Origin of the sequence: Ectopseudomonas guguanensis, from assembly GCF_900104265.1 — a bacterium.
Lineage (GTDB): Bacteria > Pseudomonadota > Gammaproteobacteria > Pseudomonadales > Pseudomonadaceae > Aquipseudomonas > Aquipseudomonas guguanensis.
In genome coordinates this window covers 1-57,671 of the sequence record NZ_FNJJ01000010.1, presented here as the reverse complement: position 1 = coordinate 57,671, position 57,671 = coordinate 1, and the positions used below count along the sequence as shown (strand labels likewise).

Below are 57,671 nucleotides of genomic sequence, written 5' to 3'. Positions count from 1 at the left end.
AGCGAATGACTGGTATACAGCTCTGCCGGGATGCCGGCGCGTTGCAGAATCTGGCGCAACAGGCTGATCAGGCTACCGGGGTGAAGCGCTCTGTCGTTCAGATGCCCCCAGCGATCCAGGCGGCGGAACACGGCCCCGCGCGCCATGCCGGCGACACTGATCCAGTCGAGATAGGCCTGTACCGGGCAGAGGCGTTTCAGGGCCGGGGCGTAATGGGTCGTGCCAATGTTCTCCCGATCCCCCTTGCTCTGCGGCAAGAACAAACTCATGCCGGCGCCGGCTTCAGCCTGGACATGCTCAACCTGCAGGCGGCAGAGCTCGTCGCTGCGAAATCCCCGCCAGAAGCCGATCAGCAATAACGCCATGTCGCGCCGGCTTCGCAGCAGGCTCGCCAAGTCGCCCGACTGCCGAGCGCGTTCGACCTCCTGATTCAGCCACTGAACCGCCTGTTCTAAGTGCTGCAACTGGAGTGGGGCTGCCTGCTTAGTCTGCGCCGGATGTAGGGTGCGGATGCCCTTGAGCACCTGGCGCACCGTGGGCGTCTTGGTCGGATCTGGGAAGCCCTGGCTGATGTGCCATTGGGCCAGGGCGGCCAGACGCTGTTTCAGCGTACTGAGGCTCAGGGTGTCGGCGTAGTCCACCAGGTAGCGCACGATACTGTCCCCGGTCGCCGGCAAGAACCCGCCCCAGATCACCTCGAAGTGCTCGACGGCCGACTGGTAGCTGCGGCGGGTGTTTTCCCGCGTGCCGGCTTGCAGATAGCGCTCGACGTCCTTCATCGCCTGGGTTTCGCCCTATATGTACTGGGAAACGACTGCGAAACAGCCATTTTCGCCCATCTAATTGAATAAGCCTTCATTATTTTATCTGATATTAGTCGCTATTTCCTGCTTTACATCAGTCTATTTTGATATGTAAATACATGGTATGTAATCCACTACGAAATTGTAGGAGCAGACCATGGCCCGCGGAGGCATCAACAAGGCGCTGGTTCAGAAGGCGCGACAGGCGATCCTGGCGCGGGGCGAGAACCCCAGCATCGACGCGGTACGGGTCGAACTAGGCAATACCGGCTCGAAAACCACCATTCACCGCTATCTGAAAGAACTCGAAGATGCCGAGCGCGGCCGGGATGCGGGCTCAATCCCGCTCAGCGAACAGTTGGTCAACCTGGTCGGCCAACTGGCAGGTCAACTGGAGGAGGATGCTCAGGCCGCCGTGGCCCTGGAGCGCGAACAACTGGCACGTGAACGGCTCGATTTCCAGAACCAGGCTCGGCTGGCCGAAGGCCGAATCCAGCAGCTGGAAAGCCAGTGCGCCGGGCTCACAGAACAGCTGCTGGCTGCCCAGCAAGCGCTGCAGCAGGAGCAGCAGCAACGCCAGCAGGGCGAGATCGAGAATGCCCGCCTGTTGCAGGCTAACCGCGACCTGGAGGAGCGCCTGCAGGATCGCGATGGACAGATTCGCTCGCTGGAGGAAAAACATCAGCACGCACGCGACGCCTTGGAGCACTACCGCCTGGCCAGCAAGGAGCAGCGTGAGCAGGAGCAACGTCGACACGAGTCGCAGGTACAACAGCTGCAACTGGAACTGCGGCAGCTGCAGCAGACCCTGATCGTCAAACAGGACGAATTGACCCAACTGAACCGCGACAATGCGCGCCTGCTCACCGAGGCGCGGCAGTTGCAAAAAGAGCAACATGCGCAGCAACAGCTACTGGCACAGAAGGTTCAGGCCTTGGAGACCGCCCAGAGCGCGTTAGTCGGCGCTGAGCGCGCGAATGAGGCTCTGGAACAGCGCTGCAGCACATTGCAGGAGGAAGTGTCACGGCTGAACGAAACCTCCGCGACCCAGGCGCAGCAAGTGCAGGGCCTGCAAGAGCGCTTGGCCGAGGCAGCCACGCACCTGAAGCTACTCGGGCATACGCCTCTCACCGGCGGCGGTAATGAAACCGGTACATGACCCAGCGTTTTCGACTCGAAGGCCGCCCTCGACAGGGGTCAAACTGGCAGTCCATATTCAATCGCACGAATAGCTTGCCGCACGGCGCGCGTACCAGCTTCGGTTATCAGCAGCTCGACCGGTACCTCGTTGGACAGCACCACATTCGGTGCCGTTAACCACTGGAGCGCAGCTCCTAGATCCCCATCGTACAGCTCCAGTAGCGCATCGAGGATCTCGATAAGACGACAGAACACCTCACCTGCTTGCATAGACATCACGGCACTGCCGGGGAACGCAGTGACCCACTCCGCGATCTGCGCTGGCGATCGCCCCAACTCGCTTGCCAAATCGGAGACCAACGAAGCCGGCAATCCCGCCAACACAGCGAGATGCAGATAGTAGTGGCCTTTCGGCAAACCCAGTTTTTCGTGGAGCATGCCCATAACCGCCTCCCGAATAATGCGCCTCGTGGCTTCGAGACAGACCAGATGAACACCCTACCTGAAGGCAACTCGGCAGAGCGAGGTTGCTTTAGCCGTGGCGCTTTGATCGGTGCTATCCTTGATATCTGCCCAAGAGCTTCCTCTCCCGGGTACAAATACCGGTGATGAAACTTGGTTTGAGGCGGTCTCTTTGAGGCCGCCTTTGTCACTTCTGGAGGGGGGCAGTGCTGAGCAGTCCACTGCCGCGTTGTGCGCGTCGCAGCACAAAGCCTCGACCAAGGCTGTTCGCAAGCCCTCTAACTCGGCATTTCTCCAATTCTCTAATCTCGTGCCGGCCACGGATAGCTGGAATTATCTGCAATTATCTCGACATAGATAATTGGTCAATTATCAACCGCCGCAGGCGAGTTTCGAATCGTGTTAACGCTCTGCGAGTGCAACCAAACGGCTCACTGGATGGCTGAAGCGATTGGGCGCGAAGCAGGTTTTGCCTGAGCAGGGCACCTATTTTATTCGTTTAAATACAGTGTGTTAGAAAACGAATGTCCTGATTTTGGCCTTATCTCGGCATACGCCTGACCCGGTTGCGCTCTGAAAAAAACATAGAAAACAAGTAGATAGGAGGGAAGTGAGTGAATTTTCCCTTTATCTCGGCATGACCCCTGCAGCGCCTGCAACACACCTTGCAGCGCCTGCAATCGCGCCGGCTGGATATCCGCACGGTCAAGCGCGCCACGCCGTTCGCCTTCCCCCTGCTGGTGGAACGCTTTCGCGAAAGCCTGAGTTCGGAGAAACTCGCTGACCGTATCCGGCGCATGGTGGCCGATCTGGAACAGGCCGCCGGCCCGGGTGGTTATCAGGACTCGGCCTTCGCCATCGACGACGAGCGCCCGGCGCCGCGCAAAGGCCGCTCCCCGCGTCAGGGCAAGGACGGCCTGCCACGGCCACCGGCGCAGCGCCCGAAAAAACGCCGCTGACTAGAGAGGTTTCATGAGCGAGCACCACCCCGGCCATCTGATCCTGTCCCTGGCCGGCGCCGAACTCTGGCTACTGGCGGACAAGGCCATCTGGTGGCCGCAGCAGCAGGCGCTGCTGATCGCCGACATCCACATCGGCAAGGCTGCGGCCTATCGCGCCCTGGGCCAGCCGGTGCCACAGGGCACCACCGCCGCCAACCTGCAGCGGCTGGACGCCCTGTTGCAGCGTTTCGATTGTCGCCAACTGATCTTTCTCGGCGATTTTCTCCACGCCCCCGGCTCACGCACGCCGGCCACCCTGGCGGCGCTGGCCGAGTGGCGCGAACGGCATGCCGAGCTGGCCATGACCCTGGTGCGCGGCAACCACGACAAACGTGCGGGCGACCCGCCTGAAGGCTTGCGCATCGCGGTGGTGGAAGAACCGCTGTTGCTCGGCCCCTTCGCCCTGCAGCACGAACCTCTCGCGCACGCCAGCCACCATGTGCTGGCCGGCCACCTGCACCCGGCCTACTCGTTGCGCGGCAGGGGGCGACAGCGTCTGCGCCTGCCCTGCTTCGTCCTGGGTGACGAGGTCAGCCTGTTGCCCGCCTTCGGCAGCTTCACCGGCAGCATGACCTTTCGCGCAGAACCCGATCAGCGCATCGTGGTGGTCGGCGACGGCGGTATCTGGCCCGTCCAGCACAGCGCGCCCTGAGGCTTACAAACGCTGCAAGGTCGCAGCATCCTGCTCACCGTCGTAGAACGCCTGCAGCACCTCGGCAAACAGCGGCTGCGTCGGCGCAGCTGCATGGAACAGGGTCATGCTCGAACGCAACTTGAGGTCGTCCGGCGATCCCATGATCTGCCGCGCCGAGCGCCCACGATGAGACAACAGCGCCCGGGCACAATCTTCCAGGCGCCGGCCCAGCAGCGGGTGCGCCAGGTAGGCCCGCGCCTCGTCGAGGCCGGAGATGCCGTAGTGCTCGGCCATTTCACTGCGGCCCAGGCCGCGCAGCTGCGGAAACACGTACCAGATCCAGTGACTGCGCTTGGCGCCGGCACGCAGCTCGTCGAGGGCCTGTTGATAATCGCGTTGCTGCGCCTCGACGAAACGCGCCAGATCGAACGGATCGTTCATCGCGCCGACCGTTCGTGCCCCACCGGCGTGGTATCGGGCAGTGCGCCCTGCGTGGCGAAGTCCGGGCTGTGCACCTCGGAATCCAGCGGCATGTGCGCGTAGCGGACCTTTTCGGCACCTGGCGCGAGTGGGTCGGCCAACCCTGGGCGCTGGAGCGGACGATGCTCGCCCAGGCCCCGGGACAGCAACCATCCGCCCAGCGCGGCACCAGCCGCGCCGAGCAATCCGCCGCGCCGCAAACCTGCGCCGAGCAGCGCCAGACCGCCGCCAATCGACGCGTAGCGCTGCCAGTCGTGAAGGTCGTTATCGGTGTGTTTTTTCATGGCGACTATTTCCTGAGGGGTGACCTATCAAGTGACAAGTGCCTCCTCGGGATGTTCTGACGCTTCGCGCTGCCGCCTATCGCATGTCGGCCACAGCGCCCTGCTCCGCCGATGAGCAGCAAGCTGCCATGCCATGCGCAGCTGAGCACGCCTGATCAAGCGGCTGCGTCGCGGTCTTCAGGCGAGCGATGCATTGGGGCGAGCAGATGCCCGGCGAGGGGAATTGTGGAGCAGGCTCGGAATCGAGCAAGACGGTAACAGCCTTGCGGACTGCTACAAGCGGTGTGACTGGTGCCCGAAGCCGGACTCGAACCGGCACGCCCTTGCGAGCGAGAGATTTTAAGCAACAGCATGGCTCCTGCACCGGGCATTCTCTCGACTTGGATACAGCTTGCTGCAGCAGGTTTTCCGTAGAGCCCACGTTTTGGATCATATGCCGGTGCACGACGCAAACCGCCCCGGTTCTCTTTCGCCTGGCTCCTAGCCGGCCCCTGGAATCGGGGCCTTTCGGGAGCACCTCATGGCAAAGATCAAGCTCACCAAATCCGTCGTTGACACGGCGCAAGCGCAAACCTGCGACGTGGAACTCCGGGACACGCTCGTTCCAGGATTCTTGTGCAAGGTCACTCCAACCGGCCGCAAGGTGTTCATGGTTCAGTACCGCACGAACTCCGGCGTGCGGCGCAAGCCTGCACTCGGTCAGTTCGGAGAACTGACCGTTGAACAGGCTCGGTCGCTGGCGCAAGGCTGGTTGGCCGAAGTCCGGCGCGGCGGCGACCCTGGGCGCGACAAGACCGAGGCCCGCCAGGCACCGACGGTCAAGCAGCTGTGCGGCCGATTCATGGACGATCATTCCAAGGTGCGCAACAAACCGAGCACCCAGGCCGCCTACCAGTACCATATCGACCGCTACATCATCCCCGCCTTCGGTGGCAAGAAAGTTCACGAGGTCACGCGCCACGATATCATCGCGCTGATGAAGCACATGGAGAAGTCCCCAACACAGGCCAACCGAGTGCTGTCCTGCGTGCGCAAGATGTTCAACCTGGCTGAGCTGTGGTGCTACCGCCCCGATGGCTCGAATCCATGCCGTCACGTATCCAAGTATCCGGAGAAAGGCTCGACCCGTCTCATCACTGACGGGCAGATGGTCAAGCTGTTTGCCTATCTGGACAAGGCGGAGGCCGAGGAACTAGAGCATCCGACCTACCTACTGGCCATCCGCCTGCAATTCGAGTTTGCAGCTCGCATGTCGGAGATCCTGCTGCTGCAATGGGACTGGCTCGACCTGCCCAACAGCCGGGTCGTCTGGCCGGACAGCAAAACCGGCGATATGTCCAAACCCTTGAGCATGGAAGCCCGCCGCTTGCTGGAGAACGCGCCCCGCTATGGCGAGTCGCCCTATGTCTGCCCGGCGACCCGCAACCATGGTAAACCGCTCAGCCCCCATTCCTATTACAACGCTTGGCGGCGCATCCTCGATCGCGCCGGCGTGCCAAGGATTGGCACCCATGGTATCCGTCATCGCTCGGCCACCGACATCGCCAACTCCGGCATTCCAGTTAAGGTCGGCATGGCGCTGACCGCGCACAAGACCGTGGCGATGTTCATGCGCTACGTCCACACCGAGGACGACCCGGTGCGCAAGGCAGCCGAACTGGTGGCAAACCGGCGCAAGACGGTTATCAGTGCCCGCCAAAAACCGAAAGAGGTGACCATATGATCAGTGACCAGCACCCCGCCATATCGACACCAGTCGGTGTGGTGCCGTCTCGCCGCCCCGCCCTACCAGTGCAATGCACCGGCATCTGGAAAACTATACCCGTTACGGGTATAGTTTGGAGGTGGAAATGACGCACATCCTCAAGCGAAAGGACTTCGCACGGTGGCAGGCGGACGAGAAGCTACCTGACGCCGCATTGTGCAGGGCTGTTAAGGAGATGGAAGGCGGTCTGATCGACGCGGACCTGGGCGGCCATCTCTACAAGAAACGGGTTGCCCGTCCCGGCGGCGGCAAGAGCGGCGGCTACCGCACCTTGCTGTCGGCCCGAGTCGGCAACCGCTATGTGTTCCTGCATGGATTTCCCAAGAGCGACAAGGCGAACATCTCGCAGGACGAGAAGAAAGCACTGCAGTTCGCCGGCAAGGTGTTCCTGGAACTGTCCGCCGAAGCCTTGTCGAAGGCGTTGCAGTCAGGTGTGTTATTGGAGGTGCATTGTGAGCAAGATCATTGAATCCCTGCGTGGTGACCTAGCTGCGCTCCACGAAGCGGGAGCAATTAGCAAGGTAACGATGCGCGAATTCGACGCGATCTGCCCGCCGCCGGTGCGGGAGTTCAGTGCTGTCGACATCAAGCGTCTGCGCGAATCCTTGAAATTCAGCCAGCCGGTGTTCGCTCTTCATTTGCACACGTCGGCCTCGACAGTGCGCAAGTGGGAGCAAGGCGAAACCCATCCCACGGGGCCGGCGCTCAAACTGCTCAACGTCATCGCCGACAAGGGCTTGCAGGCTATCATCTGATGCCTGGCAAGACAGGTATTGGCGACGCGAATTGCCCCTTTCATCTTGAAACCGCGTGCTCGCCGATACCGTGTGAGGTCTGAGCGGATGCAGACCCAGCAGTCGCTGCAAGCAATCGAGAGTGCCGCATGACCAACTGGAAGCGGTTGTTCAATGCGCTGGCCAGCGCGCAGAGCCAGCACTAGGTCGGCATCACCTCATCATGCTCATCACTTGAGCGATGAGCCCGGTGAACTAGTCCGCGACACCAGCATGTATTCCCCATCGACACGATGAGTAAGCCATCAGAATCACGTGGCTTAAAGGGAAGCTTGGCAAATAGCGAAGATGACTGAAGAATGGCCTCATCGATCACGGAAGGTCACTGGGGAAGATTTGGTGATTCGCGATTCATCTTGGCCTGAGACTTCTGCAGACTTGTTCCGCCACGCCACTGCGGAAAAAGCGACCCTCTATCGCTCCATTATGGAGGTGTTTGCTGCCGCCAAGCGCCAGTACCGCCTGCAATTGCGACCCGACGAAGTATTGTCCGAGGCGAATTGGGGCAACAGAACGCCACCTGCTCAGGAAGAGATTGCCGCCGCACTGGCTCAGCTAGCTGCCTGGGGCAATCTCGAATCACAGCCGGACATGACGCGCGTATCTACGCTCAACGATTATTATCGAGCACGTTTTCTCTATCGGCTCTCGCGCGGCGGCGAGGCGGTAGAGGCCGGCCTGATAGCATTCGCACAGAGCCTACGTCATCGTGCAGAACTGCAGACAGTTGCGCTGGAGGACATCGACAGCCGCTTGCGCGCCTTGCAGCGATTGATGGCTGAGGCGCAATCAGTCAACGACCTTGATACCGCCAAGGCACATGAGATTCTACGCGACCTAGTGCGGGTGTTTGAGGGTCTCACTGAAAACGCCCAGGCGTTCATGGCTGGAGTGGCACGTAGTCTAGAGTTGCAGCAGGCCGACGCCACCGCATTGGTCGCTTACAAGCGACGGCTGATCGACTATCTCGAGCGCTTCATGGGTGATCTGATCCGCCGCTCCGATGCCATCGCCCGCACGCTGCATGAATTGTCCGCCGCCATCGACTATGTCTTACGCCAAGTCGCTGCACGTGAAGCGCGTGATGCCGCCCCCGACGGCACTGGCGAGCAGGCAGAGGAAACGCAGCGTCGCCAGGATATCTGGCGCGAGCGCTGGAAAGGATTGCGCGGCTGGTTTCTGGCCACCGGCAACGAACCACCTCAAGCAGAACTACTGCGTGCCCGAGCGCGCTCGGCGATTCCGCAACTGCTTAGCGCCATCGCGGCAATTAATGAGCGACGCAGCGGGCGCAGCGACCGGTCGGCCGATTTCCGAGTGCTGGCACAGTGGTTCGCTGCATGCGACAGCGACGACGATGCACACCGTCTCGCGCAAGCAGCGTTCGCGCTGCACCCAGCACGCCATTTCTCACTAGAGGTTGCTGATGCAGACGACGTGCCAGCGAGCACCTCTTGGCTGGATGCACCTCAGCTGATCATCAATCCGCGCTTGCGCGAGTACGGTGAAGCCGCGCCGCGCGGCGCACTGGCGAAAGTGCGCGATCGTAGCCGGGATCGGGCGCTGATGGCTCAGCAATTGGCGGAGGAATCGCGCCAAGTCGACGCCGCGCGCCGGCGATTGGCGACCGGCCGCCCGACACGCTTATCGGAACTGGGCGAGCTCGATGTGCATGCCTTCGGCCTCTTTCTAGGATTGCTTGGCGAGGCGCTGGCCGAACAACACGACCCGAACAGTCCTGTCGAGCGTCAAACGGGCGACGGTCTGCTGCGTATTCGCCTGGAACCTCTGGCTGAAAACAGCCGCGCCCAAATCTGCACGGCAGCCGGGGTCTTCTCCGGCCGGGATCATCTGCTGACGATCCGGCTCACCGAGGACAGATCATGAGCATACCCTCGTCCCGCCGTGGCACCCGACATGTCGGAGAAACACAGAAGGCGCAGCAGCAAGACGAATTCCGCCGGGCTCTGCGCAGCCTGCTGATGTGCCCGCTCATGCCGCCAGGGCACGCGGATTTCCCCGCCGTACGTCGCCAAGCCGAGCGCCTGCGCGAGTGGTTCGCCCGCGAGACCGGCTGGCCGCTGCATGTGGACCGCGAAGGTGCCCGCCTGTTCAAGCGCCCGGCCGACCTATCCGCCCCGACCCGTGGCCTGCCGGACTATGACCGGCGTCGCTATGTACTGCTGTGCCTAGCTGCTGCAGTGCTGGAGCGAGCCGATCCGCAGATTACCCTGCGACAAATCGGCGAGCGGATCGTACAACAAGCCGCCGACCCGGCATTGGAGACATTGGGTTTCGCCTTCACCTTGCACGGTGCTGCCGAAAGACGCGAGTTGGTCATGGTGTGCCGTACCCTCTTGGATCATGGCATTCTCGAACGTGTCGCTGGCGAGGAAGAGAGCTTCGTGCAGGACGGCAGCGGGCCACAGTCCGACGCCCTCTACGACATTCACCGGCGCTTGCTGGCCGGCCTGCTAGCTGCGGTGCGCGGGCCCTCGACCTGGAGCACAGAGGAGACTCCGGGAAATACCGAGGCTCGGCTGCATGCACTGGTGGCTGGCTTTACGGTGGACAGCGAGCAAGGCAGGCGAGATGCCATACGCCACCACCTGGCGCGACGCCTGCTCGACGATCCGGTGCTGTATACCGACACCCTGGACGAAGAGACGCGCAGCTATTTCGTCAATCAGCGCGGTGTTCTCGCCAACCGCTTGTGTGAAGCCACCGGACTGGTCGCCGAGCAACGCGCCGAAGGCCTGGCCCTGATCGACGAGAGCGGACAACTGACGGATGTAGCCATGCCCGCCGAAGGCACTGAGGCTCATGTCACACTGCTGGTAGCGGAGTACCTGGCCCGGCGTCTGCGTGATAAACGTGCCCCATTGCGAGCAACCGAAAGCGAAATTGCCCTGTTCCTGCGCGAGGCCGCTGGGCGATATGGCCGCTATTGGCGCAAGTCGGCGCGCGCGCCAGGCGCCGAACACGAGCTGGCGGAAATCGCCATCGCTCGCCTATGTCGTCTGGGCCTAATGCTGCGTGATATGCATGGCGTGCATCCGTTGCCCGCCATTGCCCGCTTCTCCCTCGGACAGACCGAGGTGCGCAACGCCCAGGGCGCCGAAACCCTGTTTCTAACCGAGCCTGACGCATGACCAGCGACCTATTCATCACCTCTTCCCGCCCCCCACTGCCCAAGCCTCTACGCGAACGCTGGCAGCCATTACGTCTTGGCCTCGTCGAACTGTTCCACTACGACAGCGAGGAGTTCTGGTTCCACGATGGCCATTTACTTCTGCGCGGCAATAACGGCACCGGGAAATCCAAGGTGCTGTCGCTGACCTTACCGTTGCTGCTGGACGCACAATTGCGCTCGTCGCGCGTCGAGCCCGACGGCGATAGCGGCAAGAAGATGGCCTGGAACCTTCTTGTCGGTAGCTATCCCCGCCGTATCGGCTACAGCTGGATCGAGTTCGGCCGACGCGAGCGCGATGGCCGCCCTCGCTACCTGACCCTGGGGGTCGGTTTGTCGGCAGTCGATGGCCGGGCTCAAGTAGACAGCTGGTTTTTCATCGTCGAAGGTGACGGCACGACACTAGACCCGCGTATCGGCGAAGATCTTTGGCTTACCACTGCCGAGCGCCAGGTCCTTACTCGCGAACGCTTGCGCGATGCACTTGGCGGACGAGGTCAACTATTCGAAAACCATCAGCTGTATCGCCGTGCCGTGGACGAGCGCCTGTTCCAGCTAGGGACACGGCGCTATGACGCTCTGATGGATACGCTGATCCAGCTACGCCAGCCACAACTGTCAAAGAAACCCGACGAAACCGGCCTGTCCAATGCCCTGAGTGAGTCTCTGCCTCCGTTACCACCCGAGCTGCTGGGCGATGTGGCCGAAGCGCTCAACCAGTTGGAGGAAGACCGCATTCAATTGGAAGAAACGCGCCTACTGGAGCAAACCGTCACCCAGTTTGAACGACGCTACCGCATCTATACCGGTATGTTGGCGCGGCGCCAGGCACGCGAACTACGCCAGGCTCAAACCCACTTCGACAACGCCAGCGAGGCCCGCAATCAAGCGCAGGCTGAACTCGTCAGCGCACAGAACGCGCAGGGTGAGGCTTTTGCGAAGCACGAGGCCGCGAAGCTGAAGTATTCGGCGGCCCGAGAGCTGGTAGATACGCTGCAGAGCGATCCCGCCAACCAGGACGCCAACCGTCTTGCCCTGGAAGAACGCAATGCCGCCGAACGGCAACATGCAGCTCACACGGCAAGCCGACAGCGCGATGAAGCGCGTAGCAAACTCAATAGCGAAGTAGAACTGAGCCAGCGACGGACCGCTGCGGCCACTCAGGCTCGCGATGAGCTGGACAAGGCGCGTACTCGTACGCTGGACGCGGCCGAAGCACTCGCTATAACAGCAGACCTCGCAATCAACCCACTGCTTAGCCTTGAGGCCGAAGCGCTGGCGGCTCATCCTCCCGAGTACAGAGCAGCTGAAGAAGCCCTGCGCGAGCTGGTGAGGAATCGGCGCGAGGACATCGCCCATCTGCGTAAGCGTCATGCAGAAGTTAGCCAACACCAAGCGGTACTGGCGGACAAGCAAGAACACGTTCGAACCATTCGCGGTGAAATGGACATAGCACTGGCGCAACGCGAGCGGGCCGACCAGCAAGCCGAACAGGCAGGCAGCGCGCTGCTCGGAGCCTGGTCTGAGCACTGCACAAGCCTCGTCCAATTGCGCTTCGATGCTGAGCAGTCCTTGCTGCAACTGGCCGAGTGGGTGGCCCACCCGGAAGGCGAAAACCCAGCGCAAGTGGCACTGGACCACGCCTGGCAGACGACGCTGCAACGAAACGCCGCCCAGCAGGCGGAGCTGGACAGTTACCTTGCTAGCCTGAACAAACAGCGCGCCGATATCGAAGATGAGTGCACCCGCCTGGCCGCTGGCGAAGATGCGCTGCCCGCCGAGCCGCCCACCCGGGCCAGTGGTGTGCGCCTGCAACGGCACGGCGCGCCGCTCTGGCACCTGGTGGATTTCCACCCGAGCCTGGATGCCGCGCAACGGGCCGGGCTGGAAGCCGCCCTGGAAGCCAGCGGCTTGCTTGACGCCTGGCTGTCGCCAAATGGGATATTGAGCGATAGCGACGGTACGCCGCTGCTGGATAGCAGCTGGCACCAGCGCGCGCCAGTGAACGCTGCCAACCTGAACGCTGCGCTGATTCCCGCATTGCCCGAGGCCTGTCCGATCACACTAGCAACGCTGACTGCGCTGTTGGCAGGCGTGGCTTACGGCACGCAGGAGCCGAGCGATGCCGAAGCCTGGCTGTCGCCTGATGGTCGCTATCGTCTGGGGCCGCTGGCAGGTGCCTGGCAAAAAACCGAGGCAGGCTACATCGGCCGCAGCGCACGGGAACTGGCACGACAACGACGGCTGGAAGCACTCGCCACCCTCCTCGCCGAACTCGACATGGCGCAAGCCAAGCTCGAACGACAATACGAAACCCTGGCCGCCGAGCGCAACCAAGCCGAACTGGAACGGAAAAGCGTACCCTCCGAGCGCCCACTGCACGATGCGATTGCTGCCGCGCTGCAGGCCGCCCGTGATGTCGATCGGAGCCGGCAACTGCTGGTGCTGGCCGAAACGCGCAGCCAGGAAGCCAAAGACGCATGGCAATCGGCACGCGAGCAGTTACACCACGACGCGACCGACCTGAGCCTGCCGGCAGACCCCGAGCTACTACCGACAACCGAAGAGGCCTTGGAACACTTCGCCAACGTCCAGGCGCATCTGGTCCAGGCAGCACGCGAGTGGCAGCGCGCATGGCCCGATCAGAGCCAGCAGCAACAGCGCGAAGACGAAGCGCGCAGGGTGCTGGAACAGGCCGAGGAAACCCTGATGGTCGCCGACGAGCAGGCTGAACAGGCCCGGGGCCGCTTGGAGACACTACGCCAGTCCATCGGCCAGCAGGTGGAAGAATTGCTGGCCAAACTGGCCACCGCGCTCGCCGGACGTACCCAGGCCGAGCAGGAAGCCGAAACACGCCGCACGGCGCTGGGCGAAGCGGAAAAACGGCTGGCCGTGATCGCAGCGCACGTCGAACGCACCGAGCAGACACTGAGCGAGCGTAGCGACGAGCGCACTACGGCCGTCGAACGCCTTCGCCATTTCAGCGCCAGCGGCCTGCTGGCAGCCGCATTGCCGGACCTGCAATTGCCTGAGCATTGGAGCATCGACCCGGCGCTGAACCTAGCCCGCCGCATCGAACAGGCGCTGACTGGCATCGCCGATGACGAGGCCACTTGGGCCCGCGTACAGAAACAGATCGCCGAAGACCTGAGTGAACTGCAGCGCGGGCTGAGCGCCTTGAACCACCAGGCCATCTCGGAACCCAACGATTGGGGCATCACCGTCACAATCCAGTACCAGAACCGTGCCGAGCGTCCCGATACGCTCGCGCTACTGTTGGCCGAGGATATTGCCCAGCGCAGCGAACTGTTGTCGGCGCGCGAGCGTGAAGTGTTGGAAAACCACCTGCAGGCGGAGATCGCCGCCGAACTACAGCGCCTGATGCGGGCTGCCGACGACCGTGTCAAGGCGATAAACGACGAATTGCACAAGCGCCCTACCACCACAGGCGTACGCTACCGCCTGCTATGGGAGCCGCTATCGGTCGAAGAAGGCGCACCGGCAGGCCTGGAGGACGCCCGCAAGAGCCTGCTAAATACCAGCGCCGACCTCTGGTCGACCGAAGACCGGCGTGCGGTCGGTACCATGCTGCAACAGCAGATCGCCGCCGAACGCGCCTTGGCCGACGCTGACAGCGCAGGTAGAAGTCTTCTCGATCAACTCGCCCACGCGTTGGACTATCGCTATTGGCATCGTTTCCGCATCCAGCGTCAGCAGGATGGTCAATGGCGCAAGCTGTCTGGACCGGCCTCCAGCGGCGAACGCGCGCTAGGCCTGACCGTACCCTTGTTCGCCGCTATTGCCAGTTTCTACGGCCACGGCGGCAGTCCCTTGGCGCCACGCTTGATGCTGCTAGACGAAGCCTTCGCCGGTATCGACGATACCGCTCGGGCACACTGCATGGGACTGGTACGGGAATTTGACCTGGACTTCGTCATCACCAGCGAGCGGGAGTGGGCCTGCTATGCGGAGCTACCTGGCGTGTCGATCTGCCAGTTGCAGCGTCGCGAAGGTATCGAAGCGGTGTTCGTCTCGCGCTGGACCTGGGATGGACGGGCTAAGCGACTCGAGGAAGATCCTGATCGCAGGTTCCCCTTGGCATGAAGACCAGCCCCGACTTACGTCTACAGCGCCTGCTCGGCGGGCCAGAACTGGACGCCCTCCGCCAGCGCTTGCGCCGCCGTTTTGAGCTCGCCGATGCCGAGCAGTCGCTATCCTCGGTTCACTTGAGCAACCTCGCCCCGGTAGAGTACTCGGCTCTTTGCCAACTGACTGGCCGCCCCTCGCGTATAGCGCGCTCGATGACGCTGGACATTGCCGATCTCGATGCACGACTGCGTGCCGCAGGGCTAGCCAACTCGCTACAGGATGCTCTGGAGAGGCTGGATGGCCCTATCGTTGCGAAAGCCAGCCTGCGTAAAACGCTATCGGCACAATGGTCGGCTCTGACAACCTCGGCGTCGGACGAAGGCAGCCCTCTCCTCCGCGCCTGGCTGCAAAACACAGCTACCTCCATGCCCCTGCTCAAGCGTCTTGGACGCGACCCCGCGGGCGCTAATCAGCTACTGGCAGCGACTGATACTGTGCTCCGCCGTCTGCCCGAGGAAGGACTACCTCGCTCGCAACTTGCCGCCGAAACGCTGGGCGATGCCCATGCGCTGGATCCCGGCCGTCCTGTAGCGACCCTGGTACTGTCGGCGTGGCGCCTGCACGAGCGCACAGGCGGCTCTCAAGAAGATGAGGCAACAACCGAGACTGGCGATGGCACCGAAGAGCGTGTGCGGGAGGTTTGGTCGAGGGCGGGAGTTCTCGTCAACGAGCTGGCCCGCCCTGCTCTCTTTCTTAACTTGCCTGCACTGCCAGACACAGCCCGCACCTGGCTGCCTGGCGAGCCCGCCTACCTCTCACTGCGGCAGTTGGTTCGCAAGCCGTATTCCTGGGCAGTAGACGGACGGAATGTGTACGTATGTGAAAACCCGAACATAGTAGCCATCGTCGCCGACCGTCTGGGTGCCGATAGTGCTCCATTAGTCTGCACCGATGGCATGCCCGCCGCTGCGCAGCGATTTCTACTCGACCAATTGGCCGCCGCCGGCGCTCGCCTGCACTACCACGGCGACTATGACTGGCCCGGGATCGGCATCGGCAATCACGTCATGCGCACTTGGCAGGCAATCCCTTGGAGATTCGGGTACAGAGACTACCTCGCGGCGGTGATGGTAGCGCCGACGCGGCCGCGCGATTTGGCCCTCAATGGGGTCGAGGCTCTATGGGACAAAGCGCTGCACACGGCCATGGACACCCAAGGACTCGCAATTCCAGAGGAAGCGGTTGTCAGCACTCTCATAGACGATCTGAGCCATAAGGTGTAACAACCCACGCGCCCGGATGCCGGCTCTTCTAATAATTGTCTGGCGCCTACGCAGCAATCTCCTCTATGGCGCGAAGTAGGCCTACTAGTTTCGAGATCAGCGCGAGAATTTCAGGCGTGCGAATGCCGTGTTGATGCAAAATACTCGAGCGCTATGGTTAGCTCGGCTGAGAACGCACAGCAGGTCAGGTCTAGCGTGCGACTTCCACTAAGGCCAAAACAGCGCATGCCAAAACTGAAGATGTACGCTGCAAAGAACGGCGATGCCTTTCTCGTCCAAGCCTCAAGCACACACATCCTTATCGACGCAGGCTACGCGAGCACTTTCAACGACTACATTCTGGACGACCTCCGGCAGGTGGCCAGCGCCGGTGACGCGCTAGATCTGCTCATCTGCACACACATTGACAAAGACCACATCGGCGGACTTCTCGAGTTTCTCTCTTCGAACGGCCCTCATGGAGCTCGAAGCATCATTGAGGTCAAAGAGGTCTGGCACAACAGCCTCAGATCGCTACCATCAACACCCGGCGCTCCCGACACCTTGTCAGACCGCCAGCTTTTGGAGGCGGTACAGAGGCGAGGATTTCTCCTACCATCGCCCCCGGGGCCAGTGGTCAACCCCATCAGCGCCAAGCAAGGAAGCTCCCTAGCAAAGCTTCTCAAGGAACAAGGCTACCTCTGGAACTCAGGTGATGGCACCACGTGCATGACCAGCGGGCGGCCGACGCATGCCTTGCCAAACGGCGTTCAGATCCAGTTGATCGGGCCGCCGGTGACCAGACTGCAGGAATTGCGCTCTTGGTGGCTTGCGCAGATGCGAAAGCTCTCCTACAGAGGCGGGGCAACTGTCGATGCCCTGGTGGAGGACGCCTACGAGATGCTATGCGCGTCCACTCGCGAACCAATGCCGGCGACGGTCAAGACCATCTCGTCCGGAGGGTCCAAGAGGCTCGCTGAACTGTACGTCCCTGACGTATCACCTACCAATGGCAGCTCCATCGCCGCCGTCATCGTAGCGGAAGGCAAGCGACTGCTCTTCCTCGGCGACGCTTGGGCCCAGGACGTTGCTGCAGAGCTCAAACGGATACACAAGGGCGATGCTCTACAGATGTTCGACGTCATTAAGGTGTCCCATCACGGCAGCATTCACAACACAAGCGTGGATCTCCTGTCGCTCATTGACGCTCCTGTTTTCCTGGTCTCGTCGAATGGGTCGGCGCACAACCACCCAGACTTTGAAGTGCTCGCCGAAATCGTCGACAGGCCTGCGACGTTTGAGCGAACGCTTTACTTCAACTACGAGACCCCTGCATCGACTCGCCTTCGGGCACACGCGTCAAGGTCTGGCGCCAAGTTCAACGTGGAAGTCGTTCAAGACGGCTGGATCCATGTCTAGGGAGACAAACAATGACTGAAGGTGAAGTGCAGCAGGCAACCTGCCAAGTCATAGGTACTAGCGAAGCAGGCACAGGCTGGCTCATTTCGGCCGACCAAATTCTGTCGGCCTACCATTGTCTCGGCGAGGCGGTGCCCCTAGGAACGGACGTTGAGGTCAGCTTCGGCGTCGGCCCGTCTGCCGTCAAGCACAAGGCAAAACTGGAAGTCCTTGACGCGGACCTCGACGTTTGCGTGCTACGGCTTCCAGCATCTACTGACGCCGCCCCCCTGCCACTTGCGGTCTCCGCACCTCGACCAGGCACACGATGGAACGCCTTCGGATACCCTGTTGCCAAGCTGCAGATAGGCCAAGTTCTTGATGGAACGGTACAGCAGGCATTGAGCGAGCTAGCCAATGGCATTGATCTCGACCTGTCGGTAAGCGCAGAGACAACCCTGTCGGACTACCGCGGCATGTCCGGTGCCGCGCTTATGACTGCAGATGGCTGCCAAGGCTTGCTACGCGTCAGCGTCGACAACTCTCTTGGAGCCGTGAGCATGGCCGCTCTGCGCGGCTTCCTTTCCGACAACAACCTCCTCTCAAATGAAGGTGCATCCGAGGATGACACCTCCCCATTTGCCGAGCGCCCCACATTCGACGAGACATTTGAATCAAGCCTCTCCAAGACAGGTCGCGGGTACCTGTTTTTGGACGGTGCCCATGGCATCGGCAAGTCGACCTACTGCAAGAACTTCAGACCGGACTCCAATGACATTGAAGTCCTGGGTGTCTACGCCTTCTCCGAGCGCAGTCGAGGCTCGACAGCAGCCCTCCAAGCGCAACCGGAGGTATTCGTTGATTGGTTGACATCGCTGCTGTCGGTACTGGCCACTGGCCGACCGGCTCGGCTGTCGCAAGCGACCTATGCTCAGCTCGTCCAGACTACGCACCAGACACTCCAATCGTTGGCTCAACACTGCGCAAACGACGGCAAGGTTGGAGTGTTGTTCATAGATGGCGTGAATGAGGCTGCAACCATTGGCGATGACGTCCTGCAGCGCTTCATCGGGCTCTTACCGACAACCATTCCGCAAGGACTGCAAGTCGTGATTGTGGGAGCTGGACTGGATGCCATTGCAGGCAAGCTCGCTCCCATTTTCCAACCCGTGCACCGCCTGACCCTGCCTGTCTTAGATGACAGCATCCAGTACAGCCTCTGCACTTCGACGCTAGACCAGGACAAGGTATCACCGGCGCTGGTCGCCGCCCTTTGTGAGAGGGCGAAGGGCCACCCGCTGTACCTCCGCTATCTCGTCGACATCGTCAATGGTGGGGCCGGTGAGGAAGACCTTGAATCGCTGCCGCCGTTCAGCGGAGCAATCGAGGACTACTACGAGACCATTTGGGCACAGCTTCTGACGGATGCAGATGCTGTCAATCTGCTTGGGATCATTGCACGGCTGCGTTGGGGGATCCCGACCTCTAACCTGCTGGTCATGCTGACACCCCCTGAGTCGGCTGCCTTCGTTCCGACCATTACACGCATCCGGCATCTGCTGACTGCACCAGACACCACCGAGGTCTACCACTCTTCGTTCTCTGACTTCGTGGTTCACAAGACGTCAGCCCAAAGCGTTTGGGTGCAAGGTCGACTCGCCGACTACTGTCAGCTTCCGGATAGCGGGAATTACGGACAACTCAACAGAGTTTTCCACGGCCTTCTTGCTGACAGGACAAGACAGCTGGCCGCAATAGATGGCTGTCAGCAACAATGGGTAGACCAATCTGTTCTGCTTGGAGCTGAGCCAGACGTCCTACTTGGCGACATTGAGGACTCGCTTGAGGCTGCCACTCGCCTGGCAACCGCGACCGAGATTGTTCGTTTGCTGCTTCTTTCTCAGCGACTCAAATTCCGATACGACACGCTCTTTGCGCAGTCGGCAAGTCTCGCTGCAGAAGCGCTCATCGCGCTCGGGAAGACTGACCAGGCGCTGCGCCACATCCTCCGCCATGGGCACCTCATAGTGGAGCACAGTTCGGCATTCTCCATCGTCAGGCTGCTCATCGAAGCTGGTCACCCAAAAGAAGCAATTGAGGTTCTTCAGAAGGTTGATAGCCTCCTCCAGCCAACCCTCACACGCAATGGTGTAAAGATCGGCGAGTTTCTGAACGCGGCAGCTATAAGACTGCAGGGCTGGGTTCTAGCCGACCAGGCTGGAGCCGAACCTCCCACTGCAGATTTTCTTGAGTATGTGGTGGGGCTCGTGACCGCCTCAAGGAACAGAATTTCGCCGCAGAATGCTCAGCGCATCCTCGGAGACCTGGTCGGCAACATGCTTGGTACGAGTTTGTGCATAGTCCATGCCTACAAGCCTATCGCTCAGATTCCCCTGTCTTCTGGCGTACCCAACAAGTTCCAGGTGCTTTCGCTCCTTTCAATACTTGGCCATGCTTACAACCATGCGCAGAGCTACAAGGTTCGACTCCCAAGAGACAAGGTCGGCGTGCTGCTTGAGGACATTAGCAGCAAGCTCGATGCATCCCTAGATGCGGAAGAGAAGCAGTTTGACTTTGTCGACCTGCTGATCGAGACAGGCGCGAGCCCGAGCTTGGTCGAGACCTACGCTGGCGGGTTGGAATGGGAGGCAGGCGGCCTCCCCTTGTTCACACAGCATCGCTCCCTCGCCGACAGCGCTGCTTTTTTTGACGCTTACGGTCGGCTTAGAGCGGAGTACTTTCTGGGGCGAGACGAATACCAACCCGCCCCAGAAGCTCTGCTGGCCTACGACTGGGAGGACAGCCTTGAAACGCTCGCCGCATCGGTTGCCTGGGTAGACGCAAAGGCACGTCACGCCAGTGCATCCAGCAATGACGCGGCACTTGCAGATGCGCGTACGTATCTGAAAGAGGACCTGCTCCCCTGTCTGCAGCTTAACCTCGCTTCACGCATTTCCTGGCAGGGGACGTACTTCATCCCCGAGAATATCGTGCCGCTTCTCTACGGCTACCTGGCGAACCTTTACCTCGACTGCATGCCAGAAGCGCTTACAGACCTTCTTGCCATCCTTGAGGACTCCTTCGACGGGCAACTCGGCCTATACAACGAAGGCTTCCGACACGTAATGCAGGCTGTTGTGCCGAGGCTCGTCAACACAGAAGTATCGGAAGATGTCGCCGATAGGGTGTTCGACCTATTGATCCGTTGGAGGAACTACGTCCGGGACAACGTGGAGAACAGGCATGAGCTTGTTCCCGAACTCTTGTCCATAGTTCCACTACTTGCCCGGATGAAATCGGAAGAAGAAGCCCTTCAAACGTACCAGACTGTCCTCGCAGTTTCGATGGGCCCCAGTTGGTACAAAGAAGACCAGTTCGCCATCATGTCTAAGACGCTTGAGGTACTTCCGGCCACAGCGGAGATCGCCCCCGCGGCGCTTGCGCAAATTGCTGCATACCTAGAGCACGCTAGTGGGGAGATGACGTTCCAGCGGTATGTCCGTTCGGAAAAGGCAACCTTCATAGGCGAGCTGAGCCGACGCGGCATGTACTCGGACGCCGTTCGCTACTTCCAGCACCAGGCCTGCGGCAGCATTGACGAGATGCGCGCACAGGCGTCGCACGGTGGCCTAGACCGCGTCGCACCGCTCGTGGGCATGCGTTTCCCGGGGGGAGCTTTGGATGAGCAAGCCTCCCTAGTGAGTCTGCTTGAGCATATTGGCACCGCCGCAAACTGGCGGGTTCGCTGGGCGCTTTTAGAGGTTTACCTGCATGGAGACGAGCGATATCTCAGGGACTGGGGGCGGGCCTATGCAAAGCTTATTCAGGAAATTGCACCTAGCTCCGTCGACTTGGAGTGGGCCGTCAAACGAATCAGCAGCATCGCGCAAGCGATGAACGACGAACGAGCGTGGATGCTTCTTAGCTGCTTGAATGAGGCGTTGCCAGATACCACACGTGATAGCTTCTCGGCGTTGTTCGAGCGCTATCGCGATGCCTTCGAACCGGATGACCTCGAATCATTGAGCCGCAGGTCCGGAATACCAATGGGGCCAAGTCCAGCCAAGGCCCAAGCGGCCGCTGAGCCCAAGACGGAAGCCACCGCAAGCCCAACAGAAGAGGAGAGCCTGGAGGACCGCGTGGTGATGCGAGGCACCTTTGGCACGAGAGTTTCAGTGCGAGCGGCTGAGCAGTCTATGGAAGAGGCACGCAAGCACCTGAAGCGCCGGAACACGTCGGCGGCAGTCGAGCATGCAATGTCAGCTCTGAGGGCGGTGCAAGACGGTGGCTGGTCGATTTGGTCAAAGGGTCACCCCGCCAGGATGGCGGATCTCCTCATCCAAGATAACGTCCGCTCTGCAGATGAACTGGCACGCCTCTACGGGCCATTAGCCCTACGTGAACAGCACGCCCAGAGTTGGTCGGTAGCCTACCAGCTCATGGAACTTGTCGGCCCGAATCTCGACGCCACCCAGCGGACACAGCTGCTTTCAGTGGCGACCGACCATGTCCGCGAGTTGGTCGGTGCTGCGCCTTCGGACGCATTCGCTTACATCGGTGCGAAAACGTCTGCAACGGCGTCAGACGCCCTCTTGGAACTCCTTCTTTGGGCACTTGATCATCCAAGCTGGGAGCGACGAGACTCAGCCGCAGCAATGGTGCTCTGGCTCCTGCGAAGCGATGACATATGGATGGAGAAAGTAGCCCCCCTCGCCTTCTCCATGGAGAGCGGCAACCGCGCTGATATTGCAGCGGCAGCCTTGGACGTCCTTTCGCGTGAGAGCGCAGCAACCCTATGGGAGCGCGTCCTTCGCTTCATCGATATTAACAAAGTAACGAAGGGGTGCGCGCATGCAAGCAGATATGTAACGCTTATACGGATTGCTAACCGCGCCAGCTCCAAAGGCATTGCTTCGGCCACCGACGCAGTCAAGACTCTTCGGGCCAAGACACTGAGAAGTGAGAGCCCAATCGTCCAGCCGGAAGACACCTTGCATGCTGCCCATGTCCATTCAAGTCTGGCTGCGGCTTGGAGAGAGCTGCAGAGTTTTGGGGTTTTAGACGAGGCAGCTCTGATTAGGATCGTATCGGTTCTAAGAGAGTTGTGCGGACAACACTCCTTCGATGACGCTCAGCAACTGGAGTCCTTGGCCGCAGCAAGATTCAAAGCGAATGCAAATTTCATCCCGGATCGTTGGGCTGCGAGGCTTCGGTTTGCACTCAATATCGCGCTCTTCGGACCTGCGTCGATCGAGCAGTTGGTCAAGATTGAAGCTGTGCTGCGCATGCACAACCCAGAATCCCTCATCGAACCGCCAGATGGACGGCAGCTCATCGCTAGCCTGATCGAAACCATTGCCTCAGGAGATTTCGCCCGTTTCCTCCCTTCGGCTGCTGATTTAGTGTTCTTGGACGTCCAAGGCTACCTCGAACACAGACGACAGATAGTTAGGGTAGACCTTACGTCGCATCTGCTATCGCCCGGGCAGCGGGATCCCCATCCAGTAGAGCTGGGTACCTTCAGGCCGACCGAGCTGCCGCGACCGCTCCCACGCGATCAAGTCGCGGTTTGCAGTCGTGTGAAGCCGGGACTGGCGCACTTCGGATCTCTCACACCTTCTATCGCCAACCCACAGTTCCATGAGCTCCTGCACGCCCCCACTTCTGCAACAGTCAGATATCACTGGAGAGATGGGAGCACCGTCCGAACGCCAGGGGCGAGCCGCCCTCACGAGATCTCGATGCTTGCCATCCAACGCGAAGCGCTGACACTACCTCCAGGCTGGCGCCTGCAATGGATACTGAGAGTCAATGGAAGTATCCACGCAAAGATTAATAAGGCGCACTAACCATGCTTCCAAAACTGACGACCATGCAGCAACCGATGACTCGGGGTGAATTCGAAGAACGCATCTATCTCACCTTTGAGCAGATCGAAACAGGACAACTGCACCCCTCTGGCCTAGACGGCTTGCTGGACGTGCGACACCTGCCGAACGGTCGTATCGACATGCTCAGCGTGAACGAAATGGTCCGCCTGAACGCAAACATGAGCCATCGGATGATTGCCACCGACATGGGCGAGATGCTCAGACAGATGGCTAGTAAGGAGGAGGCCTGCAAAGGGGGAGAAGATGACGAAATATTCGAAGACAAGTCGTAGCCCGCAGGCCCATGAGGTCGGTGATGCCGCTAGCTGATGAGAAGCGCCTGATCACGCCAATTAGCCAACGGCAGTTTGAGCTGTATGCGTTGTCGCTCGAACGCGGGCCCAATTTCGAGCCAGCACGTATCTTCAGAGCCTATCAGGCAGAGCGCAGCAGCACGAGCGGCTGTATCCTACTCGACCCGGAGCTCGGAGTCTTCACCACCTTGGCACTGCGCCGACGCGTCGATCATCGCTGGACCGTCATTAATGAAAGCGGCCCATACCCTACCCCCCAATCCGCGCTAAGCAGTCTCAGCATTAGCATGCGTGCCGGTGCCCCACCAGAACCCTTACCGCCAGGCTCCAAGCGCCGCCCTCTATTGATAAAACCTGGGCCGCGAGGGACATCCCCGGAGTTCGAGTTGCTGACGAGCACAAACAGCCATCTACCGGCGCTGATGGCGATAGGCGAATGTTATCTCGCGCTTCCTAACCCTGACGCCAACTTTGTTCCTGATTTTCAGACCAACAACTTCTCCTCTCGGCTCTTCGAACTCTACCTTCTCGCCTGCTTGCGCGAACAAGGTGTGAACGTCCTACAAGACTACGTCTCGCCAGACTTCCTAATCGAGAAAGACAGTATCGAGTGCTGGATCGAGGCGGTAACAGCAAACTCCGAGACTCCACGAGCCGGCGGGATAGGCGAATGGGTACAGGCACCGGAGGATCGTAACGAACGTCTGACCGGAGATCCTGCCGAACGCTTCGCCAAGACGCTGCGGGGAAAGCTCCAACGCAACTATCATGAGCTGGAGTATGTGAAGGGCCGACCATTTGCCCTCGCGCTGGCGGATTTCCACCAATCCGGCTCGATGGTCTGGAGCCGAGAGGCGCTGCCCACCTATCTCTATGGGCTACGCGCCGATATCGAAGGAGAAGGAGCACAACGCAGGGCAGTCGGGACGCCGATAGCCAACCTCTCGGGCAAGCATGGCATCCCTGCAGGGCTCTTCCGTGATCCAGACTTCGCCCATCTTTCCGCCGTAATCTTCAGCAACGCAGCGACGCTCGCCAAGTTCAACCGCATGGGCTTTCTTGCAGGATGGCGACCTCCCGGCCTGACAATGATCCGACGCGGCATCCTCTTCGATCGAACCCCCGGCGCGTTGGAGCCAGTCCCGTTCGAGCTGTCGGTCGACAGTCCTGAATATGAGGCGCTCTGGCCATGGGGCGAAGCATGGTGCCAGGAGCTAGAAGTGTTTCACAATCCACTAGCTACCAACCCCCTATCGCTCCAACTACTTCCAGGCGCCACTCACTGGTTCGAGCGTCACGGTCACATCGAATGCAGCACAATCTGGAAAAACACGGTTCTCTCCTCAGTAACCATACTTCACACAGCCCCCGGACGGAGCTAGCAAGGCATAAGGAAGTTCGTCCTGCTAGCAGTTGATCCCAGAACTGTTCTCTGACCAGAGGAATATCGCCAACTATGGCAACCACAGCATCCGACAAAACAATTATCCTTAATCTTCTGCGTGGAGCCGTACCGGAACGTGCTGATGAGATCAGTGGCCTCTGGAGGAAGTATGGACACAGCGTGGAGATTGCAAAGGATGCGAAGGGCGTGACGATGAACGCCAACTCTAAACGCATCAAGTTCAACATCAAGACGATCGAGATTTATTGGCTACTCGGCTTTAGCGCATGGCGTGCAATCGAAGTTTACTCACCGGCCGTGGTCGTAGCGACAATGACTGGGGCATCGCTTGATGACGCACTTAATATGGACGAAGAACGAGGGCAATTCGAATTCGACTATAAACAGCGCATCGCCAGCGTCCATTCCCTTATCGCGGCCGAGCAACCAGCTGATATTTCTTGGCCAGCGGACATACCCAAACCGATTGATATTCGCGACGACCTTGAAGACGTCCAGCATAAAGCTGCTTTCGATCTGGTAGGACTCGCGCTCGCATTTTCGATTCTTCACGAGTTCCAACATGTCATGTTTTGCGCCGACAAGAACGCACCTTCACTACGACCTGAAGAGGAAATCGCATGTGACACCTGGGCCCGTGACTTCATGATGAGTGGTCTCGCTGATTATGCAGAAAAGCACGGACACAGCTTCACCGAAGTTCAATGGAAGAGAGCAGCCGGAATAACCCTGGCAGCAGTGATCATCCATGCGATAACACCAGGACATGTACGTTGGGGAGATCAAGAATACCCGCCAATTGCCGAACGATTATCGGCGATGATTCGTGGTTACAACCTCCCAAACCCCTCATCTTTCTGGATGTTCACCGCTTGCATGCTAATTGCACTCCTGCGACAGGAAAATAGACCATTAGACATAGTGGCGAAGTCCAACCGAGAAATGGTCGAAGAACTGCTAATCAGGCTTTGTTGAAAGCCACAAGGAACGCGTTATGCCGGTCTACTTTATTGGCGAAAGTGAAAGTAAATGCTGCCCAATCAAAATCGGGGTGGCAAAGAACATAGACGCGCGCAAACGCAACCTCCAGACCGGAAATCCTCTAGAGTTACGACTGCTCGGCTGGATAGAAGCAGACAACGCCTTTCAGCTTGAGCGACATCTGCACCAGCATTTTGGATCTACACGTGTGCGCGGGGAGTGGTTCAACATTGAACCAGCCGACATATTGCCCATTCTCATGCGCGCAGGTCTCGATGGGTTTGTAGCCAAGAACGCCGACGCCTTCCAGGTCGTGGGCTATGACCGCGATGCAGTTCCCGAATATCTAGGTGTCTGGGAATGGGGCGACTTTGAGCTCTACGAATGTTGCCCGTTCTGCGGATGCCTATGTGGTATGCACTTCCAGGAAGCATCGCAGATGTACCACTGTTTGAACTGTGACGCGCTGATCGACTTCTCCGAACTCAATCCGCATGAAGACGGGATGGAAGGCTAAATATGGACGATAACAACTTTAGTAGAAGTGAGCTATGGCTGGAAGCGCACGCTCCTGGTTTTCGAAATCTCACCGATCTAGACCGCCATGCAATTTACGACTTCGCCTTTCTCTGGAGCCTCTTCGAAGCACAAATCATGGGCAACTTCGCTCGTGCCGATCGTATCCGGGAGCGAGTCGACTCTTGGGCGGCGAGCGGCACGCTTGATGCTAATCTCTACGACACGGAACTTGCCTACTTTCGAAACCGTTACTTCACCGATGGCGCTATGACCCATCATTTCCCCTATCTCTACCTCCGGCCGCCGGATCATCCCGACCTCGTTCATGCCGTCATCACTGGCGCGAACAACGACCCCCGCGACCGAACTCTTTGCTTGCTAATGATCGTTTGGCGCCTGCGCAACAACCTTTTTCATGGCGAAAAATGGGCATACGAGCTTCACGACCAGCGAGAGAACTTCATGCATGCAAACAGCATCTTGATGCGAGTTCTTGAGTGCCACGGACAGCTCAACTAGCAGCGAAAACTACATCTGGCCCACAGGAGTTATCAGCACACATACGCACAAAGACATCCAAATCCAACAAGCAGGAAGCCACTAGGAAAATCAATCAGGAGGAAGCATGCGAATCGAGAGAGTTAGGGTCGAGGGATTTCGACTCCTCCAGGATGTTGAAATCATACTGGAAGGCAATTCCACAGTCATCGTAGGGCGCAATAACAGCGGAAAAACATCGTTCACCGAAATTTTTGATCGTTTCACCGGGGAGACCGGAGCGCGATTTCGCCTGGAAGACTTTTCGCCTCTCCAGCGCGAGCGCTTCTTCAACGCAAAGAAGCTGAGAGAAAAAGCGGCAAAGCCAGAAGACGTACTCGCGGCACTCCCGACGATATCTCTTACACTAACCATCCGATACGACAGCACCGCCCCGAGTTTGGGGCCTCTCTCGCCTTTCGTCATTGACTTGGACGTCGACTCCACCACGGCCATTGTGCGCGTCGAGTACCAAGCGACGCTGGCAACCCTCCACACTCTGCTCGATGTCCCCCCCACGCCAGAAGGAGTCGAGCCCAAAAACCACTTCTTCCGCTCATTACGCGACACGTTGGCCAAGGCATATGCCATCCATGTGTTTGCCATAGACCCCACGGACGATACCAATCGGCGTGACTTTGAGGGCACCGCTACGCTAGCGGCTTTACTACAGTGCAACTTCGTTCGTGCTCAGAGAACTCTCGACCATGCGAAGCATGGCGACGCCGATGTCATTGGCAAATTGCTCAGTGCGCTATTCAAGACTGCTTCCACACCAACTGCTGCGGCCGTAGATCAGGATCTGGCGGCGAAGTTGAAGGCATCTGTCGAAGATATCGAACGCGGCATTCAAGGTAACTTCGATGAGATGCTGAAGAAGCTGCTGCCTGCCATGGAAGTACTGGGTTTTCCTAGCCTCAATGATACCGAGCTTCGGCCCGAGACCTCGTTGAATGTTGAGGCCCTTCTGTCGGACCACACAAAGGTGGTCTACACCGGCACAGACGGGGTACATCTACCGGAAGGCTACAACGGCCTCGGCACTCGCAATCTGATCTACATGCTGTTGCAGCTCGAGAGCTATCACAAGGCCTACCGAGCCAAGGCAAACCGCCCAGCCACACATCTAATCTTCGTCGAAGAACCTGAGGCTCATTTGCATCCGCAGATGCAAGAAGTTTTCATCAGTCAACTGAATGCCGCCATTAGAAAACTGTCGGCGAGCTACCCCGAAGAGGCTGCGTGGAACGTTCAGTTTGTCATCACGACGCATTCTCCGCATGTTGCAAATGCCGCATCGTTTGAAGCTGTACGGTATTTCTTAAATGAGTCACCGAGCCAGGCAAATGCTCGTCAGACCAAGGTTAAAGATTTCAAGAAGGGCATGAGCAGTATCTCTCCCGACGACCAGAACTTCTTGCACCAGTACATGACGTTGACCAAGTGCGATCTGTACTTTGCGGACAAGGCCATTATGGTCGAGGGGACGACGGAGCGGCTGCTGATGCCTCGGCTGTGCGAATTGGTTGATAGGTCGCTCGACGACAAGCACAAGCTGGCCAGACAGTACGTGACCTGCGTCGAGGTCGGCGGAGCCTATGCGCACATCTTCTATCCACTCCTCGACTTTCTCGAACTCAAGACCTTGGTCGTCACCGACCTGGATTCAACCAAACCGGTGGAAAAGCAGAACAAGAAAGGAAAAACGATTACGACCTGGGACAAGTGCCCTGTGGCTGAAGGCGAGCGGACGTCGAACGCGGCTATCAAAGAATGGTTTCGCCCCGAAGATACCGAGGGAAAGGATGACTGGCAAATCACTCCTGCCGAGCTTGTTGCCAAGACTGCCGAAGAGAAGCAAAGCGGTTACCGTCGCATTGCCTATCAGATTGCAGAGAAGCCTGGTACGAACGTATGCGCCCGCAGCTATGAAGACGCGCTCGTCCTAGCAAACCCGGACCGATTTGAGTGGCCAAAGGAACAGGACGAGGCCACTGAAGCGTGGGAGATCGCCCAGGGGCTCGCGAAAGCGGATACGGCCTTGCGGTTCGCCATTCGCGAGAAAGAATGGGTGGTACCCCGCTATATCCAGGAAGGCCTGGCATGGCTTTCCGAACCCCCTCCTCCACCCGCACAGAACGTGGAAGCGCCAGTTAAGGAGGAGGCAGTATGACTAAACCTGACGAGAATCCCGCACTCATCGCTGCACAAGAGGCTCAAAGAAAGATCAATGAGGCCCTTGATGCGGGTCACAGCTTTCGCCTTGAAGCTGGCGCCGGCGCAGGCAAGACGTATTCCTTGGTCGCCGCGCTGAAGCGATTGATTGCGGAGCGAGGCCCAGCCTTAGTTCGAGCGGGGCAAAAGGTAGCCTGCATCACCTACACCGAAGTTGCCCGTAATGAGATTGCCCAAGAGATTGAGGATCATCCCGCCATTCTGGTCAATACCATCCACGGCTTCTCGTGGGCATTCCTACGCCAGTTTCAGAAGGCGCTACGTGACCTCGTGGGGGAAATGGAGGATAGGAAAGAGAAAGTCGAACAAGGCGGCGGTATCGGCTCAAAGCCCGTGGATTACGACCTGGGATTCTTCGGCGTCGACATGGACAGAGTCACGCTGAGTCACGACGACATCCCAGAGATGATGGCCAACCTGCTGCAGAAGGAAAAATTTCGACGAATCTTGACCCAGCAGTTCCCAGTGATTTTTATCGACGAGTATCAAGATACCCATCGCCAATTCATGGAGGCGATTACCGAGCACTTCTTAAAGCCCGCCACCGGGCCCCTCGTTGGTCTATTTGGAGATCACTGGCAAACCATTTATCGAAGTGAATACGAGCTCGCGGAGTATCCGATCAAAGAAATTGCCAAAGGCTCCAACTTTCGGTCGGTTCCCGCTGTCGTAGATGTGCTGAATAAGCTGCGCCCTGAACTACACCAAGCCGTGCATGACCCCGAGGCAAAGGGCGAGGCGCGCTTCTTTCACACCAACGCTTACAAGGGTCAACGGACAAATGACAGGCATTCCAAAGAGGATCTGCCACCTGATCTGGCCCGATGCACTCGGGAAGATTTGATGCAACGGCTGCAAGCCGAGGGCTGGGACCTGAGCAGGACGAAGGTACTGATGCTTACCCACAACGTCCTAGCCGCTGAACAGGGCTATCCCAACCTCGCTGAGGTATTCAGCGGCCGTAACGATCTGTTCGCAAAAAAGGAAGACCCGGCGATCAAGTTCTTTGCAGAAGTCGTTGAACCCATATGTGCAGCCTACGGCGCATCTCGCTACGGCGATATGTTCAGGGCATACGGCTCCGGTCCTGCGATAACCAAACATGAAGACAAAGCCAGTTGGCGTCGCGACATGGATGCCCTCCAAAAGCTGCGTGCAGAAGGCACGATCGGACAGGTCATTGACCACCTGAAAGTGACAAGACGCCCATCGCCACCAGACCGCGTATTGCGGCGCGACGAAGAACTCATAGCACTAAACGGCGACCCAATACCTGAGGATGCATCCGCACTTATGCGGTACAGCAAGCTTCGGGACATTCGTTACGGAGAGGTCGTTGAGGTGGTCAAATTCATCGAAAAGCAGACCTCCTTTGCCACGCAACATAGCGTCAAGGGCGCCGAGTTTGAGAACGTTCTTGTAGTGCTGGGAGGCGGCTGGAACCACTATAACTGGCCACAACTACTCGAGCTAATTGAGACAAATGCGCTGAATGCAAAGAACACGAAGGGCTTCTATCGTGCTCGTAATCTCTTTTATGTATCCATCTCCCGACCTATGACGCGACTCGCCGTGCTGGCCACACAGACCATGCCGGATACAGCTCTCGCAGCGGTGAATCGTCTTTTTGGAGGCGACAACGTAGAGGAACTTGCTATCTTGACCTGAGGCTGTGTGACAGCCCCCCCAATGGTTCCGCCCAGCCAGCGGGGAGAGTAACCTGCCGCAGAGGACAGCACGATCATCAGTCCGCGTGGGACTCTCGGCTGATCGGAACAGCTCCTGTTTGCGCGGTGGTCTTGCGCGTAGCGACTCCGCGGCGAAACCCTCGATCTCCTGCCATGAACGCCTCCAGCATGTGCGGAATCAGTATCATAGCGTCAACCCTCTCACCATAGGCCTCTGCATGTAGCGCCGCGTAACGGTCTAGGTCAGCCTTCAGGCTGGCCGGGCAAGCGAAAGTCAGCTTGACGCTCTCGGTCTTGGGCAGCGGCCCAAGGCGCAATTTGCGTGTTGTGCTCATCGGAAAGCTCCTCGATTGAAGAACAGCGGCTGGTAAAGACGAAGCACTAGGTCCCGGTTGACGATGATCCGCACCGGCAGGCCCGGACGTTCGGTCAAGGTGGGCTGGATGTTCATGTTGCGCCGGGTCATCTCCTGGCCGACCTGGTTCACGCTGTCCTGCAGGCCATCACGACCAGCGATGATGATGCGATCACCATCCTGGCGGTTTTCCGGCGCGGCCAGCTCGGCGCCGATGCCCAGCAGCGTCGTCAGCGCCGCGCCGGCGAAGACGCGATCCCAATGCCAGTCGACTCCGTCCTCCAGGCCGGCATAACCGGCCGGATCAGTGCCCACGAGGTTGTCGAGCGTTAGTGAGGACGTGTCTGGCAGGATGATGCGATTCCACACCACCTGCACACGGCTCTGCCCATAACTAACCTGGCTGTTGTACCGACCGAGGATGCGCGAGCCCTGCGGGATCAGCAGGTGCTTGCCGGTCGCTGTGTCGTAGACCGGCTCCGTCACCGTGCCGATCACGTCACCCGGAAGATCCGACTTGATGCCCGTGACCAGCGCACCAGCGATCACCGTGCCGGCCATGACTTGGTACGGCGACGCCGGCAGCTGCAGGTTCCCAGAATTGCGGGTTTCCGTAGTGCCTGCGTGAAGGAATGCCTCTTTCTGCTCCTGTCGGTTCTGCACAGCTGTTGGATCAGCGGGTTGCGCTGCGGTCGACGCCGGACCGGAGGCCAGCGGATCGAAGCCCGCCAGTGTTGCTCCATCTGCGACAGGTTGTGCAGGTACAGCCATGGCTGGGCGCTCGCCACCCGTGCGAAAAAACACCGACGAGGCTGCTGCCTCCTCCGCTTCTTTCAGCCGCGCCAGCCGCTCAGCCTCGGCGGGATCGTGTCCGGGTGTCGTGTAGCTGGGTGCCGCAGGTCGCTGCGACTGCACGATGGCGGGGCCAAGGTCGCCCGGTAGCGGCGGCCCCAGTTCGGGCGGAGGCGGTGGTAGCTTGGAATAGTCCGAGGGCAGTCTGTCGAGCCCTTCGGGGCGCGAAACCCGGTCGACGTTGTACAGCTCGGCCGGATCGTTCCCGCCCCGCGACTTCGGTGGTTGCAAGGACCAAATGGTTGCCCCCAGCACAGCAGCGGAGAGCCCACCTGCAAGCAGCGCCAGGGTACGCCGGTTCAACCGCGTGACCGGGCGTGGCTGAGCACGGAGCGCGACTGTTTCGGGCGGGACCTTGCCGGCCGGCGGAGCGGCTAGGTCGGGGGTATCGTCCTGGCTCATGCTCAGTTCCCCCGCGCCACGCCATCCGTGCGCTCGATGCGCACCACGTCGCCCTTGTCGCCGCCCAGGCGCAGCTCCGCCGCGCCAAACAGCCGATCCACGATGTAGTACGGCGAGCGGAAACGGTAGTTGACCAGTTGCCCATCGCCTTGCGGGCCGATGACAAATAGCGGTGGTAGTTCGCCCTGGGCGATGCCTGCGGGAAACTGGATATAGACCTTCTCGCCATCATCGAAAGCACGCAATGGCTGCCACGGCGGTCTGCTGCCGCTGATCGCGTAACGGAAGCGGATTTTCTCCAGCGAGAGACCAGTATTGATCGGTGCGGTCGCCTGTGCAGCCTGCGCCTGGCGCTGCAGGGCCAGCATCCGGTCCTTCGGGTAGTCCCAGGACACCGAGGCCATCCAGGCCCTCTCGGTCGAAGTCAGCTCGATCAGGTAGGTACGCCGGCTGGTGGTGATGACCAGATTGGTCTTCAGATCCGAGCGGATCGGCTTGACCAGCACGTTGACGCGCAGCGCCTCGCCGGCGCCGCTGGAGGTGTCACCGACGATCCAACGCACCGTGTCGCCAGCTGCGACCGTCACCAGCTCCTCACCGGCCTGCAGCGTGATCACCGTCACCCGTCCCGGCGCGGCATAGACCTGGTACAGCGCGCCGTCGCTATAGGGCCAGACCTGGATCGCATTGACGTAGCCCTCTCGGGTGGGCGCCACCCTCGCCTCCTGATTCGCGCGTGACACCCTTACCTTCTCGTCGGCCGGTTCCGGGGCAGGACCGGCCTCGTCCGGCAATGGCTTCATCTGCCCTGGCATCGGTAGCACCTTCGGCACCGCCACCACTTCCACCGGTTTCGGCGGCTCGGGCAACAGCTGCGCCTGCACCGGCTCGTCGAGCGAGATGCGCGGAGGCGGCTTGCCCTGGCTGGAGCAGCCGGCCAAGGCCAGCAGGACCAGGGGGAGCGCTGATTTACGCAAGAACAGGTTCATGGCTTGGCTCCTTCAGAGGCATCAAGCTCGCGGCTCCACGACAGCCCATTGACGTAGATACCCAAGGGGTTCTTGCGCAGTCGCTGCTCGGTGCGCGGGGTTTGCAGGACAATAGAGATCACCGCGTTCCAACGCTCGGTTCCAGCAGGCGCGCCGTTGACGAAGCGCCGCTCCGTCCAACGCACGTTGAAGGAGGCGTCGCTGGCCCGCACGACGCTACTGACCTGCACCGTCACCGACTCCTTGCCCACGCGGACGAATGGATCGTTGGTGCGCGCATAGTCGTTGAGCGCCGCCGCGCCCCGGTCGGTGGTGTAGTCGTATGCGTCGAGCCAGTTCTGTCGCACCACGATCGGATCGATGGACAACGAACGCACTAGCGTGACGAAGCGCGCCAGGTGGTAGGCGACCTGTGCATCGGCCGGCCGATAGGGTGTGGTGGCCTCGCCGACCGCGCGCACTTGGCCGGACCTATCCACCTCAACCACGTAGGGAGTAACGATGGACTGCGCCGAACGCCAGACCAGTCCACCCGCCATCAGCAGGGCGAGCACCAGGCAGCCGAAGGCCATCAGGCGCCAGTTCTTCGCCTGCACACGGGCCGAGCCGATACGCTCGTCCCACGCCTGGGCAGCGGCCTGGTAAGGGGTAGCGGGTTGCGGTGTCTCGGCGTAGCGCACCCGCGGTCGTCTGAAGCGCATGGTCCATCCTCCCTATGCGTCCGAATCCCGCAGGTTCGGGCCACTGCCCGACCCGCCGCTGTCACCGCCACGCAGCGTGTGCGCGACAGTGGTGGCGGCATGGCTGATCTGCTGGCGGCGCTGCAAACGCCTGGCCCAGGCGGGTTGCGCCTTGGCATCGGTGGCAACCTGGGTCGTGTTGCTCACGGCGGCCGCACCGCCACCAGATGACGCTCCGCCTCCAGCAGCAAACCGATCCTTGAGCGAGCGCATTCCGGCCGCCAGCTTCGCTCCCGGCGCCATGCGAGCTCCGGCGGCGACTGCGGTACCAAAACCAGTTGCCGCGGCGCCCACGGCGACGGCCATACCAGCCGTGCCAAGCGCAGCACCAGCCATTGCCCCTGCCCCCAACTGAGGGCCTCCGGAAATCAGCCCGGTGGCGATGCCCGGGCCGAAGATGCCCAGGGCGAGCAACGCCAGCGAGGCCAGCATGACGACCAGCGCATGGTCGATGGAGGGCTCGTCGGGGTGCACCTGGAACTCGGCGAATAACCCGGTACCAATGCCGACGATCACTGCCAGCACCAGTACCTTGACGCCGGAGGACACCACGTTGCCCAGCACCTTCTCGGCGAGGAACGCGGTCTTGTTCCACAGCGCAAACGGCACCAGCACGAACCCCGCCAGCGCGGTGAGCTTGAACTCGATCAGGGTGATGAACAGCTGAATCGCCAGCACGAAGAAGCAGACGATGACCACCAGGTAGGCCAGGAACAGGATGACGATGGGATCGAGGTTGACGAATACTTCGGGGAAGCCCGTCAGTTCACCAATCTGCTCCAGAATCGGCGCGCCCGCGTCGATGCCGGTTTTCGCCAGGCGCCCCGGTTGCAGGAAGGTCTCCATTCTGAGCGTGCCGGTCGCCGCGAGGCCCAGCCCGGCAAAGGAACGAAAGACGATGCCGGCCAGCCAGTTGAAGTTGCCGATGATGTAGGCAAAGGCACCGACGTAGAGCACCTTACGGATCAACTTCGCCATCACGTCCTCGCCCTGGCCGGTGGCGTGACCGAGCGACCAGTAGAGCCCGGCGATCGTCATGTCGATGGCTATCAGTGTGGCGGTCAGGTAGGCAACCTCGCCTTGCAGCAGCCCGAAGCCCGAGTCGATGTAGCGCGAGAACGTATCAAGGAAGCGGTCGATAACCGTCACGTCATTCATGGCGAAACCTCCATCAATACCCGTAGAACTGCACCGCGTGCGGCGTATACGGCGTACCCTCGCCCAGGAAACGGCGGCGCACCTCCCGAGCCCGCTGGCTGGCCGCGGCCTGCCGCGCCAGCTCCAGGGAGGCGGCCCGATCCTGGGTGAGCTGGAGCTGCTGCGCCTGGATGGACTGCTTGGCCTGCAGGGCCAGCAGCTGGTTGGTCGCCTGCATGGCCTGCAGTGCACCGGTGGCCGACTGGCTCTGGCCGACCAGGTCTGCCAGCGCGCTTTCGTCCTCGCCCAGGTTGTGTGACACCTGCGACTGCATGCGCAGCGCGGTGTGCAGGCCATTGATGGCGTGTTCCCAGCGCTCTCGGGCATCCCGGTACATCTGGTCGCCGCTGACGGTAGCGGCATACTCGTCCGGGTACAGCCGGGCAAACTCGCTGTCGAGGCTTTGCACGTCGTAGGCAAGGCCCTGCGCTTCTGCGATCAGTTGCTCGCTCCTGGCCAGGGACGCGCGCAACCGGCTAACAACGTTGAAATCGAGGTTGGCCAGGTTGCGCCCCTGGTTGCTGAGCATCTGCGCCTCGTTCTGCAATTGCTGCACCTGGTTGTTGACCTGCTCCAGGGTACGAACCGCCGTCAGCGTGTTCTGCACCAGGTTGGTAGGATCGATCACGGTGAGTGCCGACACGGGCTGAATGGCCAACAACGAGACCGACAGTACGACGGCGAGAGACGTGAAAAGCGCGCGGGCTTTCATGGCGAAGTTTCCAGGGTTTGGGCGGCAAGAGAGGGGACGACGGATGGCGCGGACGACAACAACTCGGCCGCCCAATCGAGGCCGCGATGGCGCAGCCAGGCGGCGGCGAAGCCTGGCACCCCGGTATCGCGAAGCACGTTGTCCATGGCTCGTTGGTCCTGGGGCCTTGAGGCACCAGCGAACGCGAGCGCGACAGCCCCCAGGTCGAGGTCGAACAGTCGATTGCCCGCACGGGACTGGTAGTAGTAATCACGCTTGGGCTGCGCGGTAGCGACGATCTCGATCTGCCGCGCATTGAGGCCGAAGCCCTCGTAGATCGTGCGGATCTGTGGCTCCGTCGCCTGCGGGTTGGGTAGGAAGATGCGGCTGGCGCAGCTTTCGATAATCGCCGGGGCGATGCTGGAATCCTTGATGTCGGCGAGCGACTGCGTGGCGAAGATCACGCTGACATTCTTCTTGCGCAGCGTCTTGAGCCATTGACGAATGCGCGCGGCGAACACCGGGTCGTCGAGGAATAGCCAGGACTCGTCGAGGATCAACAGCGTCGGCGCGCCATCGAAGCGCTCCTCCAGGCGCGCGAACAGATAGCCCAGCACGGCCAGCACCGCCGCCTTGCTGTGCATCAGTTCCTCCATCTCGAAGCACTGCACATCGGCCATGCCCAGATAGTCCAGATCGGCATCGAGCAGCTTGCCGTGCGCGCCACCGAGCACATAGGGCGCCAGCGCCTGGCGAAGCGCATTCGACTGCAACAGCACTGACAGGCCGGTGAGCGTGCGCTGTTCGACTGGAGCCCCCGCGAGGCTGCCGAGCGCCGACCAGATAGCTGCCTTTTCATCGGGGCCGACGGCTACACCCTCCTGCAGCAGACGCCCTTCGACCCACTCGGCCGCCCAGGTGCGACTGCCCTCCTCGTCGATGCGTGCGAACGGTTGAAAGGCAATCGCTCCATCGGCGCCCAGGTCATAGTGCTCGCCACCCAGCCCCAGCACGGTTGCGCGCATCGAGCGGCCCATGTCGAAGGCGAAGATGCGCGAACCTGGGTACCGGCGGAACTGCAGCGCCAGCGTGGCGAGCAGGACCGACTTTCCCATGCCCGTAGGACCGACAACCAGCGTGTGCCCCACGTCGCCGACATGTGTCACCAGTCGGAACGGCGTCGCGCCCTCGGTGCGGGTGACGATCAGTGGCGGCCCGTCGAGATGGTTGTTACGTTCCGGCCCGGCCCAGACCGCCGACAGCGGCATCAGGTGCGCCAGGTTCAGCGTCGAGACGATGGGCTGGCGCACATTGGCGTAGGCGTTACCCGGAATGGATGACAGCCACGCCTCCACCGAGTTGAGACGCTCCGGAACCGTGACGAAACCTCGTCCCTGGATGACGCGCTCCACCCTGCGCAGCTTCTCGTCGGCCAGGTCGGCGTCACCATCTAGCACCGTCACGGTCGCGGTCAGGAAGCCGAAGGCAACCTGGTCGCTGCCCAGCGCCTGCAGGGCGGCGTCTGCATCGGCCGCCTTGTTGCTGGCATCGGTATCGAGCAGCGGGCTCTCCTGCTGGAACAGGGTCTCGCGCAGCAGCGCCAGCACGCTCTTGCGCTTGGCGAACCACTGGCGACGGAGGCGGCTAAGCTCCCTTTCCGCCTCGTCCTTGTCGAGGCAAAGAAAGCGTGTAGCCCAGCGGTAGGCAAAGCCCAGCCGGTTGAGGTCATCCAGAATTCCCGGCCAGGTCGAGGTCGGGAATCCGCGTAGCGTAATCACACGCAGGTGCTCATCGCCCAGCATCGGCGCCAGGCCACCGAGCAGCGGCACGTCGGCCAGCAGCATGTCGAGGTGGAACGGAACCTCCGGAACCCCGACGCGATAACGTCGTGTCGAGACCGTCGCATGCAGGTAGCTCAGCGTCTCGCCGTCATCCAGCCAGTCGATCTCCGGCATCACGCCCGCGAGCAGGTCGAAGATGCGCTCGGTCTCACCGATAAAGGCCGTGAGGCGCTCGCGCCAGTCCACACCTGCCGTCGAGGTGTTTTCATAGATCAGCATGGCGGCACGGGCATGCGACTCCTCGGGCGGCAGGTACTGCAGCGTGAGGTGATAGCGGCTCTCGAAGTGGTTGCCAGACTCCTCGAAGGTCGCGCGACGCTCCTCGTCCACGAGCCAGGACAGCGGCTCGGGGAAATCCGAGTGTGGATAACCCGCTGCTGGGCAGCGCTCAGCCTCTACGAACAGCGCCCAACCCGCGTCGAGCCGGCGCAGCGCGTTGTTCAGCCGTGCCGTGGTGGTCACCAATTCGCCTTGCGTCGCACTGTCGAGGTCGGGGCCACGGAAACGTGCCGTGCGCTGAAACGAGCCATCCTTGTTCAGCAGGACGCCGGGGGCGACCAAGCCGGCCCAGGGCAGCCAGTCGGCGAGCAGCGCCGGGCGCTGGAGGTATTCGGTAAGGTTCAGCATCGCAGCGCCCTCCCCTCACACGTCCAGCAGTGGCTTGTGCTTCAGGTGTCGGGCGAACACCTGCATGAACTGCGGATCGACCCGCGCGCCCCAGACCGCGAGCGCATGTCCTATCAGCCACAGCACCAGCCCCGGCAACCAGAGCTGCAGGCCCAACCCGACGGCCGCGGCCAGCGTGCCGTTGGCGATGGCCACCGTGCGCGGCGCGCCACCGAGCAGGATCGGCTCCGTCAGCGAGCGGTGCAGCGGCACCTCGAAGCCCGGCAGGTCGCTTCCGGTGCTCATACGACGGCCCCGCCGGAGAAGCTGAAGAAGGACAGGAAGAACGAGGACGCCGCGAAGGCGATGCTCAAGCCGAAGACGATCTGGATCAACTTGCGGAATCCGCCCGAGGTGTCGCCAAAGGCCAGCGCCAATCCCGTGGCAATGATGATGATCACCGCCACAATGCGCGCGACCGGCCCCTGGATCGATTCGAGGATGGACTCGAGCGGACCCTCCCAAGGCATCGAAGAACCGGCGGCTCTCGCCGTGCCGGCTGTCATCAGCATAACAACGACCAGCAGCAGGCGGCGGCGCGCAGCCCCCAACGAGCGACGCAGGTACAAAGCCGGATGTGAGGCATAACGGGAAACACGGGCGTTTATCTGCGTCATGGCAGTTCTCCAGGTTCGGTCGGGGACAGAAAAAAAGGCGTGAGCTGGTCACCCAGCGAGCCTCCCAGCACATCCGACAGGTGGTAACCGGCATCGTCGAAACCGGTCACACGAGCGATGCTCTCGATACGGCGCAAGCGCCCGCGACCAGCGATGAAGATCACGACGTTGACCGCCTCAGCGATCAACCCGCGCGGCGGATTCAGGGCGATCTCGAGCACCAGCTGTTCCAGGCGCAGCAGAGCGCCCTGGGCGGATCCGGCATGAATGGTGGCGATACCGCCTGGGTGGCCAGTGCCCCATACCTTGACGAGGTCCAGCGCCTCACCGCCGCGCACCTCGCCAACCACCACGCGGTCGGGACGCAGCCGCATGGTGGCGCGCACCAATTCGCGCATGGACACCACGCCCGCGCGCGTACGCAGCGGCACGTGGTCGCGCGCGGCGCATTGCAGCTCGATGGTGTCTTCGAGCACCAGCACACGGTCGCCGGTGGCGGCGATCTCGGCGAGCAGCGCATTGGCCAGAGTGGTCTTGCCGGTACTGGTACCGCCGGCGATCAGGATGTTCTGCCGCTCGCGCACCGCGCTACGCAGGAAGGCGGCTTGGGTGGCGCTCATCATCCCGTCCGTCACGTAGCGCTCCAGCGGTATGACGCCCACGGCCCGCTTGCGCAGGGCGAAGGCCGGCCCCGGCGCCGCCGGTGGCAGCACGCCTTCGAAGCGCTCTCCGGTTTCCGGCAGCTCAGCAGTCAGCAACGGTTGGCCACGATGCACTTCCGCACCGACGTGGGCGGCCACCAGGCGGATGATGCGCTCTCCGTCCGCTTCGGATAGCTCCGCACCTAGCGGCGCGCGCCCCGAAGACAGGCGATCCACCCACAGCGTGCGGTCGGGATTCAGCATGACCTCGACCACATCCGGATCCTCGAGCGCGGCGGCGATCAATGGCCCCATCGCCGTGCGCAGCATGCGGATACGCCGATCCAGCGTATCGGCAATGAACGAATGCGGCGCTGCGCTCATGACGCTTGCTCCCGCGCTTCGCCCTGTACCGACTCATTCGCGCTTGGGCCGCTAGGGTGCAACTCCTCCATCACGTCTCGCGCCAGGCTGCGTCCCCGCACCAAGTGGCGACCGAGTTGCTCCACGAACTGCTCGAAGCGTGCCTTGCCCTGGGCCTTGGCGGCCTCCTGGTGTGCCTCAGGGACGGGCGTGCTGACCGTCAGGAAGTAGCGCACGAACAACGCCAGCGTCTCGATCTCGATGGTCTGGTCGCGCTCCAAGCGCTCAAACTGGCGAGACAGGCGATCCAGCCGCTTGGCGATGGCGGCCTCGCGCTGATCGCCGGCCTCCGGCGACAACCAGGACGCCAGGGCCGCCGCGACGATGGAAGACTTGGACACGCCCTTCTTGGCAGCCAACTCGTCCAGGCGGCGGGCATGCTCAGGCTGGATAAACAGATTGAGGCGGTACTGGCTCATAGCTGGATTCCGTCGTCGGGGTCGAGGGCAGCCAGCCGGGCAACACGCTGCATGGCAGGATCGAACTGGCGAGGGAGAACAGGCGATGAGTCGTCGTCATCGAGCAGGGCCAGGTCGTTGCACGCAGGCTTCTGCTCGGGGTTGTAGGTGACGGCCTCGGAAAGCTCTGGCTGGCGGCGCGGGCCGCCATCGTCGAGCGAGCAGGTCGCATGGCCTTCACCGATTACCGAAGGGGCTGGCGCCGGTGGCCGAGCCAGTCCGCTCCAGTCGTCCGCACGCGCAGGCGGTGCATCGGCGTAGCGTCCGAGCACAAGAGTCGGTGGTTGCAGAACTCGCCGCTTGAAATTGACATCGCTGTAGTAGCGCAGCTTCCTGGCCCTGACCGGTGCAACGCTGGACACCATCACCACCGCCTCGTCTGGCGGTAACTGCATGACTTCCCCCGGGGTCAGCAGCGGCCGCGCCGTTTCCTGGCGCGACACCATCAGGTGCCCCAGCCAGGGGGCGAGCCGATGGCCCGCATAGTTGCGCTGCGCGCGCAGTTCTGTCGCGGTGCCCAGCGTCTCGGAAATGCGCTTGGCCGTGCGTTCGTCATTGGTGGCGAACGTCACCCGCACATGGCAGTTATCCAGGATGGAATGGTTCTGCCCGTAGGCCTTGTCGATCTGGTTGAGCGACTGCGAAATCAGGAATGCACGCAAGCCGTAGCCAGCCATGAACGCCAGCGCCGACTCGAAGAAATCCAGACGGCCCAGTGCGGGGAACTCGTCGAGCATCAGAAGCAAGGTGTGCCGCCGTTGCACGCCATCGCTGCCGTCGAGTGATTCGGTAAGGCGCCGGCCGACCTGGTTGAGGATCAGGCGGATCAGCGGTTTGGTACGACTGATGTCCGAAGGCGGCACCACCAAGTACAGCGAGACAGGATGATCGGCGGCTATCAGGTCGGCGATGCGCCAGTCGCAGTGCGAGGTCACCTGCGCCACCGTGGGATCGCGGTACAGCCCAAGAAACGACATGGCGGTGCTCAGCACTCCCGAGCGTTCGTTCTCGCTCTTGTTCAGCACCTCGCGGGCGGCGGATGCCACCACCGGATGCGTCCCGTCGCCCAGATGCCGGGTCGTCATCATCCGGTGCAGCGTCACCTCGAATGGACATTCAGGGTCGCTAAGGAAGTTGGCGACGCCACGCAATGTCTTGTCCTCGCCGGCATAGAGCACGTGCAGGATGGCGCCGACCAGCAACGCGTGCGAGGTCTTCTCCCAGTGGTTGCGGCGCTCCAACGCGCCCTCCGGGTCGACCAGGATGTCGGCGATGTTCTGCACATCACGCACCTCGTGATCACCCCGGCGCACTTCCAGCAGAGGGTTGTAGGCAGCCGAATGTGGATCGGTGGGGTTGAACAACAGACAGTGCGAGAAGCGCGAACGCCAGCCGGCGGTGAGGTTCCAGTTCTCGCCCTTGATGTCGTGGATGACGGCAGACGCTGGCCAACTCAGCAGCGTAGGAACCACCAGCCCCACGCCCTTGCCTGATCGCGTCGGTGCGAAGGCCAGGACATGTTCCGGCCCATCGTGACGCAGGTATCGATCGTCATATTGTCCAAGGAAGACACCAGCCGGACGATCCAGCCCCGCCTTGCGGATGTCTTCGGACTCCGCCCAGCGCGCCGAGCCATAGGTCGTGACCTGGCGTGACTGACGCGCGCGCCAGACCGACATGGCGATGGCGACGCCCACGGCCACCATGCCGCTGGCACCGGCGATGACACCACCAATGTCGAAAACCTGCGGCGCATAGGCACCGAAGAAGAACCACCATTCAAACAGCCGCCACGGGTGATAGACCGGCGTCCCGAAACACTCGAACCAGGGCGTGCCCAGGCGTACCTGGTAGCCCAGGGTGGCGGCTGTCCATTGCGTGGCACCCCACACGCCGGTGATCACGATGCCGAACACGGCGGCGACCTGTCCGAACAGCACATTCGTCCCTTGCATTTCCCTGCTCCGAGTCCCCGTGAATACAGCCCGTAAAGCTGGCTGCATGGTCGAGATTCGGTGCCGAGGCAGTGCCGGTCAAAGACCTTTATCGGGACAAAACTGGACTGGAGCGCATCAATTCATGCGAGGGCGAAATAAGGAGTACCACCGCAACTCCTAGCGTATTGCGAACTGCGGAAACAGACGGCTGAACGCTTTCACTTCCCTTCGTGCGACCTGAGCCTTGGGCTTGATCTTGTCGAACGCTGGGCTAAGGTTTGGGCACGGTCTTCCCTGAGACCGTCTCTGCGACAAGGGGCCGCTGCCCCCTCGGGGCCTCTATGAATACGCTCCGCCATCCGGCGGGGCTTTTTCATACCGGTTAGAACCTTGGCGGCTCATCCGAGGGCGTATAGGGCACCGTCCCGTCACCATAAAATCGCTTGCGCGTGGCTTCGGCAACGCGATTGCACAACTGGTCACCCAGCTCGTCTCGCCCCATCTTGCACTGCTGGCGCAGCTTTTTCAGCGCATCAGGATCGGCTGCCAGCTCATCTACCGAGGGTATCCTTGATGGTACCTGCGTGCCGGGTTCACCACAGGCAGTCAGGGCCAGAACAAAGAGAATCAGGAAAGTTTTCTGCATGGCTCAACTCCTCCATTGCTCTGTGGCGGATTGTTCGCGCTAGGTCGCTTCAACGGATTCGATGGTCTGTACCCGCTCTATGATGCGGCTCAACGCCACCGGTGGCTCACGTGTCGAGTGCAACAGGTAAGTGGTCAGCAGCGGGCATACCCCTGCCAGTGGACGACCTATCACTCCAGGCTCCCTGCAGGTTGCGATGTTCGACTCACCCACCAAACCCAACGCAAAACCCGCAGCCACCAGTGCCATCATGAGGTCGCAAGAGGCCACTTGCTCCGCGACCAGAGGCTCCGATCCGCTTTGGCGCAGAAAGCGTTCGACTTGCCGCGCGTGCCCCTCGCAAACCTGTGGATCGCAGAGCACCAGGGGGTAGCGCAGCAGCTCTTCCACCGGGACTCGCTTGTACGACAGAATGGGATGTCGAACAGGCACCGCCACCATCAGTGGCTCGCTCCAGACCGGAGTGGCGACGATGCCATCGCCGACCTCGTCCGACTGAGCAAAACCTGCGTCGTACAGATCTTCGAGCAACCCCTTGATCTGTTGGGCCAATGGCACTTCAGATAGGCGAATCTCGACTTCCGGCTCCTCCTCCCGACAGAGCGCCAGGAAAGAGGAAAAGCGTGATGGGGATATCCCGTCAGAAAGCGCCATCCGCAACTGGCCTCGAAAACCATTGGCAGCGGCCTTTACGCTGTCGCGCGCCTGTTGCAGTGCAATGAAGACACGCGGCACATGCTCTAGGAGCAGCCGTCCGGCATGCGTGAGCTTGGTGCTTCGCGTGGTTCTCAAGAAAAGCTGGACCCCCAGCTCCTCCTCCAGCTCCTTGATTGCACGCGACAGAGGTGATTGCTCGATATGCAACCGCTCAGCAGCACGGGCAAAGTGCAGTTCCTCTGCAACGGCTAGAAAACAGCGAAGGTGGCGAAGTTCCATTATCCCATCCTCTCCTTGAGAGCATCGCAGGAAGGACCTTAGCGATTACTCTCTCAGCTTCTGCGCCAGCGAACGTACTGGAGTGAGTATCTGCCGCTTAGCTTGACCGACCACCGACTCCTGTTCGAATACTGGGGCAACCGCCACTCGTTCGCCATCCTGCCTGTAGCGCGGGAAAAGGCTCAGCGCATTGCTGCGCTGGACCTGCAGTGCCAGCCCTGCCCTCCAGAATCCCGCCTGCACCAGCTCGGCCATCTGTCGTTGGGTCTGCTGCTCGGGGGCAAAGGGCGAATCGCTGCCGAACAACAGGCGCGAGGGCTCGACCAGTTCCTGCAGCGTGGCCATCGAGGAACGTGAAACGGAGGTCGCCGTATCCAAGTAGAAGCGTCGCAGATAGGTGAGCACGCCCTGGGTGGCGGTCTCGCCGTACTCGGGCATGGCATTGGCCAGCGACACCCGCCAGGCGACATAGGGGAGAAAGCCGCCGGCATGGGCCAGGATCCAGCGAATCTTGTGGAAACGCTCCATGGTGCCGGAAAGGATCAGGTTGAGGCCTGCACGGGTGAGGTCGCAGGGGTACTCCAGCACACTGAGCGGTGTGTTCAGTCCCAGTTGATCGGTCGACGGCGGGATATTGGGGTGCACGAACACCACGGCACTGCGCGAATTGAGCTCATGCATGAGCTCGTCGAACTCCGGGTCGCCGAGAAACTTGCCCGCGTTGCTGGCCATCAGCACCACGCCATCGGCCGCCAGGGTGTCGAGCGCATAAACGGCCTCGGCACAAGCCTGCTCGGTGTAAGGCAGCGGCAGGTGGGCGAAGAAGCCGATGCGCCCCGGATAGCGGTCGGCGAGCGAGCGGCTGTACTCGTTGCTGCTGCGCGAAAACTGCGCCAGCTCTCCGACATCGCAGTGAATGCCAGGTAGTACGGCCGAGGTGATCGCGGTGTGCACCGCGTCGGCCTGCAACGACGCCATGAAGGCCTCGGGCGACCACCCCGGTAGTGCAACGCCTGCGAGGGTGTCGAGATTGCGTCGCCCCAACAACGTCTGCATCGCCGGCGTGACGATATGGCGATGCACGTCGATCTTACCTGCCGCCGCACCTGCCCCCGCGGACGCCAAGCTGTCTTCGCCGCGCTCGGCCCAGCCGCTCGGTGCGCTGTCCGATTCGGAACGCATACCTGAAGCGAGTACTCCGGCACCAATCAGCGCCCCTGCCCCCACCACGAACTTACGACGATTCATGAGCACCTCATATTCTTGGAATGTCTTGAATGCACTGCCCTGCAGCAACCGGCTCAGCGATTGCGCATACTTTCGCCCAGGGAGGCCATGGGGCCGGTCATGGCTCGCCGCACCCGGCTGGACAGCGATTCGTTCTCGAAGACCGGCAGCGCCGTCACACGCTCGTCCGGCAGGCGGTAATGGGGGAAGAGCTCGAGTGCATGCCCACGGGCAATCCCGTACTGGGTCGGCTCGGCGAATAGATCCGACGCGTCCAGCGTGCGGCACTGCAGCGCGGTGATGGGCGCAGGGGCAAAGGGGAAGTCGCTGCCGAAAAGAATGTGCGTCGGCTCGACCAGCTCGCGAAGCGCCGCCATGGAGTAACGCGAGGGCGAAAGCGCCGTATCGAAGTAGAAACGGCGGATGTAGTGCATCACCCCCTTCGGCGCCTTGGCGTTTAGCCCTGGAATCTCGGCACCAGCCACGCGACCGGCGACGAAGGGCAGAAAACCGCCGGCATGCGCCAGAATCCAGCGAATGTTGGGATATTGCTCCAATGTGCCGCTGAGGATCAGGTTGACCGCCGCGCGGGTGGTATCGCAGAGGAACTCGATGAGAAAACCCGGCATGTTCAGGCCGATGTTTTCGCTGCTGGCATGCAGGTTGGGATGGACGAAAACGGTGGCCTGACGGCGATCCAGTTCGCTCATCAGCTCATCGAATCTGGCATTGCCGAGAAAATAGCCGTCGGTACTGCCCAGCAACACCACGCCATCGGCCTTGAGGACATCCAGCGCATGGATGGCTTCAGCGCAAGCCGCCTCGGTGAAGGGCATCGGCAGTACGGCGAAGGAGCCGAAGCGCCCCGGATACCGGGCGCCCATTTCCGCGGAGAATTCGTTGCAACGACGCGCAAGCTCCACCGCCTGGGCAACACCGTCGCCAAAATGCACCCCCGGCGCCGAAAGCGAGGTGATCGCCGTCTGGATGCCGTTGTCGTCCATAACGGCGATGGATTTTTCCGCATTCCAGGTTGGCAGCGGCGCCCCCGCGACCTTGTGGATGCCCTTGCCGTGCATGGTCTCGACGAAGGCAGGCGGGATGACGTGGTGATGGACGTCTATGCGCCCTTGCTGGATGGACATGAGCGTTCTCACCTCGATGGCGACGTTGAATGACACGACTGGCCGGCGGCCGCAGCGTGAAGACCTAGAAAATACACAACAGCCCTATGATGAACAGCATTGTTCACAAATATCAAGGATAGATTCCGCGCTTTCTAGCCGAGAACGCCGACGTGGTGACGCCAAGAGCGTCTGATAAATGGCAAGAACCCCGGTTCAGAGCGGCCCGCTAGAGGGCATGGATGGTTCAGCGAAAATTTAATCAATGAACCATGTTGATTTCCAGTGAGCACTGATGTTCACTCTAGCCATTCGCCTCAATCCAGGGTTCAGACCGTGAGCGCTATTCAGAGACGCATCCATGCCGCCGCCATCAAGCTTTTCGCCGAAAAGCAGATTGCCGACGTCAACATCAGCGAGCTGGCCCAGACTGCCGGCCTGGCTCGCAACACCATCTACAAGAACCTCGAGTCCATCGATTCTCTGTTCGAAACCGTGGCCAGCGAGCTGGCTGAAGAGATGAACGAGCGCGTCGGCAAAAGCGCCGCCCCGGATCTGGATCCAGCCCAGCGTTTGGCCAACGGGATTCGCTTCTACATTCGCCGCGCCCATGAGGAACCCCACTGGGGCAGCTTTCTGGTGCGCTACTCCGCCTCGCATGTGTCGATGCAAAAACTCTGGGACGGCCCCCCGGTACGCGACGTGCTGGCCGGCCTCGCCAGCCAGCGCTACAGCTTTCGCCAGGAACAGCTGATGTCGGTGATCGGCATGATTGCAGGGTCCGTGCTGATCGCGATTTCACTGGTACTGCAGGGGCACAAGACCTGGCGCGATGCCGGCGCCGATACCGCCGAACTGGTGCTGCGCGCCCTGGGCGTGCCGCCGGATGAGGCCCGGGCTTTTGCGACCGAGCCTTTGCCGACGTTGCCCAGCCTGGACTGAACACAACCGCAAGCTGACGTTGTCGAGCGTGCCTGACGGCATGCAGGGCATAGTCATGCCCGAAAAAGGCGGACAACCGATGACCGAAACCTTTGCCAGGCATGCCCTAACAACCTGGAACGCGCACTGCCCGCCCGATAGCGGCTAACGCAAGCGCCGGGCAATAGCAGACCGGGGCGCTGCCCGCCCCCGCACATCGATACCCGAACACCGCAATACGGACCTCATCGAGCACTCGATGACCTGTACGGGTTGGCTCATCCCGAAAAATGGCCGGCGTCGCAGAACAAAAACAAAAGAGGTAACCAAGATGTTCAAGCATCCCCCGTCGCAGCCAGCGCGCCTGGCGTGCGCAGTGAGCCTTGCAGCGCTGTTTTCCACATCGGCCCAGGCCATCGACTTCTCCATCGGCGAGATCGATGGGCAGTTCGATTCCACCCTCTCGGTTGGCGCCAGCTGGGCCCTGAGAAACCCCGCCTCGGATCTGCTGGGAAGCCCCGTCACCGACGACGGCCGGCGCAATTTCAAAAAGGGCGAAACCTTCTCGAAGATCTTCAAGGGCATCCATGACCTGCAACTGAGCCATGGCGAGTCGGGCGTCTTCCTGCGCGGCAAGTACTGGTACGACTTCGAGCTGAAGGACGAGAGCCGACTGTTCAAGGACATCGACGACCACAACCGCAAGACCGGTGCCCAGTCCAGCGGCGTGCAACTGCTCGACGCCTTCGCCTATCACAACTACAGCGTCGCCGATCTGCCGGGTACCGTCAGGCTGGGCAAGCAGGTGGTTAGCTGGGGCGAGAGCACCTTCATCCAAGGCGGGATCAACAGCATCAACCCGGTGGACATCGCGGCATTGCGGCGCCCCGGCTCGGAGCTCAAGGAGGGCTTGATCCCGGTCAACATGTTCTACCTGTCGCAGAACCTCACCGACGATCTGACCGCCGAGCTGTTCTACCAGTTGGAATGGGACCAGACCGTCATCGACAACTGCGGCACCTTCTTCGCACCCAACGATGCCATCGCCGACGGTTGCACCGGCTTGGTCGCCGGTCCCGCCCTGGATCAGAATCCCCTGGCCCAGGCCGCGCTGGCGCCCTTCGGCGTCGACCTGACGAGCGAAGGCATCCGCATCCCGCGAGCAGGCGACAACGATGCCCGCGACGCCGGCCAATGGGGCGCGGCGCTGCGCTGGTTCGCGCCGCAGCTCAACAGCGAGTTCGCTGCCTACTTCGTCAATTACCACAGCCGCATGCCATTCATCAGCGGTATCGGCAGCCCGAACATGGCCGACATGGCGTTCGCCGGCCAGGCCTGCGCCAATATCGGCATCAACGACCCGACGATATGCAACGCCGTACTCGGCAGCGCTCAGGGCCAGGCGCTGGTGCAGGCCTATCGCCTGGGGACGTCGCAGTACTTTGCCGACTACCCCGAGGACATCCAGCTCTATGGCCTGAGTTTCAGCACCAGCCTGCCGAGCGGCACCACCCTCTCCGGCGAAATCAGCTACCGACCGAACATGCCGATTCAGATCAGTCCGGTCGACCTCATTTCCGCCGCGGCCGGCGATGCCAATGCCTCGCCGGTGCTGTCCTCCGGCTACTTCCCGCCCAGCAACAGCGCAGTGCTCAAGGGCTATCAGCGCAAGGAGCTGACCCAGGCGCAGGTCACCGCCACGCATTTCTTCGATCAGGTCATGGGCGCGGATCGCCTGACTCTGGTCGGCGAGGTCGGCGTCGTCCACGTCAGCGGCATGGGCGGCGACGGCCTGCGCTATGGCCGCAGCACCACCTTCGGCATGGGCGAACTGGCAGACAACAGCATCTGCACCGGGCAGATCAATACCCGCACCCCGCAGTACTGCACCAACGAGGGCTTCACCACCAGCACGGCTTGGGGCTACCGGGCTCGGGCGATATGGGAGTACAGCAACCTGATCCCCGGCGTCGAGTTGCGCCCCAGCCTGGCCTGGTCGCACGACGTCAACGGATACGGACCGGAACCGGGTTTCAATGAAGGTTCCAAGGCCATCAGCCTGGGCCTGGATGCCGTTTACCTCAACACCTACACCGCCAGCCTTGCCTACACCGACTACTTCGGCGGCGACTACAACGCGAACGCCGATCGCGACTTCGTAGCCCTCAGTTTCGGCGTGTCGTTCTAAGTGGAGTTACCGACCATGCACAAAAAAACACTCTCGGCGTGCTCGCTCGCCCTTGCCTACACCCTGTCCAGCAATGTCGCCTGGGGCGCCGTCAGCCCAGACCAAGCCAAGCAGCTGGGTACCACCCTGACGCCCATAGGTGCCGAAATGGCCGGCAACGCCGACGGCAGCATCCCGGCCTGGACCGGCGGACTGCCCACGACTGCCGGCACGCTGAGCAAGGAGGGGTTCCTCAGCAATCCCTTCGCCGACGAAAAACCGCTGTTCACCATTACCGCGCAGAACGCCGCGCAGTACCAGGATCGGTTGACGCCGGGCCAGCAGGCAATGCTCGAACGCTACGCCGGCAGCTACCAGATTCCCGTCTACCCGAGCCATCGCACGGCGAGCATGCCGGACTTCGTCTACCAGGCGGCCAAGCAGAATGCCGTCAAAACCGGTCTCGTTCAGGGCGGCAACGGCTTGAGCGACTTCTCCACGGCGGTCGCGTTCCCACTACCGCAGAACGGTCTGGAAGTGGTGTGGAACCACATCACCCGCTACCGCGGCGGTAGCGCCAAACGCACCCATGTGCAGGCTACCCCGCTGGCCAACGGCACCTTCATGCCGGTCTACTTCAAACAGCAGTTCACCTTCAGGGACCGCATCAAGGACTTCGATCCGGCCGCTCCAGGCAACGTGCTGTTCTACTACAAGCAACTGGTCACCGCGCCCGCTCGCCTGGCCGGGGATGTCGTGCTGGTGCACGAGACCCTCAACCAGGTCAAGGAGCCGCGCATGGCCTGGATTTACAACGCCGGCCAGCGCCGCGTTCGCCGCGCCCCACAGATATCCTATGACGGTCCCTATCCGGCCTCCGAGGGACAACGCGTAGCGGACAATCTGGACATGTACAACGGCGCACCGGAACGCTACGACTGGAAGCTGATCGGCAAGCGCGAAATCTATATCCCCTACAACAGCTTCGAACTCGACTCGCCCACGCGCAAATACGCCGACATCGTCAAGGCGGGCCATCTCGATCCTGCAGCCACGCGCTATGAGCTGCACCGCGTATGGCAGGTCGAAGCCACGCTCAAGCCGGGCCAGCGTCACATCTACGCCAAGCGCGTTTTCTACATCGACGAAGACACCTGGCAAATCGCCCTGGCCGAACACTACGACTCCCGCGGCACCCTGTGGCGCACCGCGGAAGGTCACATGACGCCGCGCTACGACGTGCAGGTGCCCTGGCTCGGCGTAGAGACGCTGCATGACCTGATCAACGGCCGCTACATCGTCTCCGGCATGCGTAACGAGGAGAAGGAGCCCGTCGAATTCGGTTTCTCCTCGCTGCCCTCCGAATACACCCCGGCGGCCCTGCGCAACGCGGGCATCCGCTAAACCGCTTACTCCATGGTCGAAGGCGCCTGCCGGAGACCTTTGCCGCCCTTCGGGGCGGCTTTTTAAACCTTATGAGCGCTGGCTGCATGCAGGCAGAGATCAACTCATCAAAAATGAACACTTGTGCTCATATATGAGCACTGATAGATTCCAGCGAACAGCAAATAAGAACCTCTGGAGTGCACGATGAACAGCAACTCAGCCATCCCAGCTCTCACCTCCCGCAAGGTGGCCGTTGGCCGCCGGCAGATCTTTCTCAGCGAAATTGGCCAAGGCTACCCCCTGTTGATGTTGCACGGTGGCGGCGCCGGCGCCTCCGGGCTATCCAACTACTCGCGCAACATCGCGGCGCTTTCCCAGCAGTTCCGCGTCCTGGTGGTGGACATGCCCGGCTACGGCCAATCCACCAAGGGCGTGGATCGCAACGATCCGTTCGGCGACCTGGCGAAAACCATGCTCGGCCTGTTCGATGCGCTGCAGATCGAGTCGGCGCATGTGGTGGGCAACTCCCTCGGCGGTGCCTGCGCCCTGCGCATGGCCCTGGACGCCCCCGCACGCGTCTCGGCCCTGGTGCTGATGGGCCCGGGCGGGATCAACACCACCCGCAGCCTGCCGACCCCCGGGCTGAATCTGTTGCTCGACTACTACAACGGCGAAGGCCCGACGCTGGAGAAGATCACCCGCTTCATCCGCGACTATCTGGTGTACGACGGCAGCCAGGTGTCGGACGCGATGATCGAGGAGCGCTATCGCGCCAGCATCGACCCAGAAGTGGTCGCCGCCCCGCCGCTGCGCCGCCCGCCTGGCCTGAAAGCCGCGCTGCGCATGGACTTTACCCGCGATGCCCGCCTGGCCCAGTGCCGGGTGCCGACCCTGGTGCTGTGGGGCGCGGACGACAAGGTCAACCGCCCCAGCGGCGGCCCGGCACTGTGCAAGCGCATGCCCCACTGCGACCTCTACCTGTTCAGCAAGACCGGCCACTGGGTGCAGTGGGAACGCGCCGAGGAGTTCAACGCCGTCACCGCCGCTTTCCTCGCATGTCGCACGCCGGTCTGAACGAGCACGGAGCACGCCCTATGAACCAGGACATTTTCGGCGCCAGCAGCATGGGCTACGCCCTGATCGAGTCGCAACGACTCGAGCGCTGGCAGAGCTTTCTCAAGGACGGCATCGGCCTGCATCTGCAGCATGCGGATCGCAACTGTCTGGCGTTTCGCATGGACAGCCACCAGCGCCGCATCATCGTCAAACGCGGTCCGGCGGAAGACTTCGCCGCCGTCGGCTGGCAACTGCGCGACCAGGCCACACTGAACATCGCCCTGCAGCGCCTGCACGCACGCGGCATCACCATCCAGGAAAGCACTGTGGCGCAGGCCGCCGAACGCGGCGTCGCGCGCTTCTGGCGGGTGATCGGGCCCAAGCGCCTGGCCATCGAGCTATTCGTCGAGCCACTGACCAGCGACGAGCCGCTGGAGATGCTTAGCCAAGGATTCATCACCGGCGAGGCCGGTATGGGCCACCTGGCGATCACCAGTCGCCGCGGCAAGGACATGCGCCGCTTCTGGCAGGAGATCTTCGACGCCCGGCACAGCGACAGCATCGTCGAGCGACTGGCCGGTGTGACCCTGGATATCGAGTTCTTCCGGGTCAATCCGCGCCACCACTCCATCGCCATCGCTCAGGTGCGCGGCCTACCCATCGACCCGATCCGCACCAAGGCCCAGCACATGAACCTGCTGACCACCTCGGTGACGGAGCTTACTGCGGCCTTCCTACGCTGCCGCAGGCTGGGCTTCGAGATGGCCCACGAAATCGGCGAACACCCCAACGACCGCGAGCAGTCGTTCTATGTGCTCAGCCCGTCTGGCTTCGAGATCGAGCTGGGCTGGAACGCCCTGGAAGTTGAGGAAGCCAGCTGGCAGGCCAGCACCTATCAGGGCATCAGCCTATGGGGACACAAGCCCGAAAAGCTGGGTGCCTGGAACCAACTCACCACCAACCTGGGCAACTTCGGCCGCGGCCTGCGCTCGCTGCTCAAGCCCGAGTACTCCCCGCTGCAGGAGCGGCATTCGAAATGAACAACCATAACAACGAAATCGTCGACGTGGTCATCGCCGGCCTCGGCCCGACCGGCGCCACCCTCGCCCACCTGCTCGGCAAGCGCGGCCTCTCGGTGCTGGTGCTAGAGCGCGAACCGGTGTTCTACGGCAATGCCCGCGCGGTCTATACCGACGACGAATGCATGCGGGTGATGCAGGCCGCCAGCGTCGCCCCCGAGCTTGCCGCGGACATGCAGATCGACACGCCTGCGCAGTGGACCTTCCCCGACGGCCGGGTGATCGGCCGCTACTGGCAGCTCAAGCGCAGTTTCGGCTGGCCGGTGATCAACTTCCTCTACCAGCCCTGGCTGGAGACCAAACTCAGCGAGCTGCTGTCGCGCTATCCGGCGGTACGGGTGCTGCGCGGCCGCGAGCTGGTGGATTTTACCCAGGACGGCGAACTGGTCAGCCTGACCCATCAGGCCACGCAGAACTGCCGCTTCGGCGATGGCGACGGCCAGCGCGTCGAACTCGAAATAGATCCTGCCCCGGTCACCCTCAAGGCGCGCTACCTGGTCGGTGCCGACGGCGGCCGCAGCACGGTGCGCGAGACGCTCGGCATCGGCATGGATGGTAAGAACTTCCCCGAGCCCTGGCTGGTGGTCGACCTGGAGCAAAAGGAGGGCGAGGACGCCCTACGCCACATTCCTTACTTCAACTTCATCTGCGATCCGCGCTGCCCGACGGTCAGTTGCCCGCAGCCAGGCCGCTTCCACCGTTTCGAGTTCATGCTGATGCCTGGGCAGAGCAAGGAATACATGGAGGATCCAGCCACCGTCCGTGAACTGGTCGGTCGCTATGTCGACCCGGACAAGTTCGAGGTCAAGCGCAAGCTGGTCTACACCTTCAACGCCCTGGTCGCCAGGGAGTGGCGCCGTGGCCGTGTGCTGCTGGCCGGCGATGCCGCGCACATGACCCCACAGTTCATGGGCCAGGGCATGAGCTCCGGCGTGCGCGACGCCTACAACCTGGCCTGGAAGCTGGAAGCCGTGCTGCGCGGCAAGGCTTCCGAGCAGTTGCTCGATACTTACGGCCGCGAGCGTTACCACCATGCCAAGGCAATGATCGACATCTCGGTGATGATGAAGGACTTCGTGTCCATGTCCAATCCGTTCAAGACGGCGCTGCGCAACGCCGTGGTCAAGACCCTGAACGCGACGCCGGTGGCCGGCAAGTGGCTACGTGAAGGCGGTTTCAAGCCCACCCCGACCTACAAGGCCGGCAGCTATCTGGGCCTGCCCAGAAGAGGCCGCCGCGGCGTCGAGGGCACGCTATTGCCGCAACCTCAGGTACGCACCTTTACAGGCAAACGCGTACTGCTCGACGAATTGTTGGGCGAAGGCTTCGCCCTGATCGGCCTGGAACACAATCCGCTGACCGCACTCGCCCCCGAATCGCAAAAGTTCCTGGCGGCGCTGGACACCCGCTACGTCACGCTCTACCCCTTCGGCGGGCGCCCTCAGGGCGCCTCGGTGCAACGTTATGCGCCGGCCGGAGTGCTCGAAGTCGAAGAGCCGGACGGCGATCTGGTCGCCTGGTTCCGACGCGCCGGACGCGGGCGCGACCTGGTCGCCATCGTGCGCCCCGATAAGTTCGTCTTCGCCCTGGTCCCGGCCAAGGAGCTGGAAACGGCACTGAGCGAACTGAAAAGCCAGCTCGGCTGGCGGCCCAATCTGGCAGCAGGCCAGGTCGATTTCGCCGCGTTGAGGAAGAGCGCATGAGCCACGCCGCCCCGAACAAACTGGAGCAGGCCGCCGCCGCTCTGGAGCAGGCGCGCCAGGACAGAATCCCCTGCCCACAGATTTCCGCCAGCTTCGCTATCGACAGCCTGTCCGCCGCCTATGCGGTGCAGGAGATCAACACCCAGAGCGCACTCGCCCAGGGGCGTCGCCTGGTCGGGCGCAAGATCGGCCTGACCTCGCTGGCGGTTCAGCAGCAACTCGGCGTCGACCAGCCGGACTTCGGCATGCTGTTCGCCGATATGGAAGTCGCCGACGCTGGCGCCGTCGATTGCAGTCGCCTGATCCAGCCCAAGGCCGAGGGCGAAATTGCCTTCGTCCTCGGCCGCGACCTGCCCAATGCCGACACCACCCTGGCCGAACTGATGAGCGCCGTCGAGTACCTGCTGCCGGCCATCGAAATCGTCGACTCCGCCATCGTCGACTGGAAGATCACCCTGGTCGACACGGTAGCGGACAACGCCTCCTCTGCCCTCTACGTACTGGGCAAGCAACCGACCAAGCTGTCGGCACTGGACCTGCGCCTGGAAGGCATGCTGCTGGAGAAGAACCGCGCCCAGGCCGCCATCGGCGTCGGCGCCGCCTGCCTGGGCAATCCGCTGAATGCCTGCCTGTGGCTAGCCCGCACCATGGCCGAAGTCGGCCGCCCGCTGAAGGCCGGCGACGTGCTGTTGTCCGGCGCGCTCGGTCCCATGACCCCGGTAGTGGCCGGCGACCATCTGCACCTGCGCCTGACTCGCCTGGGCGAAGTCAGCTGCCACTTCCATTGAACTGCCGGCCTGGAGAATCTGCATGAGCAGCAAGAAACTAAAAGTCGCCATCGTCGGTTCCGGCAATATCGGCACCGACCTGATGATCAAGGTGCTGCGCAATGCGCAGCATCTGGAGATGGGCGCCATGGTCGGCATCGACCCGGCGTCCGACGGCCTGGCCCGCGCCGCACGCCTGGGCGTTGCTACCACCCATGAAGGCGTCGAAGGCCTGACCCGCCTGCCGATCTTCAGCGAGATCGACTTCGTCTTCGATGCCACCTCGGCCGGCGCCCACGTCAAGAACGACGCCTTCCTGCGCGGCATCAAGCCGGACATCCGCCTGATCGACCTGACCCCGGCGGCCATCGGCCCCTACTGCGTACCGGTGGTCAACCTGGAGCAGAACCTGCAGCAGCGCAACGTCAACATGGTCACCTGCGGCGGCCAGGCCACCATCCCCATGGTGGCGGCGGTATCGCGCGTGGCCAAGGTCCATTACGCCGAGATCATCGCCTCCATCGCCAGCAAGTCCGCCGGCCCCGGCACCCGCGCCAATATCGACGAATTCACCGAGACCACGTCGAAAGCAATCGAAGTGATCGGCGGCGCCGCCAAGGGCAAGGCGATCATCATCATGAATCCGGCCGAACCGCCGCTGATGATGCGCGACACGGTGTTCGTGCTGTCGGAAGCCGCAGACCAGGCCACGGTGGAAGCTTCCATTGAGGAGATGACCGCCGCCGTGGAAGCCTATGTACCGGGTTACCGCCTCAAGCAGCAGGTGCAGTTCGACGTCATCCCCGAGTCCGCGCCGTTGAATATTCCTGGTCATGGCCACTTCTCTGGCCTGAAGACCTCGGTGTTCCTCGAAGTCGAAGGCGCCGCCCATTACCTGCCGGCCTACGCCGGCAACCTCGACATCATGACCTCCGCCGCGCTGGCCACCGCCGAGCGCATGGCGCAGTCGATGATCCAAGGCTGAGGAGAGCACCATGACCTTCGACCCGATCAAGAAGCTGTATATCTCCGACGTGACCCTGCGCGACGGCAGCCACGCGATCCGCCACCAGTACTCGCTGCAGAACGTACAGGACATCGCCCGCGCCCTCGACCGGGCCAGGGTCGACTCCATCGAGGTGGCCCACGGCGACGGCCTGCAGGGCTCCAGCTTCAACTACGGCTTCGCTGCCCACACCGATCTGGAGTGGATCGAGGCGGCGGCGGACGTGATCGAGCACGCCAAGATCGCCACCCTGCTGCTGCCCGGCATCGGCACCGTGCACGACCTGAAGAACGCCTTTGAGGCCGGCGCGCGCATCGTCCGCATCGCCACCCACTGCACCGAGGCGGATGTGTCCAAGCAGCACATCGAATACGCCCGCAACCTGGGTATGGACACTGTCGGCTTCCTGATGATGAGCCACATGATCCCGGCCGAGCAGCTGGCCGAGCAGGGCAAGCTGATGGAGAGCTACGGCGCGACCTGCATCTACATGGCCGACTCCGGCGGCGCGATGAACATGCGCGACATCCGCGAGCGCATGCGTGCCTTCAAGGCCGTGCTCAAGCCGGAAACCCAGGTAGGCATGCATGCCCACCACAACCTGTCGCTTGGTGTGGCCAACTCCATCGTCGCGGTGGAGGAAGGCTGCGACCGCATCGACGCCAGCCTGGCCGGCATGGGCGCCGGCGCCGGCAACGCGCCGCTGGAGGTGTTCATCGCCGCCGCCGAACGCCTGGGCTGGAACCACGGCACCGACCTGTACCGGCTGATGGACGCCGCCGACGATATCGTCCGGCCGCTGCAGGACCGCCCGGTGCGGGTCGACCGCGAAACCCTGGGCCTGGGTTACGCCGGCGTCTATTCGAGCTTCCTGCGTCATGCCGAAGTGGCCGCCGAGAAGTACGGCCTGAAGACCCTCGACATCCTCGTCGAGCTGGGCAAGCGGCGCATGGTCGGCGGCCAAGAAGACATGATCGTCGATGTGGCGCTGGA

The 57,671-nt window shown here is 61.6% G+C and carries 47 protein-coding genes and 1 pseudogene (1 of these 48 running past the window's edge); 28 read left to right on the top strand and 20 right to left on the bottom strand.

Annotation, left to right across the window (positions count from 1 at the left end; genetic code table 11):
- Positions 1–779, bottom strand: the 5' portion of a protein-coding gene (locus tag BLS61_RS15335; RefSeq protein ID WP_090432283.1) for a site-specific integrase. The gene continues 196 nt to the left of window position 1, outside the view; the window shows 779 of its 975 coding nt (coding positions 1–779); its start codon is at positions 777–779; its stop codon lies beyond the left edge, outside the window.
- 181 nt (positions 780–960) lie between these two features.
- Here BLS61_RS15335 and BLS61_RS15330 point away from each other — a divergent pair, with 181 nt between their 5' ends.
- Positions 961–1,962, top strand: coding sequence for a DNA-binding protein (locus tag BLS61_RS15330; protein ID WP_090432281.1), 1,002 nt, complete (start codon positions 961–963; stop codon positions 1,960–1,962).
- A gap of 38 nt (positions 1,963–2,000) precedes the next feature.
- On the opposite strand, the gene BLS61_RS15325 is transcribed toward BLS61_RS15330, so the two are convergent.
- Positions 2,001–2,387, bottom strand: coding sequence for an antitoxin Xre/MbcA/ParS toxin-binding domain-containing protein (locus tag BLS61_RS15325; protein ID WP_090432280.1), 387 nt, complete (start codon positions 2,385–2,387; stop codon positions 2,001–2,003).
- 662 nt (positions 2,388–3,049) lie between these two features.
- Between BLS61_RS15325 and BLS61_RS15320 the strand changes: the two are divergent.
- Both BLS61_RS15320 and pdeM read left to right on the top strand, forming a co-directional pair.
- Positions 3,050–3,364: pseudogene (locus tag BLS61_RS15320) on the top strand (DNA ligase-associated DEXH box helicase); the annotation flags it as partial.
- A gap of 13 nt (positions 3,365–3,377) precedes the next feature.
- Complete coding sequence (gene pdeM / locus BLS61_RS15315) at positions 3,378–4,058, top strand: ligase-associated DNA damage response endonuclease PdeM (RefSeq protein ID WP_090432279.1); 681 nt, start codon at positions 3,378–3,380, stop codon at positions 4,056–4,058.
- Positions 4,059–4,061: 3 nt separating this feature from the next.
- Here the strand turns inward: pdeM and BLS61_RS15310 are convergent, their stop codons facing one another.
- The gene (locus BLS61_RS15310) at positions 4,062–4,481 is read right to left on the bottom strand and encodes a DUF1810 domain-containing protein (protein ID WP_090432277.1); all 420 of its coding nucleotides are present in this window, start codon (positions 4,479–4,481) and stop codon (positions 4,062–4,064) included.
- Positions 4,478–4,804, bottom strand: coding sequence for a hypothetical protein (locus tag BLS61_RS15305; protein ID WP_090432276.1), 327 nt, complete (start codon positions 4,802–4,804; stop codon positions 4,478–4,480). Before BLS61_RS15305 ends, BLS61_RS15310 begins: the two co-directional genes overlap by 4 nt.
- A 520-nt stretch (positions 4,805–5,324) precedes the next feature.
- Here BLS61_RS15305 and BLS61_RS15300 point away from each other — a divergent pair.
- From BLS61_RS15300 to BLS61_RS15225, 16 genes are all read left to right on the top strand, one after another.
- Positions 5,325–6,527, top strand: coding sequence for a tyrosine-type recombinase/integrase (locus BLS61_RS15300; protein ID WP_090432275.1), 1,203 nt, complete (start codon positions 5,325–5,327; stop codon positions 6,525–6,527).
- A gap of 127 nt (positions 6,528–6,654) precedes the next feature.
- On the top strand, positions 6,655–7,038 hold the full coding sequence (locus BLS61_RS15295; RefSeq protein WP_090432273.1) for a type II toxin-antitoxin system RelE/ParE family toxin: 384 nt from the start codon (positions 6,655–6,657) through the stop codon (positions 7,036–7,038).
- On the top strand, positions 7,022–7,324 hold the full coding sequence (locus BLS61_RS15290) for a helix-turn-helix domain-containing protein (RefSeq protein WP_090432271.1): 303 nt from the start codon (positions 7,022–7,024) through the stop codon (positions 7,322–7,324). Before BLS61_RS15295 ends, BLS61_RS15290 begins: the two co-directional genes overlap by 17 nt.
- A 327-nt stretch (positions 7,325–7,651) precedes the next feature.
- A complete protein-coding gene (locus BLS61_RS15285; protein ID WP_090432268.1) occupies positions 7,652–9,250 on the top strand; it encodes a TIGR02677 family protein in 1,599 nt (532 codons plus the stop codon).
- A complete protein-coding gene (locus BLS61_RS15280; RefSeq protein ID WP_090432266.1) occupies positions 9,247–10,515 on the top strand; it encodes a TIGR02678 family protein in 1,269 nt (422 codons plus the stop codon). The genes BLS61_RS15285 and BLS61_RS15280 overlap by 4 nt, the downstream gene beginning before the upstream one ends.
- Positions 10,512–14,657, top strand: coding sequence for a TIGR02680 family protein (locus BLS61_RS15275; protein ID WP_090432264.1), 4,146 nt, complete (start codon positions 10,512–10,514; stop codon positions 14,655–14,657). The genes BLS61_RS15280 and BLS61_RS15275 overlap by 4 nt, the downstream gene beginning before the upstream one ends.
- A complete protein-coding gene (locus BLS61_RS15270) occupies positions 14,654–15,925 on the top strand; it encodes a TIGR02679 family protein (RefSeq protein ID WP_090432262.1) in 1,272 nt (423 codons plus the stop codon). The genes BLS61_RS15275 and BLS61_RS15270 overlap by 4 nt, the downstream gene beginning before the upstream one ends.
- Positions 15,926–16,150: 225 nt before the next feature.
- Positions 16,151–17,323 carry an AVAST type 1 anti-phage system MBL fold metallo-hydrolase Avs1a gene (gene avs1a / locus BLS61_RS15265; protein ID WP_090432505.1) on the top strand — a complete coding sequence of 391 codons (1,173 nt, stop codon included), beginning with the start codon at positions 16,151–16,153 and terminating at the stop codon, positions 17,321–17,323.
- 11 nt (positions 17,324–17,334) lie between these two features.
- Positions 17,335–23,151, top strand: coding sequence for an AVAST type 1 anti-phage system protease Avs1b (gene avs1b / locus BLS61_RS15260; protein ID WP_090432260.1), 5,817 nt, complete (start codon positions 17,335–17,337; stop codon positions 23,149–23,151).
- Positions 23,152–23,153: 2 nt separating this feature from the next.
- Entirely contained in the window at positions 23,154–23,465 is a 312-nt protein-coding gene (gene avs1c / locus BLS61_RS15255) for an AVAST type 1 anti-phage system protein Avs1c (RefSeq protein WP_208598812.1), read from the top strand.
- A 23-nt stretch (positions 23,466–23,488) separates the two neighbouring features.
- Complete coding sequence (locus tag BLS61_RS15250; RefSeq protein ID WP_090432258.1) at positions 23,489–24,868, top strand: hypothetical protein; 1,380 nt, start codon at positions 23,489–23,491, stop codon at positions 24,866–24,868.
- A 74-nt stretch (positions 24,869–24,942) separates the two neighbouring features.
- Complete coding sequence (locus BLS61_RS15245; RefSeq protein WP_090432255.1) at positions 24,943–25,866, top strand: phage exclusion protein Lit family protein; 924 nt, start codon at positions 24,943–24,945, stop codon at positions 25,864–25,866.
- A 19-nt stretch (positions 25,867–25,885) separates the two neighbouring features.
- A complete protein-coding gene (locus BLS61_RS15240; protein ID WP_090432253.1) occupies positions 25,886–26,389 on the top strand; it encodes a GIY-YIG nuclease family protein in 504 nt (167 codons plus the stop codon).
- Between the two features lie 2 nt (positions 26,390–26,391).
- Positions 26,392–26,910 (top strand): hypothetical protein, encoded by a 519-nt coding sequence (locus tag BLS61_RS15235; protein ID WP_090432251.1) that lies wholly within the window; start codon positions 26,392–26,394, stop codon positions 26,908–26,910.
- A gap of 106 nt (positions 26,911–27,016) precedes the next feature.
- Positions 27,017–29,101 carry an ATP-dependent nuclease gene (locus BLS61_RS15230; protein ID WP_090432249.1) on the top strand — a complete coding sequence of 695 codons (2,085 nt, stop codon included), beginning with the start codon at positions 27,017–27,019 and terminating at the stop codon, positions 29,099–29,101.
- Positions 29,098–30,831 (top strand): UvrD-helicase domain-containing protein, encoded by a 1,734-nt coding sequence (locus BLS61_RS15225; protein WP_090432247.1) that lies wholly within the window; start codon positions 29,098–29,100, stop codon positions 30,829–30,831. Before BLS61_RS15230 ends, BLS61_RS15225 begins: the two co-directional genes overlap by 4 nt.
- 76 nt (positions 30,832–30,907) lie before the next feature.
- Here BLS61_RS15225 and BLS61_RS15220 read toward each other — a convergent pair whose 3' ends face one another.
- The 16 genes from BLS61_RS15220 to BLS61_RS15145 form a co-directional block, all read right to left on the bottom strand.
- Positions 30,908–31,186, bottom strand: a complete 279-nt coding sequence (locus tag BLS61_RS15220; RefSeq protein ID WP_090432245.1) for a DUF2274 domain-containing protein — start codon at positions 31,184–31,186, stop codon at positions 30,908–30,910.
- The gene (locus BLS61_RS15215) at positions 31,183–32,460 is read right to left on the bottom strand and encodes a TraB/TrbI/VirB10 family type IV secretion system protein (protein WP_090432243.1); all 1,278 of its coding nucleotides are present in this window, start codon (positions 32,458–32,460) and stop codon (positions 31,183–31,185) included. The genes BLS61_RS15220 and BLS61_RS15215 overlap by 4 nt, the downstream gene beginning before the upstream one ends.
- A 2-nt stretch (positions 32,461–32,462) precedes the next feature.
- Positions 32,463–33,449: a P-type conjugative transfer protein TrbG gene (gene trbG / locus BLS61_RS15210; protein WP_090432241.1), complete on the bottom strand. Its 987-nt coding sequence runs from the start codon at positions 33,447–33,449 to the stop codon at positions 32,463–32,465.
- Entirely contained in the window at positions 33,446–34,150 is a 705-nt protein-coding gene (gene trbF, locus BLS61_RS15205; RefSeq protein ID WP_090432239.1) for a conjugal transfer protein TrbF, read from the bottom strand. The genes trbG and trbF overlap by 4 nt, the downstream gene beginning before the upstream one ends.
- A 12-nt stretch (positions 34,151–34,162) precedes the next feature.
- Complete coding sequence (gene trbL, locus BLS61_RS15200; RefSeq protein WP_090432237.1) at positions 34,163–35,347, bottom strand: P-type conjugative transfer protein TrbL; 1,185 nt, start codon at positions 35,345–35,347, stop codon at positions 34,163–34,165.
- 13 nt (positions 35,348–35,360) lie between these two features.
- Complete coding sequence (gene trbJ / locus BLS61_RS15195) at positions 35,361–36,098, bottom strand: P-type conjugative transfer protein TrbJ (RefSeq protein ID WP_090432236.1); 738 nt, start codon at positions 36,096–36,098, stop codon at positions 35,361–35,363.
- Positions 36,095–38,545: a conjugal transfer protein TrbE gene (gene trbE, locus BLS61_RS15190; protein ID WP_090432233.1), complete on the bottom strand. Its 2,451-nt coding sequence runs from the start codon at positions 38,543–38,545 to the stop codon at positions 36,095–36,097. Before trbE ends, trbJ begins: the two co-directional genes overlap by 4 nt.
- Before the next feature lie 15 nt (positions 38,546–38,560).
- Positions 38,561–38,830, bottom strand: coding sequence for a VirB3 family type IV secretion system protein (locus BLS61_RS15185; RefSeq protein ID WP_090432231.1), 270 nt, complete (start codon positions 38,828–38,830; stop codon positions 38,561–38,563).
- A complete protein-coding gene (locus BLS61_RS15180) occupies positions 38,827–39,201 on the bottom strand; it encodes a TrbC/VirB2 family type IV secretion system protein (protein WP_090432229.1) in 375 nt (124 codons plus the stop codon). Before BLS61_RS15180 ends, BLS61_RS15185 begins: the two co-directional genes overlap by 4 nt.
- Positions 39,198–40,226: a P-type conjugative transfer ATPase TrbB gene (trbB, locus tag BLS61_RS15175; protein ID WP_090432227.1), complete on the bottom strand. Its 1,029-nt coding sequence runs from the start codon at positions 40,224–40,226 to the stop codon at positions 39,198–39,200. Before trbB ends, BLS61_RS15180 begins: the two co-directional genes overlap by 4 nt.
- Positions 40,223–40,684 carry a ribbon-helix-helix protein, CopG family gene (locus BLS61_RS15170; protein WP_090432225.1) on the bottom strand — a complete coding sequence of 154 codons (462 nt, stop codon included), beginning with the start codon at positions 40,682–40,684 and terminating at the stop codon, positions 40,223–40,225. Before BLS61_RS15170 ends, trbB begins: the two co-directional genes overlap by 4 nt.
- Positions 40,681–42,678 (bottom strand): conjugal transfer protein TraG, encoded by a 1,998-nt coding sequence (locus BLS61_RS15165; protein WP_090432223.1) that lies wholly within the window; start codon positions 42,676–42,678, stop codon positions 40,681–40,683. Before BLS61_RS15165 ends, BLS61_RS15170 begins: the two co-directional genes overlap by 4 nt.
- Positions 42,679–43,042: 364 nt before the next feature.
- Entirely contained in the window at positions 43,043–43,306 is a 264-nt protein-coding gene (locus tag BLS61_RS15160) for an EexN family lipoprotein (RefSeq protein ID WP_090432221.1), read from the bottom strand.
- A 39-nt stretch (positions 43,307–43,345) separates the two neighbouring features.
- The gene (locus BLS61_RS15155; RefSeq protein ID WP_090432219.1) at positions 43,346–44,242 is read right to left on the bottom strand and encodes a LysR family transcriptional regulator; all 897 of its coding nucleotides are present in this window, start codon (positions 44,240–44,242) and stop codon (positions 43,346–43,348) included.
- Positions 44,243–44,287: 45 nt separating this feature from the next.
- A complete protein-coding gene (locus BLS61_RS15150) occupies positions 44,288–45,490 on the bottom strand; it encodes an amidohydrolase family protein (protein ID WP_244157962.1) in 1,203 nt (400 codons plus the stop codon).
- A gap of 53 nt (positions 45,491–45,543) precedes the next feature.
- Positions 45,544–46,614 carry an amidohydrolase family protein gene (locus BLS61_RS15145; protein WP_090432217.1) on the bottom strand — a complete coding sequence of 357 codons (1,071 nt, stop codon included), beginning with the start codon at positions 46,612–46,614 and terminating at the stop codon, positions 45,544–45,546.
- Between the two features lie 264 nt (positions 46,615–46,878).
- On the opposite strand from BLS61_RS15145, the gene BLS61_RS15140 reads away from it, so the two are divergent.
- From BLS61_RS15140 to dmpG, 9 genes are all read left to right on the top strand, one after another.
- Positions 46,879–47,535 carry a TetR/AcrR family transcriptional regulator gene (locus tag BLS61_RS15140; RefSeq protein ID WP_244157961.1) on the top strand — a complete coding sequence of 219 codons (657 nt, stop codon included), beginning with the start codon at positions 46,879–46,881 and terminating at the stop codon, positions 47,533–47,535.
- A gap of 310 nt (positions 47,536–47,845) precedes the next feature.
- A complete protein-coding gene (locus tag BLS61_RS15135) occupies positions 47,846–49,702 on the top strand; it encodes a DUF1302 domain-containing protein (protein WP_090432213.1) in 1,857 nt (618 codons plus the stop codon).
- Between the two features lie 15 nt (positions 49,703–49,717).
- Positions 49,718–51,085: a DUF1329 domain-containing protein gene (locus BLS61_RS15130; protein ID WP_090432211.1), complete on the top strand. Its 1,368-nt coding sequence runs from the start codon at positions 49,718–49,720 to the stop codon at positions 51,083–51,085.
- Positions 51,086–51,271: 186 nt separating this feature from the next.
- Positions 51,272–52,141: an alpha/beta fold hydrolase gene (locus BLS61_RS15125; protein ID WP_090432209.1), complete on the top strand. Its 870-nt coding sequence runs from the start codon at positions 51,272–51,274 to the stop codon at positions 52,139–52,141.
- A 20-nt stretch (positions 52,142–52,161) separates the two neighbouring features.
- Complete coding sequence (locus BLS61_RS15120; protein WP_208598811.1) at positions 52,162–53,163, top strand: VOC family protein; 1,002 nt, start codon at positions 52,162–52,164, stop codon at positions 53,161–53,163.
- Positions 53,160–54,905, top strand: coding sequence for a bifunctional 3-(3-hydroxy-phenyl)propionate/3-hydroxycinnamic acid hydroxylase MhpA (gene mhpA, locus BLS61_RS15115; protein WP_090432207.1), 1,746 nt, complete (start codon positions 53,160–53,162; stop codon positions 54,903–54,905). Before BLS61_RS15120 ends, mhpA begins: the two co-directional genes overlap by 4 nt.
- Positions 54,902–55,693: a 2-keto-4-pentenoate hydratase gene (locus tag BLS61_RS15110; RefSeq protein ID WP_090432206.1), complete on the top strand. Its 792-nt coding sequence runs from the start codon at positions 54,902–54,904 to the stop codon at positions 55,691–55,693. The genes mhpA and BLS61_RS15110 overlap by 4 nt, the downstream gene beginning before the upstream one ends.
- Positions 55,694–55,715: 22 nt before the next feature.
- Positions 55,716–56,657 carry an acetaldehyde dehydrogenase (acetylating) gene (locus tag BLS61_RS15105; protein WP_090432204.1) on the top strand — a complete coding sequence of 314 codons (942 nt, stop codon included), beginning with the start codon at positions 55,716–55,718 and terminating at the stop codon, positions 56,655–56,657.
- 10 nt (positions 56,658–56,667) lie between these two features.
- Positions 56,668–57,671: 4-hydroxy-2-oxovalerate aldolase (dmpG, locus tag BLS61_RS15100; RefSeq protein WP_090429150.1), on the top strand; the 1,004-nt coding region annotated here is incomplete at its 3' end.

What these genes read in the sequence shown, in the direction of transcription:
- pdeM (WP_090432279.1), top strand. Translation starts at nt 3,378, where the DNA reads ATGAGCGAGCACCACCCCGGCCATCTGATCCTGTCCCTGGCCGGCGCC.
- BLS61_RS15185 (WP_090432231.1), bottom strand. Translation starts at nt 38,830, where the DNA reads ATGAGCACCGGAAGCGACCTGCCGGGCTTCGAGGTGCCGCTGCACCGC.
- BLS61_RS15130 (WP_090432211.1), top strand. Translation starts at nt 49,718, where the DNA reads ATGCACAAAAAAACACTCTCGGCGTGCTCGCTCGCCCTTGCCTACACC.
- BLS61_RS15275 (WP_090432264.1), top strand. Translation starts at nt 10,512, where the DNA reads ATGACCAGCGACCTATTCATCACCTCTTCCCGCCCCCCACTGCCCAAG.
- BLS61_RS15280 (WP_090432266.1), top strand. Translation starts at nt 9,247, where the DNA reads ATGAGCATACCCTCGTCCCGCCGTGGCACCCGACATGTCGGAGAAACA.
- avs1a (WP_090432505.1), top strand. Translation starts at nt 16,151, where the DNA reads ATGCCAAAACTGAAGATGTACGCTGCAAAGAACGGCGATGCCTTTCTC.
- BLS61_RS15215 (WP_090432243.1), bottom strand. Translation starts at nt 32,460, where the DNA reads ATGAGCCAGGACGATACCCCCGACCTAGCCGCTCCGCCGGCCGGCAAG.
- BLS61_RS15235 (WP_090432251.1), top strand. Translation starts at nt 26,392, where the DNA reads ATGGACGATAACAACTTTAGTAGAAGTGAGCTATGGCTGGAAGCGCAC.
- BLS61_RS15230 (WP_090432249.1), top strand. Translation starts at nt 27,017, where the DNA reads ATGCGAATCGAGAGAGTTAGGGTCGAGGGATTTCGACTCCTCCAGGAT.
- BLS61_RS15125 (WP_090432209.1), top strand. Translation starts at nt 51,272, where the DNA reads ATGAACAGCAACTCAGCCATCCCAGCTCTCACCTCCCGCAAGGTGGCC.
- trbG (WP_090432241.1), bottom strand. Translation starts at nt 33,449, where the DNA reads ATGAACCTGTTCTTGCGTAAATCAGCGCTCCCCCTGGTCCTGCTGGCC.
- BLS61_RS15220 (WP_090432245.1), bottom strand. Translation starts at nt 31,186, where the DNA reads ATGAGCACAACACGCAAATTGCGCCTTGGGCCGCTGCCCAAGACCGAG.
- BLS61_RS15295 (WP_090432273.1), top strand. Translation starts at nt 6,655, where the DNA reads ATGACGCACATCCTCAAGCGAAAGGACTTCGCACGGTGGCAGGCGGAC.
- trbF (WP_090432239.1), bottom strand. Translation starts at nt 34,150, where the DNA reads ATGCGCTTCAGACGACCGCGGGTGCGCTACGCCGAGACACCGCAACCC.
- BLS61_RS15105 (WP_090432204.1), top strand. Translation starts at nt 55,716, where the DNA reads ATGAGCAGCAAGAAACTAAAAGTCGCCATCGTCGGTTCCGGCAATATC.
- BLS61_RS15250 (WP_090432258.1), top strand. Translation starts at nt 23,489, where the DNA reads ATGCCGCTAGCTGATGAGAAGCGCCTGATCACGCCAATTAGCCAACGG.
- BLS61_RS15150 (WP_244157962.1), bottom strand. Translation starts at nt 45,490, where the DNA reads ATGAATCGTCGTAAGTTCGTGGTGGGGGCAGGGGCGCTGATTGGTGCC.
- BLS61_RS15270 (WP_090432262.1), top strand. Translation starts at nt 14,654, where the DNA reads ATGAAGACCAGCCCCGACTTACGTCTACAGCGCCTGCTCGGCGGGCCA.
- trbL (WP_090432237.1), bottom strand. Translation starts at nt 35,347, where the DNA reads ATGAATGACGTGACGGTTATCGACCGCTTCCTTGATACGTTCTCGCGC.
- BLS61_RS15325 (WP_090432280.1), bottom strand. Translation starts at nt 2,387, where the DNA reads ATGGGCATGCTCCACGAAAAACTGGGTTTGCCGAAAGGCCACTACTAT.
- BLS61_RS15310 (WP_090432277.1), bottom strand. Translation starts at nt 4,481, where the DNA reads ATGAACGATCCGTTCGATCTGGCGCGTTTCGTCGAGGCGCAGCAACGC.
- BLS61_RS15135 (WP_090432213.1), top strand. Translation starts at nt 47,846, where the DNA reads ATGTTCAAGCATCCCCCGTCGCAGCCAGCGCGCCTGGCGTGCGCAGTG.
- avs1b (WP_090432260.1), top strand. Translation starts at nt 17,335, where the DNA reads ATGACTGAAGGTGAAGTGCAGCAGGCAACCTGCCAAGTCATAGGTACT.
- trbE (WP_090432233.1), bottom strand. Translation starts at nt 38,545, where the DNA reads ATGCTGAACCTTACCGAATACCTCCAGCGCCCGGCGCTGCTCGCCGAC.
- mhpA (WP_090432207.1), top strand. Translation starts at nt 53,160, where the DNA reads ATGAACAACCATAACAACGAAATCGTCGACGTGGTCATCGCCGGCCTC.
- BLS61_RS15240 (WP_090432253.1), top strand. Translation starts at nt 25,886, where the DNA reads ATGCCGGTCTACTTTATTGGCGAAAGTGAAAGTAAATGCTGCCCAATC.
- BLS61_RS15330 (WP_090432281.1), top strand. Translation starts at nt 961, where the DNA reads ATGGCCCGCGGAGGCATCAACAAGGCGCTGGTTCAGAAGGCGCGACAG.
- BLS61_RS15285 (WP_090432268.1), top strand. Translation starts at nt 7,652, where the DNA reads ATGACTGAAGAATGGCCTCATCGATCACGGAAGGTCACTGGGGAAGAT.
- BLS61_RS15245 (WP_090432255.1), top strand. Translation starts at nt 24,943, where the DNA reads ATGGCAACCACAGCATCCGACAAAACAATTATCCTTAATCTTCTGCGT.
- BLS61_RS15165 (WP_090432223.1), bottom strand. Translation starts at nt 42,678, where the DNA reads ATGCAAGGGACGAATGTGCTGTTCGGACAGGTCGCCGCCGTGTTCGGC.
- BLS61_RS15110 (WP_090432206.1), top strand. Translation starts at nt 54,902, where the DNA reads ATGAGCCACGCCGCCCCGAACAAACTGGAGCAGGCCGCCGCCGCTCTG.
- BLS61_RS15160 (WP_090432221.1), bottom strand. Translation starts at nt 43,306, where the DNA reads ATGCAGAAAACTTTCCTGATTCTCTTTGTTCTGGCCCTGACTGCCTGT.
- BLS61_RS15225 (WP_090432247.1), top strand. Translation starts at nt 29,098, where the DNA reads ATGACTAAACCTGACGAGAATCCCGCACTCATCGCTGCACAAGAGGCT.
- BLS61_RS15120 (WP_208598811.1), top strand. Translation starts at nt 52,162, where the DNA reads ATGAACCAGGACATTTTCGGCGCCAGCAGCATGGGCTACGCCCTGATC.
- BLS61_RS15180 (WP_090432229.1), bottom strand. Translation starts at nt 39,201, where the DNA reads ATGACGCAGATAAACGCCCGTGTTTCCCGTTATGCCTCACATCCGGCT.
- trbJ (WP_090432236.1), bottom strand. Translation starts at nt 36,098, where the DNA reads ATGAAAGCCCGCGCGCTTTTCACGTCTCTCGCCGTCGTACTGTCGGTC.
- BLS61_RS15155 (WP_090432219.1), bottom strand. Translation starts at nt 44,242, where the DNA reads ATGGAACTTCGCCACCTTCGCTGTTTTCTAGCCGTTGCAGAGGAACTG.
- BLS61_RS15145 (WP_090432217.1), bottom strand. Translation starts at nt 46,614, where the DNA reads ATGTCCATCCAGCAAGGGCGCATAGACGTCCATCACCACGTCATCCCG.
- BLS61_RS15305 (WP_090432276.1), bottom strand. Translation starts at nt 4,804, where the DNA reads ATGAAAAAACACACCGATAACGACCTTCACGACTGGCAGCGCTACGCG.
- trbB (WP_090432227.1), bottom strand. Translation starts at nt 40,226, where the DNA reads ATGAGCGCAGCGCCGCATTCGTTCATTGCCGATACGCTGGATCGGCGT.
- BLS61_RS15300 (WP_090432275.1), top strand. Translation starts at nt 5,325, where the DNA reads ATGGCAAAGATCAAGCTCACCAAATCCGTCGTTGACACGGCGCAAGCG.
- BLS61_RS15170 (WP_090432225.1), bottom strand. Translation starts at nt 40,684, where the DNA reads ATGAGCCAGTACCGCCTCAATCTGTTTATCCAGCCTGAGCATGCCCGC.
- avs1c (WP_208598812.1), top strand. Translation starts at nt 23,154, where the DNA reads ATGCTTCCAAAACTGACGACCATGCAGCAACCGATGACTCGGGGTGAA.